This is a genomic window from Acinetobacter bouvetii DSM 14964 = CIP 107468, from assembly GCF_000368865.1.
GTDB classification, from domain to species: domain Bacteria; phylum Pseudomonadota; class Gammaproteobacteria; order Pseudomonadales; family Moraxellaceae; genus Acinetobacter; species Acinetobacter bouvetii.
Genome location: NZ_KB849727.1, coordinates 1 through 57,671 on the forward strand (window position 1 = coordinate 1; position 57,671 = coordinate 57,671).

Consider the following 57,671-nt stretch of genomic DNA (forward strand, 5'->3'; position numbering starts at 1 on the left):
TCGTGTCGTGAGATGTTGGGTTAAGTCCCGCAACGAGCGCAACCCTTTTCCTTATTTGCCAGCGGGTTAAGCCGGGAACTTTAAGGATACTGCCAGTGACAAACTGGAGGAAGGCGGGGACGACGTCAAGTCATCATGGCCCTTACGACCAGGGCTACACACGTGCTACAATGGTCGGTACAAAGGGTTGCTACCTAGCGATAGGATGCTAATCTCAAAAAGCCGATCGTAGTCCGGATTGGAGTCTGCAACTCGACTCCATGAAGTCGGAATCGCTAGTAATCGCGGATCAGAATGCCGCGGTGAATACGTTCCCGGGCCTTGTACACACCGCCCGTCACACCATGGGAATTTGTTGCACCAGAAGTAGGTAGTCTAACCGCAAGGAGGACGCTTACCACGGTGTGGCCGATGACTGGGGTGAAGTCGTAACAAGGTAGCCGTAGGGGAACCTGCGGCTGGATCACCTCCTTAACGAAAGATTGACGACCGGTAAGAATCCACAACAAGTTGTTCTTCATTGATGTATCTGAGGGTCTGTAGCTCAGTTGGTTAGAGCACACGCTTGATAAGCGTGGGGTCACAAGTTCAAGTCTTGTCAGACCCACCATTCTGACTAGCTGTACAGAAAGAAGATGCATTGAATCTAGATGATAAGCTGGGGACTTAGCTTAGTTGGTAGAGCGCCTGCTTTGCACGCAGGAGGTCAGGAGTTCGACTCTCCTAGTCTCCACCATATATCGCTTTGCGATATGGTTAAGTTAATAAATGAACAGTCAAAAGGCTGTTAGTTTAGTCCTTAAGCAAACGAAGTTTTAGATCCTAGAGATTAGCAAGTATAAGCGTTATGATACGCGGACTTGATAATCTCTGTGATTTATCACGGTTTCCTGACCTGACGAAGGCTGGAAAAATCATTAACAGAATATATTTGAGTTGAAATAATTTGTTCATACTCGTTTTAGTTAACTTAACAAGCAATTGTTAATGTTGAATGAAATGAGTTACTAGCGAAATTAACTGAATCAAGCGTTTTGGTATATGAATCTAATTGAAGCTGTACAGTGATTAAGTTCACAGAACTCTGAACTAAAATGTTGAAGATGCTACTTGTAGGCATCGTCGGCTGTTTGGGGTTGTATAGTCAAGTAATTAAGTGCATGTGGTGGATGCCTTGGCAGTCAGAGGCGATGAAAGACGTAATAGCCTGCGATAAGCTCCGGGGAGGCGGCAAATATCCTGTGATCCGGAGATTTCTGAATGGGGAAACCCACCTGTCATAAGGCAGGTATCATACACTGAATACATAGGTGTATGAGGCGAACGAGGGGAAGTGAAACATCTCAGTACCCTTAGGAAAAGAAATCAATTGAGATTCCCTCAGTAGCGGCGAGCGAACGGGGAACAGCCCATTAAGTCATATAAGTTCTAGTGGAATGCTCTGGGAAGTGCAACCATAGTGGGTGATAGTCCTGTACACGAAAGGGCTTATATGATGATGTCGAGTAGGGCGAGGCACGTGAAACCTTGTCTGAATATGGGGGGACCATCCTCCAAGGCTAAATACTCCTGACTGACCGATAGTGAACCAGTACCGTGAGGGAAAGGCGAAAAGAACCCCTGTGAGGGGAGTGAAATAGATCCTGAAACCGCATGCATACAAGCAGTGGGAGCCGGCTTAGTCCGGTGACTGCGTACCTTTTGTATAATGGGTCAGCGACTTACATTCAGTAGCGAGGTTAACCGAATAGGGGAGCCGTAGAGAAATCGAGTCTTAATAGGGCGTTTAGTTGCTGGGTGTAGACCCGAAACCGGGTGATCTATCCATGAGCAGGTTGAAGGTTGGGTAACACTAACTGGAGGACCGAACCCACTGTCGTTGAAAAGCCAGGGGATGACTTGTGGATAGGGGTGAAAGGCTAATCAAACTCGGTGATAGCTGGTTCTCCCCGAAAGCTATTTAGGTAGCGCCTCGGACGAATACCATTGGGGGTAGAGCACTGTTTCGGCTAGGGGGTCATCCCGACTTACCAAACCGATGCAAACTCCGAATACCAATGAGTACTATCCGGGAGACAGACTGCGGGTGCTAACGTCCGTAGTCAAGAGGAAAACAATCCAGACCGCCAGCTAAGGCCCCAAAATTATAGTTAAGTGGGAAACGATGTGGGAAGGCATAGACAGCTAGGAGGTTGGCTTAGAAGCAGCCACCCTTTAAAGAAAGCGTAATAGCTCACTAGTCGAGTCGGCCTGCGCGGAAGATGTAACGGGGCTAAAACTATATGCCGAAGCTGCGGATTTGCAATTTATTGCAAGTGGTAGGGGAGCGTTCTGTAAGCCGATGAAGGTGGATTGAGAAGTCTGCTGGAGGTATCAGAAGTGCGAATGCTGACGTGAGTAACGACAAAACGGGTGAAAAACCCGTTCGCTGAAAGACCAAGGGTTCCAGTCCAACGTTAATCGGGGCTGGGTGAGTCGACCCCTAAGGCGAGGCCGAGAGGCGTAGTCGATGGGAAATTGGTTAATATTCCAATACTTCTGTGTAATGCGATGAGAGGACGGAGTAAGTTAAGTCAGCCTGGCGTTGGTTGTCCAGGTGAAAGGATGTAGGCATGTATCTTAGGCAAATCCGGGGTACTCTATGCTGAGATCTGATAGCAAGCTGTACTTGTACAGTGAAGTGGCTGATACTATGCTTCCAGGAAAAGTCTCTAAGCTTCAGTTGCACAGGAATCGTACCCGAAACCGACACAGGTGGTCAGGTCGAGTAGACCAAAGCGCTTGAGAGAACTCTGCTGAAGGAACTAGGCAAAATGGTACCGTAACTTCGGGAGAAGGTACGCTGCCGGCGGTGATAGAACTTGCTTCTTGAGCTGCTGGCAGCCACAGAAACCAGGCCCCTGCAACTGTTTATTAAAAACATAGCACTCTGCAAACACGAAAGTGGACGTATAGGGTGTGATGCCTGCCCGGTGCTGGAAGGTTAATTGATGGGGTTAGCGTAAGCGAAGCTCTTGATCGAAGCCCCAGTAAACGGCGGCCGTAACTATAACGGTCCTAAGGTAGCGAAATTCCTTGTCGGGTAAGTTCCGACCTGCACGAATGGCATAATGATGGGGGCGCTGTCTCCAGCAGAGGCTCAGTGAAATCGAAATCGCCGTGAAGATGCGGTGTACCCGCGGCTAGACGGAAAGACCCCGTGAACCTTTACTGCAGCTTGACATTGAACTTTGATCTTACTTGTGTAGGATAGGTGGGAGGCTTTGAAACCGCGACGCTAGTTGCGGTGGAGCCAATCTTGAAATACCACCCTGGTAATATTGAGGTTCTAACTCTGCTCCATAATCTGGAGCGAGGACCATGTCTGGTGGGTAGTTTGACTGGGGCGGTCTCCTCCTAAAGAGTAACGGAGGAGTACGAAGGTGCGCTCAGCGTGGTCGGAAATCACGCGTAGAGTATAAAGGCAAAAGCGCGCTTAACTGCGAGACCCACAAGTCGAGCAGGTACGAAAGTAGGTCTTAGTGATCCGGTGGTTCTGTATGGAAGGGCCATCGCTCAACGGATAAAAGGTACTCTGGGGATAACAGGCTGATACCGCCCAAGAGTTCATATCGACGGCGGTGTTTGGCACCTCGATGTCGGCTCATCTCATCCTGGGGCTGAAGCAGGTCCCAAGGGTATGGCTGTTCGCCATTTAAAGAGGTACGCGAGCTGGGTTTAGAACGTCGTGAGACAGTTCGGTCCCTATCTACCGTGGGCGCTGGAAATTTGAGAGGATCTGCTCCTAGTACGAGAGGACCAGAGTGGACGAACCTCTGGTGTACCGGTTGTGACGCCAGTCGCATCGCCGGGTAGCTATGTTCGGAAGGGATAACCGCTGAAAGCATCTAAGCGGGAAGCCTACCTCAAGATAAGATTTCCCTAGGACTTTATGTCCTCTAAAGAGCCGTTGAAGACTACGACGTTGATAGGCTGGATGTGGAAGTGCGGTGACGCATGAAGCTGACCAGTACTAATTGCTCGTGAGGCTTGACTATACAACGCCCAAGCAGCTGTATATCATGCTTCAATTGATTCACATATAATCAATCAAACTTGATTTAGTTAAAAAGCTAGATACAATGAACAAATTAAATGAACTCAAGTACTTCTGTTAATAACTCATTTGACCAAGCAACGGCACTGAAAAGATAAGACCAAATGCAAAGTCATAACAGTTGTGCTGGCGACAATAGCAAGAGTGAACCACCTGATCCCTTCCCGAACTCAGAAGTGAAACCTCTTAGCGCTGATGGTAGTGTGGGGTTACCCATGTGAGAGTAAGTCATCGCCAGCTCATTATTCGAAAACACCCCCTGACTAGTGCAGGGGGTGTTTTTTTATGCGAAATAAAGAAAAATAGCAAATAATTGCCCGCGGTATGTCTGAAGAAATGGGTGTAACACTTTTAACAGAACATGAATATAGAGCGCTACAGGAAGAATTTAAGTTTGATTTAAAATCATCCAGCTGGGTATTAACCCCTTCAGCTATTCGAAGAAAGGGCGGAGCTATATTTTGCGATAATCGATATGGGCATGTATTTACATATCATAATGGTGCGCAGTCATACTACGCATCACGTGGATTCCGATGTAAGCTTCTTCTCTAATAACTCTATAAAGCGCTTTTTAAAATTTTCTGATGCTGTTTAACTTGTTTAGCATAGCGTTTGCCTTGCTTTTTCATACCCCGGTCAGAGTTATACCCAGTTGGTCCAACATTGTAATAGGCTAATGCTTTAGGCCATTCACCAGCTGTATTTTTATAGCGGGCAATAATATAGCTTCCACATTGAATATTAGTGTATTCGTCAAATAAATCACCAGGACAGTTGTTTTGCCAATAGCGGGGAATAATCTGTGTCAGTCCAACTGCACCAGCAGGTGATGAAGCATAACTGCGGTAACTTGATTCTTGTCTAATTACAGCAGCTAAAAGCAATGGATCTAAATCATAGCGTTCAGCACTTTGTACAATCATTGGCGATACGCGATTAGCCATATTAGGATCAACTGAATAGGCGCGTTGGATTCCTGCAGAAAGTTTTGCCGCGCGTTTCTCAACTGATCCACCGCCAAGAGATGAGCAGCCTGTAAAAACGGTTGCTGTAATCAGCATGCATAATGATTTCACAGTGATGTTTTTGGAAAAATGAAGCATATTTATGTATTTTGGTTGCTGAATTGAAGTGAACAAAATATTTACTGTCGAGTCTTTAAATTAATTCAAAATATTATTCAGCATTATGTGAGCAGTCAATTGTTTCGAAAGCTGAAGCTGTGTTGAATTTGTTAAGCGAACACAGTTGCCATGAGTAATGGCGAAAATTGTTTGCTAAGAAAATCATAAGCTGCGGTTGAGCAGCTTATATTAAACTTTTCAGCATCCAGATTTCACAGGCATGGCTATGTCCAGTATTGCCTTTGGGGGCAGATAAATGCTGGAAACCCAGTTTTTCGTAGAGTTTAACTGCCTGCCATAAATTGGTGGTGGTTTCTAAATAGCAAAAATGAATGCCATGTTTTGCGGCAAATTCAAAAGCAAGGGATAAAATTTGCTTTGCAAATCCATGACCGCGAATTTCAGCACTAAAGTACATTTTTTGTATTTCTAAAATATTAGAATCACCCTGTAGCGGGGAAATGCCTCCACCGCCTAAAATGACTCCGTGATTGTTTTCAATCACCCAATAGTGTGCATTTTTCTGTTGGTAAACGTCATAAAGGTTATCCAATATGGGGTCTGCAACTGCAAAGCCAGATTCGGCAGCAAGTCCGAATTCTTCCGAAACTTCACGGATGACACTGGCAATTTGAGCATTGTCTTTTTGTTCAATAGTGCGGATTTTGTACATATAAAGTTTGGGATAAAAAACAGTAAAGATGGATTGTTATAGTATGTTTTACTGTAAAAATCCATCTTTAAATGAAATTAAGAATAGCTTAGCTTAGTGCTTTGAAAAAAGTTATTTGAGTTCGCTGGAAGATTTTCCTAGTTCACGCCGCGCGATAATAAGTTGCTGAATTTGCTGCGTGCCTTCAAAAATATCTAAAATTTTAGAATCCCGTGCCCATTTTTCTAGAAGCTCATCTTCGTTATAGCCTACACTTGCTGCTAACTCTACGCATTTAAGCGTAATTTCATTGCTTACACGGCCTGCTTTTGCTTTGGCAATTGAGGCTTCACGTGAGTTTGGCTTTTTGTTGTCAGCCATCCAAGCAGCTTTAAGCATCAGTAAACGGGCTGCTTCCCATTCAGCCTCCATATGGTAGATTTGAGCGGCTAAATTTGAGGTCTGTAAATAGGGAGTCGCATATTGCTCATTCAGCTCATCTTTAAAGATTTCCTTAATGCGTTCTAACGATGCTTTTGCACAGCCAACTGCCATGGCTGCAACGAGTGGACGGGTATTGTCAAAGGTTTCCATGACGCCTGCAAATCCCTTGGCAACATCAATTTCAGCATTTCCCAATAAATTAGCAGCAGGCACCCGGCAGTCGATGAAACTGATGGCTGCTGTATCAGAAGCTTTAATGCCGAGTTTGTGTTCTAAGCGTTCAATCTTCATGCCAGGCGTTCCTTTTGCCACGACAAAAGATTTAATGGCGGAACGTCCTAATTTCTTATCCAATGTCGCCCAGACAACAACCGAATCTGCACGCTCACCAGAAGTAACAAAAATTTTTTCACCATTGAGGATATAGTCATCGCCATCTTTTATGGCAGTCGTACGGATTGCTGCAGAGTCAGAACCGCAATTGGGTTCAGTAATCGCCATTGCGGCCCATGTTCCATTAAAGCGTTGCAGCTGTTCCTCATTCGCAACGGCTGCAATTGCTGAGTTGCCAAGCCCTTGACGGGGCATGCTTAGCAGCAGTCCTGTATCGCCATAACACATTTCAATGATGCTGAGTGCTGTAGACATATTGACGCCATTTTTATTGCCAGAATCCGTATCACCGCGCTTATTTACAGCTGCGCCGGCATTCATGCCATCACCGCCTTCATTCATGCCATCGACTAGAGCTGACAGCATGTCTAATTCTTTGGGGTAGTCATGTTCGGCTTTGTCATATTTTCGGGAAATTGGGCGCAATACATTCAGAGCAACTTCATGTGCTTGATCAATAAGCATTTTGAATTTTTTAGGGTTTTGCAAGTTCATTGATTTATTCCTTTTAATGCTGATTAGGCATGCAGGCCGGAGTGCATGATGGCAGTCGCGCGCAGGTCACGGTACCAGCGCTCTACAGGATGTTCTTTGGTAAAGCCATGACCGCCAAGAATTTGCACGCCATCTGTGCCAATTTTCATGGATTTTTCTGCGCAGAGCAGGCGCGCCAAGTATGCTTCACGGTGGAAAGGCTTGCCGGATTCAGCCAAGCTTGCGGCATTCAATACCAGCATGCGCATTGCATCAATTTCAATTGCCATATCGGCAATCATGAAGGCAACGCTTTGACGGTGTGAAATAGGTTCGCCAAATGCAGTGCGTTCATTTGCATATTGAATGCAGTATTTTTTAACGGCTTCGCATGTGCCAATCGCCATTGCGCACCACATTAAATTGCCTAAGTTCAAGAAAGCAGCATAATCAAAATCGTCATCGCCTAGCCGTTCAGCAGGTGTATTATCAAAATGCAGGGTGACTGTTTCTGCGGCTTTTAATCCCATGGCGGGGGTCTTTTTGACAGTAATGCAGTGATTTCGGGTAACGGCAAATACATCAGGCCGGCCTTCAAATTCAGCGGAAACCAGCAGCACATCAGCCGATTCACCTAATAAAACCAGTGTTTTTTCGCCAGTAATGCTGTACAGGCCATTATTTTCAACGGCTTTCGTTTTTAACTTAAAGGGATTAAAAGCCGGTGTAGCTTCCTGTACTGCAAAGCTGCCTTGAATTTCAGCATCTTCTGCAAAACTCGGCAAATATTTGGATTGAATCTGCTCAGAGCCCCATTGTGTAATCGCATTGATGACGCTGAAAGTGGAAAGCAGGCCGGCACTTAAGCTAAAGTCACCTTGAGCCAATTGCTCGGCAATTAAGATATTGCTGATGATATTTTTTTCTGCGGCAACACCGCCGAGCGCTTCGGGCAATGCATAGAAATTCAGGCCCAGTTCAATACTGTACTGATATAGCTCTGATGGAAATTTTTCATTTTGATCTGCACTTTGCGCCAAAGGATAAAGCACTTCTCGCGCAAATTGCGCCATGGCGTCCGAAGTCATCTGCTGTTCTTCAGATAAGCTTAAATCAAATAATGACTTTGATTGATTTGGTAAACGCTGTTTATGTATATTATTTTGCGGTTTAAATACCTTTTGAGTTTTATTCAGTGTTTTAAATCCAGCTTTAGAGCCTTGGTACAGTGATTTTTCGACAAATTTTCTTAATTTGAGTTGATCTAATACATCACTGCCGGCAATTTTTGTGAGCAATGACAGCCCAAATCCTTGCGCTTTATTTACCATATCATTCATTTTTGTTTTTCCAGAAAGAAATGTTTTTCTAAATTTATGCTGACATGCGGATTGTAAAAATACCATGTCAAAACTGACATAGTTCATTGTCATTGATGAGCGGATAACATTTGAAGAAATATATGTTTAATAAATTGATTTTTAGTTATTTAATTTTTTTCGTATTTTGGAATTTACAATAGGAATTGACCTGAATGACAAAGGTCATTCAGGTCGGAAACCGTTTATTTGTATTTTTGGATCATTTTTCTGACATTGGTTTTAGCTTCAATGACGGTCATGAATGTGTAGGCGCCGATAAATTTCCGGCTGATAAACATGAACTCTTTCGGTGGAACACTGAAATAGCGGGATGCCATCGATTTAGAAGCCTGCTGCATGACACGGCTATGCAGCTGGCTTTTTTTCCAGTCATAGCGGTTCTGTTCATCCATTACGCCGGCAGGCAGGTCCGCATTATTGAGCGGGGTGCTGAATGCTTCGGTCGCCAGCAGGAAAACTTTGGCCATATCCGGCTTGATGCTTTGCGGAATAGAGTCGAAGAAGCTGTATCCTGTCATTGCATTTACCATTTCATCAGCATTGTGATTAAATCCTGCAAAAATAAGATTGTGCGCAACTTTCAGCAAATGCTGATCAAATTGGCGGATGGCGCCAAAATCCAACAGCACAATTTTGTCTTGCACATCTAATCCATTGCCTAAACGGACTAAATAGTTGCCGAAGTTTGGATCGGTTTGCATTTCACCCCATTCAAACAGTTCACGTACTGCAATTTCAAGTGAAGCCTCACCTAAAGCATTGCGGCGTTCTTGCGGCAAAGACAGCATGACAGGGCTGTTGATGGGTACGCCGCGTTCGAAGGTCATGCACAGTACTTGATCGGTGCAATATTCATCAATAATCTGCGGGACGATATAGCGCGGATCATCTTTCAGGCGTGAGGCAAAACGGCGCGTAGTCTCAGACTCAATTTTGTAATTGACTTCACGATGCATCATTTCACGCACTTCATCAAACCATTGATCAAATTCGCGGGTTTGCGGCACCATTCGAGTGAGTTTCAGCATATTCCGGAAGAGATTCATATCTGAATCTATGGCATCTGCTACCCCTGGATATTGTATTTTTAAAACAATTTCTAAGCCGTCAGATTTACGGACTGCACGGTGAACTTGCGCCAATGATGCAGTACCCAGCGGTTCACGGTCTATGGTCAGCTCATCTAGCTTAGAACCCAGCTGAACATGCAGCTGTTCTTTAATTGCAGGCCATGCCAATGCTATTGTTTGATTATTCAGTGTATTTAGGGCTTGCGTAATTTCTTCTGGCAGAAAATGCTCGCCATACAATGCCATCATTTGGCCAATCTTTACAATTGAACCTTTTAGCTTGCCAATTTCGGCAACTAAATAGTCCGCCTGTTCTTTCATGGCCTTCTTGCGTTTACGTTCTTTTTCTTCCTCACTGGAAAAAATAGAGGTAGCATTTGATGCAGCCCAGCGGGTTCCTGCCAGCAAAGATGCTTTTGCAATCGATAAGCGTCGATCCATTGAAGATGTTTTCAGCTGTTTGAGCTTATCGTTCTGATCTGACATGTAAACTAAATCCTTTAATCAGCAAATAGCAGAATAATTCATTGTAGCGAATCTTACCGTGTCTGCGCGTATTAAAAAAGTTTAACGTGCTGAATAACCAGTAAAGTTATGCAGCTTAAAGAATGAAACTGCTTAAAAGAAAGGCAGTGGATTGCTTAAATATTAAATTTAATTTTCATTTCTGATTTTTGCTGCAAAAGCAGTTTGTTGTCCTGCACATGCTGGCAAATAAGCTTTTTGACAGATTGATGCTTAAAGCCGCTTGCGTAGCCTTTCACAATAATAATGCTGGGCAGGCTAAAAAACAGATGTTTTGCATCTTCCAAAGTAGGCATGGTGAAAATGCCGTTTTCAATTAGAACCTGCTGAAAGTACTGTTTTTCTTCAATGACTTTGGGAGAGAGTGAATCATTCCAGTAACTTTGACGCATCGCCATCAGGTTATTGTGTTTGTAGCTCATAAGTAAAGAATGCTGTTTAAAGTGGCAATTATTCAAAATAAATGAGGGCTTTATTTGGGGTTTCAATGTGCAGGCAGATTTTTTAAATGTGAATAAAATGCCGGTCAGAATTTTTGCTTCGTATTTCAGGCTTTCATTGTTCAATTCTACAATTGAATCCTGTAGTATTTGAGAAATTAAAAGAAAAGCTTTTGTGATATGCCTTCTATTCAGGCAAGGGGATAATAATGCGTTTTTGGGGTTTAATGTTCATCAGCCTCGCGGCTTTAAGTACAAGCTCTGTGTTTGCAGCTGGCGTAACCAAAAAATATCAGCAGTGCATGACAGGTACTTATGGAAATACAGATACAATTCAAGATTGTATTAAAGATGAATTAAAAATTCAGCAAAAAAGCTTAGATAAATACTATAAAAAATATTTGAAAAATTCAGGTGAGTTTGAAGCGAATTATATAACACAGCATAAGCTGTGGGCATTCCGCGTTAATAACGTTTGCGGTTCAAATACAGTTTCGGTGCATGCCGTTATTCAGCAGCAGAAATGCATTTTAGGCATGACTGCAGATCGGGCTGAATTTTATAAGAACAAGACCCGGACATTCGAATAATTCACTATTCTCGGTTTGAAAGCTTAATATAACCACCAAAACTAAGGTATCATAAGGCGTTTAAAAATATGACCTTGGAGACGCCTTAAGTGGATCGACCGACTATTAGCCCTGAACATATGCAGGAAGCCGCTGAAAATTTAACAACTATTCGTGATTTTATCCGTTTTGGTGTTTCAGCTTTACGTCAATACGATGCACATTTAGGTCAAGGTACAGAAGATTATTTTGCTGAAAGTTCAGCACTGGTGTTGCAAACTTTGTCATTGGACTGGAATGCCAATCCTGAAATTCTAGACGCCAAAGTGCTGCCTAGCGAAGCTGCTGAATTCTTGGCGCTGCTGGAACGCCGCATCAATGAAAAAGTTCCAACGTCATATCTATTGAATTTGGCGTATTTCTTTGGCAAGCCATTTTATGTGGATGAGCGGGTACTGATTCCGCGTTCACCAATTGCAGAGCTGATAGAAAACCGTTTTGCTCCATATTGCTTGGGTGAAAATGGTGAAATTGGCGCAGCCGTTAACAACTTGCCGGAAAATCCACACCCTAAAACGCCGCAGCGCATTTTAGATATGTGCACAGGTTCAGGCTGTATCGCTATTGCGCTGGCTTATGCATTCCCTGAATCAGAAGTGGATGCAACTGACTTATCGAAAGAAGCGTTGGAAGTTGCTCAAATTAACTGTGAACATCATGATAAGCAGTATCAGATTGGATTGCTTGAATCTGATTTGTTTGAAAAAATTCCAGCTGAAAATCAATATGATTTAATCGTGTCGAATCCTCCATATGTAGATGCGGAAGATATGGCGGACTTACCTGAAGAATTCCATCATGAACCTGAATTAGCATTGGCTGCCGGTCAAGATGGTCTGGATTTGGTGCGTAAAATGCTGGCTCAGGCTGCTGATTATTTAACCGAAGACGGTTTGATTGTGATCGAAGTCGGCAATTCTGAATGGGCGATGCGTCAAAATTTCAACACCGTTGATTTTCACTGGCTGCAGTTTCAAAAAGGCGGTACCGGTATTTTCGCTTTAACGGCCGAGCAGTGCCGTACATACAGAGATTTATTCCTCCAATCTATTCAAGCTTAAGGAGCCGTTAAACATGGCTGGCAATAGTATAGGGCAATTATTCCGTGTGACGACCTGCGGCGAATCACATGGCGCAGGATTAATGGCCATTGTGGACGGTGTTCCGCCAGGCCTCGCGCTGTCTGCAGAAGATTTGCAAAAAGATTTGGACCGCCGCAAGCCAGGCACATCTAAATTTGCAACCCAACGCAAAGAGCCGGATGAGGTAGAAATCATTTCAGGTATTTTTGAAGGTAAAACAACGGGTACATCTATTGGCCTGCTGATCCGCAATACCGATCAAAAATCTAAAGATTACGGCAATATTGCTCATACTTTCCGCCCCGGCCATGCCGATTATACGTATACGCAAAAGTACGGCTTCCGTGATTACCGGGGCGGCGGACGTTCTAGCGCACGTGAAACTGCGATGCGTGTTGCTGCTGGCGCAATTGCGAAGAAATGTCTATTTGAAAAATTCGGCATTGAAATCCGCGGGCATGTGACTCAAATCGGTACTGAAAAAGCTGAAAAACTGGATTGGAATGAAGTTCCGAATAATCCATTTTTCTGCGGTGATGCAGATGCTGTGCCTCGTTTTGAAGCCTTGGTCACTTCACTTCGTGAACAAGGCACCAGCTGCGGTGCAAAATTAGAAATTATTGCATCGAAAGTGCCTGTAGGCTGGGGTGAACCTGTATTTGACCGTTTAGATGCAGACATTGCACATGCCATGATGTCCATCAATGCGGTAAAAGGTGTAGAAATCGGTGACGGTTTTGGCGTTGCCGAGCAGTTTGGCCACGAAACACGTGATGAGTTGACGACGGATGGATTTCTTGCGAACCATGCGGGCGGCATATTGGGCGGAATTTCGAGCGGTCAGGACATTCGTGTTGCCATAGCATTGAAGCCGACAGCTTCAATTACCACGCCAGGTAAAACCATCACGATCAATCGTGAAAATGCCGATGTGCTGACCAAAGGCCGCCATGATCCTTGTGTTGGCGTGCGAGCCACACCTATTGCAGAAGCTATGCTGGCCATAGTGCTGATGGATCACTTCATGCGCCATCGCGCGCAAAATGCTGATGTGATTGCGCCATTTGCGCCGATTGAGCCCAACTGATTATCATTTTGATGCTAAAAAGGCCAGACAATTGTCTGGCCTTTTATTTTAAAGAGACGCATGATGCGCTATAAAAGAACAATACATTAGAAAAAATTGCAGTAGAAATATGATAAAGCCGAATTTTAGACTGGCGCACGTGGATGACTTGGCTTACCTGACTGAAATGATAAATCAGGCATACCGCAGCAATACGGGCCAAAGCTGGACCAATGAAGCTGCTATTGTAGATGGTTTGCGGATAAGCCAGGCACAATTGCAGGAAAGCATGAGGCAGCCTAATTTTGAGATTTGGGTATTAGAGGGAAAGCTACAGAATCCATTGCGCATATTGGGATGCATAGGATTAACAAAAAATTTAAATTCTCTTGAAATCGGCAGTTTTTGTGTAGATCCATTTTTGCAGAATATGGGGCTAGGCAAGGCGCTGTTGAATTTTGCAGAGCGTTACGTTGAGCAGAATTATTCTGAAATTAAAGTGCTGGACATGCATGTATTGAATGTCAGATCTGAGCTTATTGCCTTTTATGAGCGGTGCGGTTATACGAGAACATTGAATATTGAAAATTATCCGATAGATGCCAATGTAGGCGTGCCGCTTGTCGATTTGCACTTAGTGCATTTACAGAAAAAAATAGGCAGCCTGACGGCTTAGCAGTGTGAAGGATGGAATAAATAATTTTCATTGAGTAGAAAAGGCGCATTAACTAATGCGCCAAAGGAACATTTAAAAAATTTGCGAGCGTTTTTAAGTGCAGAAAGGTTTTGCCTCAATATGCGCGAAGGAATAAGCGGTAAGCTTTTGATGGAGTGCCATTACTCAGCATAGCATGTGAAATGTCTCCTTGATTCGAGCTGAGCAGCACCTGAATATCTTTTGCATTTCTAAAGCGGGTCAAAAGGCTTGATGGCACATGCACGGTATTTGATGAATCAATGACATTCGAATTTTCTAACTGACGGTATGATGCAGCGCCGATGGTGCTGTAAGAGTATTTTTTACCATCAACAACAAACGTAAATTCGTTTAACTCTATTTGGTTCGGGCTGTAAATGTGAATGGAAAGATCGTTTGCGCCTTGGCGTTTAGTCCAATCAATTGCGAGTTCCGGACAGCCGGGAATATTTTCACAAAGCAGCGGGCCACGTGTTGTCGTACGCGTCACAGCTTTAGAGTTTTCAACAGCTTTAACTCCTTGCGCGATGGATGCTGGCGTTGAGCCTGATTTAGACGGCACAACAATACAGCCTGACAGCAATGCTGTGAGGCAGGCAATAAGCAGACAGTTTTTCATTTTTAATCCTATAAAACTTTATTTTTATTAAGCTGTATTTATTTTGCTGGCTATAATCACATATAAATAATAAAAAGTAAAATTAATCACATTATTGGATATGCATTTGATAGATATATTTTTAAGTATTTGTTTTAATTCATCTTAATTCAATTGCGTGCTGTCAAATTGTCATTTTGATGCACTGTAGGGCAGCAAAAAATTCAGAATGATTACTGTGCATACCCGTCAAACGTATGATTTTGCATGCTTAAGGCAAATTTAGCTTCTTTATCTTATCTAAAAGCCGGTTCTTTGCTTGATCAATCATCACTGCGTTGGTCGCCGGTGATAATTCGGCCGCCGTTTTTTCACCTAAAAAGTATTTAATGCGTTCAGCATTGGCGCCAGAAGGATGCGGAAAACCGTCCAAAATTTGTTCTTCACGTAAATAGCCTAAGTTTGATAAAGCATAAAGCACTTCAACTGCACTGGAACCGAAAGGGATATAGATGGCGTTAGGCAATTGTGCAATTTCAGGCAAGAAGTACGTTTTTATATGCTGGTTTAAAAAGTCATTCTTCAGCATATTGGGATTGGCGCCAGTATAATTTTTACCTTTGACGAGAATGCATTGATGCAGCACAGAAGTCATATGAACCAAAGACTGCTGTTCATTAAATAAAAGTTCCGTTCCTGAAATGCCAAGCACCTGCGGCAGGTCAATAGAATCTAAGATTTTAACTAAATTTTTGCGCATAGGCCCGCTGAAAGCGCTGGCGGCTTTTGCCAGCTTGAGAATCTCATCTGTATCTAATCCTTGCTTGAGGGCATCTTGCGCCGTTTGCAAAGCATTGCGCCATTGCAGCTGACCTGGGCAGATGCCGACCAGTACAATTTTTGCCTCAGTATTGATTGCATCAAAAGGAGCATAATAACTGTCCAAATTTCCAGATGTTCCAAGGTGCAATATGGATGAGTGTGTCAATTCATCAATGGAATGCTGCAAAATTTTATCTGAAAAATCCTTGAAACTGTAAGCGTGCATTGTCTGGATAGCTGTTAAAAGCGGAGAAACTCAATTCTATACTTTATCAGTGCTGCTGGAAAAGCTGAACATTACATTTTGGACTGCGGGCTGAAATATGAAATTAAAAAAAATTGCTTGGATCTGGTATAAAAATTGCTCATATTATAGAGAGCAATTATTGCAGGAGAGAAGCGCTCAATGCGCTCGCCGAAGGAGCAAAGCCTCAGGAAACTCTCAGGCAAAAGGACTGCAATAATTGAAAAAATCTGGAGAGAAGCATTTAAAAGAGAATGCTCACCGAAGGAGGAAGATGAATCTGAAATCATTCAGCTTCATTGAAGCTCTCAGGTACCCAAACAGATGAGGCGCAATGATTTGAAATGCTTTTGCATTTTAAGGAGTGCCTATGTGCCGTATAGCAGTGATTGGTGCGGGAATTACCGGTGTTACAACAGCCTATGAGCTTAGCCTTTTGGGTTATCATGTTACTGTAATAGATAAGCATTTGTATCCGGCAATGGAGACATCATTTGCCAATGGCGGACAGCTGTCTGCATGCAATGCAGAAGTTTGGAATCAAAAGGCAACGGTGCTTAAAGGCATTAAATGGATGTCGGAAAAGTCTGCACCCTTGCTTTTGAACCCCAGTTTCAGTGTGCATAAATATGCATGGCTGATGGAATTTTTAGGCAATATCAAGCACTATAAAGAAAACACTCAAGAAACAGTCAGGATGGCGTTATTGGCCCGGCAGCGGCTGTTTGAAATTGCAGAAAAAGAAAGTATCGATTTTAATTTGGAAAAACGCGGGATTTTGCATTTTTACTATACTAAAGCAGATTATGAAACTGCAATTAGGGTTAATACACTGCTATGTGAAGGCGGTTTGGAACGCTATGCAGTAAGCCATGATGAAATTAAATCAATTGAGCCAAGTTTAACGGGAAATTATTACGGCGGATTCTATTGTCCAGGAGATGCAACTGGCGATATTCACAAATTTACGGCTGGCTTGGCGCGGGTCACACAGCAAAATGGTGTGGAATATTTATTTGGTCAGGAAGTCATATCCATTCAGCATTATGAGCAAGGGATCAGTATTCAGCTTAAAGCCAGCGATGAAAATATGGATGCAGATGCAGGCATCATTGAAGTATTGAATGCTGACGCTGTCGTGGTATGCGGCGGTGTGGGCAGTTATCAGCTAGCGGACATGCTGGGTGACCGTGTAAATATTTACCCTGTTAAGGGATATTCGATTACTGTTGAGCTGCGGGATGAATACAGTCAAAAATATGCGCCGTGGGTGAGTTTGCTGGATGAAAGCGCCAAAATTGTCACTTCGCGATTAGGTTCTGACCGTTTGCGTGTTGCAGGAACGGCAGAATTTAATGGCTACAACCGTGATATCCGCTCTGACCGGATACAGCCCTTGGTCGATTGGGTGAACCGCAACTTCAATTTATCCACTGAATTTTCTGTACCGTGGGCAGGGCTGCGCCCGATGATGCCAAATATGATGCCCATCGTAAATCGCGGTAAGCGCGAACGTGTTTTTTACAATACGGGACATGGGCATTTAGGTTGGACGCTGTCAGCGGCAACAGCGGCTATGATTAGCCAACAGGTTGCTCAAGCACACCGTATATAAAAGATAATTGAGCAGTACGTAAATAATTTTAGAGAGGATAATGAAGGCGCATGAAAATGCGCCTTCTGAATATTATTTGAAAGTTACTTGATCTTTTTTCCAAGAATCTGGGAGCCACTTATTGATGTAGTCAACATTTCCCACTTTTAAATTAATCCCGCCATTGTGCCATTTTTTCAAGATGGCAATGTATTGAGATGGCAGTGTTGCTTGTTCAGGTTGTTCTTTATATTCAATGTAGACACTATTGTCCTCGCCAAACCATTTACCATTTGGCGTTGGATTTGTTGCCTTAGGGACAAATTGTCCATCTTGTTTTTTGCCGTCATATTTGCTGAAATCATGAGTTCCTTTATGCATCACGTATTTTAAAGGAAAGGTATTGGGTTGATTTAATAGATGAGGCACCTCTTGGCTTGGGTATTGTTTCACTTCTGTATGCTGTGACGCGCCTACATATTCAACTTTCTTATTTTTGATATAAAGTAGTGCATGTTCCCATTCATGTTTGTGCCCAAATGTAGGGGTAATAATGCCTACATCTTTTACAGCATACATGCCAAAAATCCGGACTATATACTGATTGCCATTTTTTTCAGTTTTATATTCTTTAACAATAACTTTAGCTCTATCTAATTGATCGTTGTATGCGCATTTACTATCATAAGGTTTTTCATTTGGCATACCGGGATTTGGCTGTAATTGTCCGGAAATTGTAGCAACTGGACTGGAAAGTAGGCAGCCATCATTTCCAAAACCAAAAACGACTTTGGCATTAAGTTGGCCAAAGTTAAAAGGTTGGGGCAGTGATTCAGGAGAAACAGTCGCACATGCAGGCTGGCTGCTATTTTCTACACATGTAGCAGGCTGCTATGCTTGAGTTTGGGAAGAGATTGCTGCAATGCAAAGTGAACCGAAAAGTAATTTAATATTCATTGTTTACCCCTTATAAATTCTATGAAAACTATAAAGGGCTAAAAAAAGGTTTAGAATACCTAATAATAAGTATTTGAAGATTAAGAGCTGAAATTCATGAATTCAGCAAAAACATCAATCATATAAACGGTAAACACCCGCAAAACGTTCACAGCCTTTTTGCACAGTTTTAACTGAAAGAATCGCTTTGCTGTAGTTAAACTGATATTTGCAATCATGCTCGTTGTCAGTGACTTCAGTTTTTTGATTTGGCGTGGTATAGGCTAAAAAGGCGATGCTTTGAGCATCTAAGCGGTTGTTTGGGTTGCGGTAGGCCACAGCTTCAATTTTAATGCGGTCCTTGCTGAGCTGATGGACTTTCATATGCACCTGCTGCTGTGCAAAGGCGCCGCGTTCAAATTTTAAGTAGTGCTGAGTCAGGCTTTGATTTAATGATACAAAAATATTCAGGTCATCTGCGCGCAAATCAATTTGCTGCTTAATGCAGTCAATACTTTTACATTGCTTTAACCGCTGGACCCACATCAGCTGAGTATCTTTGATAATGCGGGCAGGCGCATCGGTAACCAGGAGTGAGGTTAGGTAGAGGTTATCCAGATGATCACGCTGTTTAGAAAAAGCTGCTGAACACACTTTTTGCAAAGAGTGGCCGGGGACAGAGCAGTCTATTGCTTCTGCATGGATAGGGCTTGAGAAAAAAAAGCCAATACTTAAGCCAATTGTAATGGTTTTGATGATATTTATATCAGATTTCAACAGCATGATCGCTTATACTTTCACTACGTTGCGCTTGTACTAACTATAGCGAAATAGAAAGCGTGAATACAAGATTTCAATCGTTTATTTCTAAAGGAAGAATGCGATGGCTGCACAAATTAGAATCGGTCAAGGGCTCGATGTCCATGCTTTTGAAGACGGTGAGTTCGTTACTCTCGCAGGGGTGCAAATCCCGCATACGCATGGCTTAAAAGCGCATTCAGATGGCGATGTGGTTTTGCATGCGCTGTGTGATGCCTTATTGGGCGCATTGGCGCTTGGTGATATTGGACAGCATTTTCCAGATACAGATCCAAATTTTAAAGGCGCTGACAGCAAGGCTTTGCTGAAGCATGTGTATCAGCTTATTTTAGATCGCGGCTACGTGCTGTCGAATGCGGATATAACTGTTGCCTGCGAACGCCCTAAATTGGCAAAGCATAATTTAGAAATGCGCCAAAGCATTGCAGATGTGCTGAATGTGGATACGACGCAAATCAGTGTGAAAGCAACGACCACTGAAAAACTTGGGTTCACTGGCCGTCAGGAAGGCATTTTATCGATGGCAACCGTGCTGGTTGTTCACGCAAAATGATTTGGATGAATTAAAGACTGCTGCAGCTCTTGAGTTGATTTACGGCCTTGCAGCTGAAGTGAAACAGCATGAATTAAGCCTGTCCATGTTTCATTCGGCTCCCAAATCTGGTGCATCAGCTCCTGTGCTGCGGGCATGTCTATATTCATATAGTATTGACGGTATAAATACATCAAGCTGCTGATACGGAAATTTTTTGAGCAGTGCACCCACACCATTTGTTCCTGCACAAGATGATCAATCATATCCAGTACCAGCAAACATTGATCATCTGACGGCGTATCCCAAAGAATGGGCACGTGAATATAGTTCAGGCCTAATTCCAGGCAAACACGGTCTTCGCTGTCTAAATGATTACTGGCATCCGTCAAGGCAAGGTTGATGACGGTGGTTACGCCGTATTCTTTAATCAGCTGCAGCTGTTCCGCAGACGGCTGCCCAGAACTGAACAGGTGTTCGTGAACGAACTGGAAGTTTTCAATTTTGCTTAAACCGTTTTCAATCTCATTCATGCTGTTATTTTTGCTTTCAAGTCATACATTCACTATAAATTAAAAACGCCATCTTGACGATGGCGTTTTACAGTTCTTTGCGTCTTTGCTTAGCCCTTAACGGTTTGGCAATACGCTTTTGAGCGCTTCATGCATTTCCAGCAACGCGTGCTCAGTGGTTTCCCAATCAATACAGCCATCGGTTACAGATTTGCCGTATTCTAAGCTGCTCAGGTCAGCAGGAATGTCCTGACGTCCGCCTTTCAAGTGGCTTTCCACCATCAGTCCAACAATAGACTTATTGCCGTCTAGAATTTGCTCGGTAATATTTTTTAATACTAAAGGCTGCAGGTACGGGTCTTTGTTTGAGTTGGCATGGCTGGCATCAATCATGATTTTGCCGCTGACTTTGGCTTTGGCCAATGCCGCTTCTGCTTCCGCGACTGAACCTGCGTCATAGTTTGGCTTGCCGTTGCCGCCACGCAATACAACATGCGCATAAGGGTTGCCGCTGGTATGAATGACAGAAACTTGGCCTTGGTCATTTAAGCCAAGGAAGCTGTGGCCATGTTTTACAGACTGCATCGCATTGGTAGCAACGGTCAAACCGCCGTCTGTGCCATTTTTAAAGCCGACTGGTGAAGATAAGCCTGATGACATTTCACGGTGTGTTTGGCTCTCTGTGGTGCGCGCGCCAATTGCAGACCATGAAATTAAATCTTGATAATACTGCGGTGAGTTTGGATCAAGTGCTTCAGTTGCGCAAGGCAGGCCTTTTTCATTTAGTTCACGAAGCAGCTGGCGGCCAATGCGAAGACCTTTTTCAATATTGAAAGAGTCGTTCATATCCGGGTCATTAATCAAGCCTTTCCAGCCGACGGTGGTACGCGGCTTTTCAAAGTACACACGCATGACCACATAAATCGTATCTTTAATTTTTTCGCTTAATACTTTCAGGCGGTCAGCATACTCATGCGCAGCAACGGTGTCGTGAATTGAGCAGGGGCCAATCACAATGAATAGGCGCTTGTCTTTGCCATCCAAAATATTGCGGACAGTTTCACGGCCTTTAAGAACGGTCTGATAAGCAGTTTCAGTCAAAGGTACTTCTTTTTTGAGTTCCGCTGGCGTTACAAGAGGCTGAATGCTTTTTACATTCACGTCATCGATATCTGATTGAGTAATTGGGTTTGACTGTTGTGTATTCATTGCCGTCACTGGTTGTTCATACAAAAGGTTGTTTCATGAGCCGAATATAACATGAATGCACTGCTTCATTGTTATAAAAAAGATCAATATGTCGGTGAAAAAAAAGTGATGAATCGTAAAGATAATTTAAACATTCACGCTTTTATGCAGATTTGCGGCATGGGTTTGAATGAGCATTGCTGTTTCAGGTTTAGCTGCTGGTTTTGATTTCACGGGATGAATAATGAAATTTACCCCCAGTGCAAATAGCGTAATGCCTAAAATTTTGCGGATTAGTTTTTCAGGCAAGCGAGAGCTGATCAGGGTGCCGATGACGATTGCAGGGATTGAGCCGCACAGCAGCCAGCCAAGCAAATGGAAATCTACGTTGCCTGAAGTCATATGGCCCATGCCGGCAACAAAGGTCAGCAGTACAGCATGGACAACATCTGAGCCGATAATGCGGATCATCGGCAAATTAGGGAACATCAATACCAAAGCCATAATGCCGAATGCGCCGGCGCCGACAGAAGAAAGCGTAACGAAGACGCCTAAAATAATGCCCATAATGACAATATATAGGCGTTTATTTTTTGCCTTGAAATTAACGTGTTCCAAGTCTTCTGTCATATCGTCTAAAACATCAGCTTTACGGAATTTGTTGAAAAAGCGTTCTATATGTCCGCGGAACATAATTGAAAGGCCGGTCAGGGTCAGCATAAAGCCAAGCACCATGGTTAATACCGCTTTATAGCTGCTGGATTGGCTTAAGTAATTGTCCAGAACCCAATGCGTGGCGAAGGAAGCCGGGATGCTGCCGATGGCAAGCCAAATAACGATTGGCCATACAATATTTAATTTTTTTGCATGTACTAAGGAACCGCAGAATTTTGAAATAGCGGCATAAAGCAGGTCAGTACCAATGGCGATATGAGGCTCAATCCTAAATAAGCTGATGAGGATAGGAGTCATTAGTGAACCGCCGCCGACACCGGTAATGCCGACACAGAAACCGACCAAGACACCAGCCAGAATAAATTCAAAAGGACCAAACATGGTTATATGCCAAAATCAAAAAACGAGCATATCTTATGACTTTTAAATATAAGCTGTTGTCTTGATTAGTGATTTGCTTATTCTAAAAAATGATAAAGATTGCAGAAAGCATGCTGTTCATGCAGATGACCTATTAAGCGGCTTTCGCAACGATAGGCTGCCTAACCAAATCAAATTGATCAGGCAAAGCAGTCTTAAGAGATACAAAGGCATGTATACAGTTTTCTGCCATGCTGCAAAGTCCTTTGCATCGGCGGCATAAGTGATGATTTCCTGCTCAGGTAAATGTTCTGTAAATTGGATTTTACGGATAAACATATCTTGTGGCGTATTTTTATAGTTCATCAAACTGCGCTTCAAGACTATGCCTTCAAGGTGAATAATTTTGGGCTGGATATTTTTTTCACAGAGCGATTGGATCGATTTGGCCTGATTTGCACAATGCGCAATCCATTTTTTCCGATGCTGCTGAATAATCAATAATCGTTGCTGCCGCTGCTGAATATCGATATTCTGCGGTTCGAACTGCACGGGCTGCGGAGACATCGGTATCCATGTGCTTGGAAACACAATAAAGACCAATAACTGAAAAATGCCGGATAGGATGAGGGTCAACAGGACATGCTGCTTGGACCAATGCCACAGGTTTAGAAGCGGCCGCCTAATTTCTTGCATCATCCAAGTTTGTACAGTACGCAATTGTATCTCTTTAATGCTATGAATAATTTTTTTGCGCCTTTATAGCCTTGCTTCTGCCAGTATAGCGAGCAGCTATAAAATACAGGACTATGCTAAAATGTGCATACTTTAGAATATATTAAACTCTTGAGGATAAAAACTTGCAAAACCGGAAACTCAAAATTGGAATCGTCGTGGGGGAAGTCTCAGGAGATACTTTGGGCGCCAAACTGATTCGCCGGTTTCGTGAGCAGGGCATCGATGCTGAATTTGAGGGTATTGGCGGTCCGCAAATGATCGCTGAAGGCTTTAAAAGCTATTATCCTATGGATATCCTTTCGGTCATGGGTATTGTTGAAGTTTTGAAGGATATCAAAAAGCTTTTTGCAGTGCGTGATGGGCTGGTTGAAATTTGGAGCAAGAATCCTGTTGATGTGTTTGTCGGCATTGATGCACCAGATTTTAATCTGCGGCTGTCTAAAAGCTTAAAACAGAAACAGCTGCCGATTAAAACCGTGCAATATGTCAGTCCATCGGTATGGGCATGGCGGCAGGGCCGCGTGCATGGCATCAAGGCCAGTATTGATTTGGTTTTATGTTTATTTCCTTTTGAAAAAGCATTCTTCAAAAAATGGGATGTGCCGGCAGCTTTTGTTGGCCATCCTTTAGCCAGCCAGCTGCCATTAGCAAATCCAATCGCAGATGCCAAAGAAGAATTAGATCTCAATCCAGATCAGCAGCATATTGCATTATTACCGGGCAGCCGCCGCGGCGAAATTGAGCGCTTAGGTCCGCTGGTGTTGGATGCAGCTCAGATTGTGATGCAAAAGCATCCTGAGTATGTCTTTCTGATTCCTGCCATCAATGATGCGCGAAAGCAGCAGATTCAAGCGCTCTTGGATAAGTATCCTGCTGATTTAAAAGCCAAAGTACAGCTGCTTGAAAATACGGATTCAGAATCAAAAATTGGTCGGCAGGTAATGAATGCTTCAAACATTGTGGCATTGGCTTCGGGTACGGCAACGCTGGAAGCCATGCTGCTGCATCGCCCAATGGTGACATTTTATCAGCTGAATTGGCTGACTTATCATGTGGTGAAGTTCTTAATTAAGATTCCATATTATTCTTTGCCAAACATTATTGCCGGGAAAAAAGTCATTCAGGAGCTGATTCAAAAAGACGCAACACCGGAGAAACTGGCGGATGAAATTGAAAAATTGATGAATGTTGAAACCGCACAAATTCAAGCGATGCAGCATATCACCATGCATAAGCAGCTGCTGTCTGGGAACAGCGAAGACCCCGTGCAGGCAATTTTAAGTCTTTTGGAAAAGGCATGATCACTTTTTCAGTTGCTGAATAAGGTTAAGCGTTTTGCGGATGCAGCTGCCGATATTGGCTCGGCGTCAGTTCATAGCTGCGCTTAAAGCTTTGGCTAAAGGCCGTTTCAGATGAATAGCCTACTCGATATGCGATTTGCTGAATAGACAACTGGCCAGAGCGTAAATGCTGTGAGGCTAGCCTCAGGCGGTGCTGCTGTAAATAAGCCAGTGGCGTTTCACCGATGATTTGGGTAAACAGATTGGCGAATTTTGAACGCGACATGCAGCATTGTTCTGCTAAGCTTTCAACAGTCCAAGGCAATTCAGGCTGCCCATGAATTACGGCCAGCGCGTTAGATAGTTCAGCGTGAGTTAGCGCATTCAGCCAGTTATGCGAATCGCTGAGCTGCGCAATATAATCACGCACGCATTCAATAAATAAAATACTGACTAAATGATCGAGTATTTTATCCCGCCCTGGGCGGATTTGATTAACCTCCACAGCTAAGAACTGCAGGCCAATCTGCAGCCACTCAGGCGCCGTGCTGCTCAAAATATGCTGTATATGCAAATACTTGGGCAGCGCGTTAAACAGCGGTTTCGCCATGATGCTGTCGACATGCCCGCGTATGGCAAGAATCAGGCAGTCTTCGCGCTGCGGATATTGATCTGACTCTAAATTGATCGTTTTTTGATGCTTTTCATCAAACAGTGGACGGATCTCTAGCGCATCTTGAAAAACGGAATCGGTTGATGCGGTGCAAAGGTGATTTTGTCCAGACGGAATCAAAATCAAGTCACCTGCTTCAAGCTGAATTTTTTCACCTTCAACATGCAGCAGGCATTGGCCTTGCATCATGATATAGGCAATCATTGCGCCGTGTTCATGGTATTGAAAAGCCCAGTTATTCTTGGCTTTCAAATAAATATATTCAGATTTGTTCAGATGAATATCATCAAAAATTTTACTTAAAGCATCCATGTTTTATCATTCTATCTTCATTGCATATTGGCTGGTTAAATATCCCAACACAGTCAATACCGTATTGAGAGGACAGTTTTTATCAATATATGCCAAAGACTTTGGCATAGTTTTTTTGGACGCTTGCAACTGTTATTGCGCCTGTATTTCTTGAAATATAAACATAGAAGAGAGAAAGAAGGAAGTCTTGCAAATGAATGCTCCAGCAAAATTAAACCAAGAGCAAATGCAGCAGTTCAATGGCGCGTCCATTGACAAGAAACGTTACGGCTGGTTATTAAGTCCAGGATTACCGGTAATTGGTATGGGTATTTTAGCGGGCTATCACTTTGGCCCGAAAATGACCAAAAAAGTTTTTGCCATGGGGGGGCCGCTGTTATTGCATGTGATTATTCCTGCGATTGATGCGCTTGTTGGTTCTGATGACAATAACCCGACAGATGAAGATATTAAAGTGCTGGTGCAAGACCCCTACTATGACCGCATTGTCAAAGTATTTATTCCTTTGCAGATGGCCGCGAATATTTTTGCCGGCTATGTGGTGACGCGCAAAGATGTGTCGTTCTTAGACCAGATTTTGCTGGGCGTATCCATGGGAGCAATCAACGGCATTGGTGTCAATACAGCGCATGAGCTGTGCCACCGTCCAAATAAAAAGGATCATTATTGGTCGCATGCGACACTCGCGCCGCTGGCATACAACCACTTCCGTATTGAACATCCGTATGGGCATCATAAGCGCGCTGCAACGCCTGAAGATCCTGCATCATCTAAAATGGGAGAGACTTTTTATGAGTTTTGGCCAAGAACGGTATTTGGCGGTGTAAAATCTGCAGTTCAGATTGAAAAGCAGCGCTTAAAACGTAAGGGCTTGTCTTTCTGGAGCAAGGAAAATGAGCTGTTTCATGGCTGGGCAATGAGTGCTGGATTTCATGGGGCAATGCTGTCTTTATTTGGCAAAAAAGTGACGCCGTATTTGGTGACACAAGCGCTCTACGGCATCAGCCTTTTTGAAATTATTAATTATATTGAACATTATGGCTTAAAGCGTGAGGAAAAGGCGGATGGCAGCTACGCGCGCACCATGCCTGAGCATAGCTGGAACAATAACAATGTGGTGACGAATTTGTTCCTGTATCAGCTGCAGCGGCATTCAGATCATCATGCGTATCCGACACGGCCATTCCAAGCGCTGCGACACTTTGATGAAGCGCCTGAGCTGCCTAGCGGCTATGCGACGATGCTGCTGCCTGCACTGATTCCATCGCTGTGGTTCAAGATGATGGATAAGCGTGTATATGACCATTATGAAGGTGATTTGACTAAGGCCAATATTCATCCCAAACGCCGCGCCAGCATCTTTAAGAAGTTTGGGTTGAGTACCTAAAAGCGATTCAAGGTAAAATCAAGCCCAAACAGACTGTTTGGGCTTTTGATAAATAAATGTGAAATTTTCTAGATGGGGGGTTAAATTTTTTAATAAAAATATAATCATCAGATTGATATGATAATAAATAAAAGGGCAGTTGGTGATGATATTGCAGAATTTAGAATATGACTTTCCTGCAGGAACTCGTGTAGTAACTAAACACGGTTTAGTTCCGATACAGAATATTAAGATAGGGGATTTGGTCTTATCACAATTGGATTCTGGGCAAGGGGAGCCGTATTATCAGCCTGTAGATCACATTGTATATACAGAACATAAAGAAATTTGGGAATCATACTATTTTGAAATTAAAGCTGGTACAGATTTAGCAACGCTTCATAAAGGAAAACTGCTGAAACTTTCTCATAAAGGAAAGCTTAAAGGTATTTCTGCTTCTGCCAGCGCGCTGTTTCTGGTAAGGACTTGGGCTGGACGCGTCTTGATGAGCTGAAAAATGGTCAAATCATACAAACCATGAGCCCTGAAATTGAGGCAATAGTTTTTATGTCTAATCCCTTGCGTGAAACCACACTGCCAAATAGTGCAGACAGCTATCATGTGCGAAATCTATTTGATGCTGATCGAAAAGGTTTTGATATTCCAGACGATGATTATTTTGATCTATTTGGATATGACGATAATGGGTTATGTGCAATTTTAGATGAAAACTCATTTAGTGCTTTAAAGGCAAAGGGGACAGGAAGTTCATATTTTAAGCACGACATTTAAAAGAACAATCTACAATTTAAAAGTTGCAGAACTAGCTAATTTTTATATTGCTTCTAATGGATTATTGGTTAAGGTCATTTAGGTTCTGTTTGGTTTTTATTCATCAATTATTGACTTGGCATGAATAGTGTATAAATTGGTTTAAAAACAATCAATTGTAATGTTGGTCTATATTTATCAATAATTTATGTTGGGAAAAAGTCCACAAAATCTGTGGAAAACTCTTGGGATAAAACCCAATAAGATTATTATTGAGTACAAACTCTAATAAATAACTGGAGAATCAACATATTAGTCTAGTGAGGATTACGATAAAAATTCTATATATGAAATAGCCTAAGCAAACTAAACAATTCTTTTTAAAAAGCTTATAATTTCGCAATCACATGCTAAATATCAGTCAAAGATGACACCTGCTTGCAAACTTTTAAAATCACAAAAAATCGAATTTTCTATTCATGAATACGAACATGACCCAGATGCTAAAAGTTTTGGTCTAGAAGCTGCAGAAAAACTCGGGCTGCAGGTCGCAGAAGTCTTTAAAACATTGATGGTGACAGACGAAAAAAACTATTTTATTGCGGTGTTGCCAGTCAATCATCAGCTGAGTTTGAAAAAAGCAGCAACAGCATTTGGCTGTAAAAAACTGAAAATGGCAGACCCGAAAGATGCCGAACGTTTAACAGGCTATCTGATTGGCGGAATCAGCCCAGTCGGGCAGAAAAAGCGCTTAAAAACTGTGATTGATGTATCTGCAGAAAGCCTAGCTAAAATTTATGTCAGCGGCGGCAAGCGCGGGCTGGATATTGGGCTTAAACCGCAAGACTTGGCTAAGGTATTGGGTGCAAATTTCTCAGATATTATTGATGAATAATCATATTATTTTAATTTCTAAAATTGAGCATCATAGAATGTGTTACTCACATTATTGCTCATAAATGAAAATCCTTAAAACCAATAAAGCCGCATTAGGCGATTTTATTGGTTAATGCTGCATCACACATTTATATGCACTAAGAATTGGCCGCCGATGGCGCTCTCGAGCTTCAGGTCATTCACTATCCTTTACAGAAAATGGCAATTCTTCATATTCCTTGCGGTACGTACTCATCCACTCACTGATGAGTATAAACAGCCATCCTGTCATCCCTAAGTTTCAGCACATGCCAAAAAATAAGAGCGCTTATGGGCGCTCTTATACTGGATATTCTATATTTGGGTGATATCAGTGAAAGACGGTTTCCAGCGCCTTCAAGCCGACTTTCGGATCGAGCAGGCCATTGTAAATCTCTGGAATGTCGCGCTCTACACCAAAGAATTCATAAATCGCCAGCATGGCGCCGCGCACTGAATATTCAACAGTAAACACCACATCATCTTCAATTTCTACGAACTGACCCAAGAAGGCAAAGTTTTGAGAACCCTGCGGAATGACTAATGGACGGTCACCTGGTTTGCGGCATGCGAACAATGCGGATGCATACGGCATCATTGCTGTCGTCACATCGGTTGTCCGCAGCACATGTTCTAAAATGTCATCAAAACCCAGCTGCTTAACCAGTTCGGTTAAAATCTCTTTGCCTGTCGCTTCACTCATGGGCTTTTTGATGTAGTCGCCGTTATGGTCAATTTGGAAACCGTAACCCCATAGCGTGTATGTGCCTTCCGGCAAGTCGGCAAAGTGCGGCTGTGCAGGAACAACAATTGATAAATGCCAGCCAGACTCAAACCAAGTCATCAGCGCGCCTGTACCAGGCTCATTGCCGGTGTAGTCAATAATGCGTTTTAATAGCACATCGTCTTTCATGGTAAGCGTGAACGACTCCCATTTATGCTCATCGATGTTGCCGAAGAACGTCATCGGGCGTCCAAAATCAGGGGCTTTTTTGGCTAAAGTTTCCCACAGTGTCCAGCCATGATCCAAACGGTCACGGATTAAAGGCGGCACATCATCATTGCCGCCATAGCGCGAATCGGCAGTAATTGAGCCTAATGTGAAAATGGCTAAGTCATGCGGTTTCAGCTCGATCTGCTCTGTGCCCTCGGGCAGCTTGACATATAATCGTGTCGCGCGGCGCTCCTGAGTTTGTTCATCTGTGACAAAGTCAGCATCGGTCACGTAATTGCCAAAGCGCACATCAACACCTTGCGCCGTCAGCCAGCGCTGCAGAGGTAGAATCATGGAATCATACTGATTATATTTGGTGCGCTTTACGCCGGCGAGGGTATGAATGCGTGGCAGTTCCTGAATGAAGCGCAGAAAGTAGCGGCGCAGTTCAGCAGCGCTATGCCATTTTTGAAAGGCGAAGGTGGTGCGCCACATGCGCCAGAAGTTGGTGTCAAAAAAGGCCTCATCAAAAAATTCGTCAATACGCCGGCTGCCAATTTTTTCCTCTTTAGAGGCTAATAGGCGCAGCATTTGCGCGCGGTGCATTGTGTTTAGGCCTAATTTGGCAGCGTCAGCAATAATATGGTTGGAATCAATCAGGCGCGCTTGGGCGTGGGTTTTCACCTGTTCGTTAAATTCACGGCATTCTTCGCGTACGGAAATTTCGGGGTTTTCTAAGGAAGGAATGCTGGTAAACAAGTCCCAAAGGCATAAATAGGTTTCATCGGTTAACATGCGCCCGCCGCGTGTTACCCATGCCTGCGCAGCATGCGGGGTATGGCCGCCGTCCATTGATCCGCCGGAGATATCAAGCTCTTCCAGAATATGAATGTTTTTTGCTGGAACTTTGGCATCACGGATAGCAAAAGCCGCTGCAGCCATACCGGCAATACCGCCGCCAATAATCCAAAGATGTGACTGCTGGGGATCTAAAGAACTGCGTTTGTTATTTTGCATTGTTTGCCCTCGTTTGATAAAAATTATATGCGGAAGATTTTTAAAACCTTAATTTTAGTATGTCTTTTTATATATGAAAAATGCATGAAATTTAAAGCATTTTAATGATAATTTTTGTAATGATGAAGCCATTCTGATCTGAGGTCAGCGGGGAGCAATCCTCGAAAATCCAGTTATGCACCTTACAATGGAGCCGATATCTTGAGCTGTGCGGCTTGATAAAAAAATGCACCCTTCAAATCAGACCGTGTGTCCAATTCTTGGGGTGCAGATGAGATTAGGAGGTTTATAGATAAAGTACTGTATTCAACAAGACTTTATTTTTTACTTTTTGATTTCTTAGCCGCTAAGTACTCTTTATGAGCGTCTTCTGCAAAACGCCGTAAAGAGTCGCCAATTGCCGCATATTCAAACTCATTTAAATTTGCCAAAGACGCACGTGCAGAAGGATGCTGTACAGCAAATCCAGAACCTGGCAGTAAAACTACGCCAGTTTCCTCTGCTACACGGAAAAGCAGTTCGGTTGGGTTCTTATTTTTCATTACCCAATCGGCAAATTCATCGCCATATAATATGCGTGAAGTGGTTTCTAAGTTAACAAGGGTGTAGTAATCAACAGCATTAGGGTCTTGAGGAACATCAACACCAAGCTGTCGATAGAGTGCTGCGTCACGTTCCCTTACAACAGATTTGACCGCTTCCTTATAGCTTTGACGAGAGTCCATTAAATTAAACAAGGCAAATAAAACCATTTGCACTTGCTGTGGAGTGGACAAACCTGCTGTATGGTTTAATGCCACATTGCGGCTATCTGCAACAATACGGTCAATGAACTTAAGGCTCGCTGGGTCCGTGGTTAAAGATGAATAGCGCTCTTCAAGTTCTTTTTTGTCTTTATTTGGCAATTCTGTCAGTTTCTTATCAAGAACATTGTTATTGCTGAGTGCAATGATGCCTAATCGCCAGCCTGTTGCGCCAAAATATTTAGAGAACGAATAGACCAAAATGGTATTGTCTGGGCATATTGCAAACAGGGATTTAAAATTATCGGCAAATGTTCCATAAACATCATCAGTTAAAATAATTAAATCAGGACGTTTTTTGACAATATCCGCTAAAATTGCCAATCCTTCATCACTCATCTTCACTGATGGCGGATTGCTTGGGTTGACCAAGAAGAATGCTTTAATGGACGGATCTTCCAGTTTTCTAAGTTCAGATTCTGGATATTGCCAGTCTAAGTTTGGATCAGCCTGAATTAACACTTCTTCAAGCTGATAATCATTGAGTTTTGGAATTTCTAGGTACGGTGTAAAAATGGGTGCGCCAATTGCAATACGGTCACCATTTGCAATGATTTTATTTTCTTTTAATGAATTGAAAATATAGGCCATGGCAGCTGTGCCGCCTTCAACTGCAAATAAATCCAAGCCATCTTTAGGCATACTTTGTACGCCCATTTCACGCAAAATATATTCTTTGATAATGGTTTCACTAATTCTGAGCATTCGGTCAGGCACTGGATAGTTGCAGCCTAAAACGCCTTCAACCATTTCAAGTAAAAATGCATCTGGGTCTAAACCAAGCTGATCTCGGACATACGATACGGCTTTCCCTAAGAAAACCACGCCCGGTTTGTCACGGTTCTGCAAAATAAAGTTATCAAACCGGTTTTGTAACGCTACAGGGCGGGGGAATCCACCTAAACCCTCAGGCATAAATGAAAATGAAAACTCAGATTCTGTGGCAGAAAATAAACCAAGCTGGAAGAAGGCTCTGCGTGGAACAGTGGCCAAAAAGTTAGGATTTCCTCGGCCAGCATTAAGCATCATGCGGTCTGTTTTACTTTGAGCTATTTCGATGAGTTTATCTTTTAGTTCAAATGGGCTAAGTTTTGAATATTTAGTGTAATCAACATTCCCCATGAGGAGACTCCTTTTATATTAAAGCGGATGTTTTATTCAGATCGGCTGATTTAAGCCAAACCTACAATGAGTGGACCAAGTAAAGTTAAAAATACGTTTGCTAAAGCATATGTAATTGCAAATGGGACGGTAGGAATTGAGTTTCCAGCTTTATCAAGTACAGCACCAAATGCAGGGTTCGCACTGCGTGCGCCAGAGATTGCGCCTGCCATTACTGCTACGTTGTCATAACGTAAAACATAGCGGGCGAATAACATTGCAAGAAGCAGCGGAACAACAGTGACGACGACACCAATCATAAAGAGTGAAAGGCCGCTGTCTTTGATGGTTTGTATGGCTTGCAGTCCTGACTGCAGGCCGACGGCAGCAACAAAACCAGCCAAACCCAGATCTTTTAAAAGTTGAGAAGCCGCCAATGGCATATTGCCACGCACTTGATTGCGGCTGCGCAGCCAGCCAAATAACAGGCCGGATAATAAAGCGCCGCCGCCTGCACCCAGGGTAAGAGGAACACCGTCAATACGAATCACAAATAAACCGATGAGCAAACCAACGACCAGGCCAGCGCCGTGGAAAACCCAGTCTGTTTTTAAGCTGGTTTCGATGGCTTTCCCGGCTTCTTTTACTAAACGCTGAAGGTCGTTTTTTGTACCATAAACGGTTACAACATCACCTTGACGCAGTACGGTATCGTCATTCAATACTTGCACTTCATCATTGCGTTTAATGGAAAGTACAAAAATGCCGTGCTTTAAATAGGGTGGTGTATTTGCTTTAACATCACCCAGCGTGCGATTGATGTATTTTGAATTGATTAAAATGACATCTGTTGTATCCATGACCATTTCCATGCCCTGAGAGGACTGGAGTTCTGGGCCAATTTTTTCAGATACTGCAACGACATTTGCGCGGCGCCCGACAATTAAAATGACATCATCTTCTTGCAAAACCAGATCTGCAGAAACATCTACAAATTGATTGTTGCGCTTAAGGCGTTCAATGGTAACGCTTGATCCCATTGCTTCAATTTCTGCAATGGTTTTTCCTGCAGCGTGCTTAACTTTATAAATACGGCCAACAATTTCAGGTACAGCAAGCTCTTGACCAGGAGCCAATTCAAAAGCGCCTTTTAGACGTTCAGATTGCGCTTTAAGTGCATCATCACGAATTTCGCGGCCCATGAATTTAGGCAGTATGTTTGCACAAATAATAATGGCGCCAAGTGAACCAAAGATATAAGTCACTGCGTAGCCAATTGCGACATTGGCTTGAAGCCTTTGAATCTCTGCAAGAGGAAGATCAAGTCTTGAAATTGCATCACCGGCAGTACCGATAATCGCAGATTGAGTCATACCGCCAGCAGCGAGACCAGCAGCTAAACCTTTATCAAGATTGAAAAGCTTGGCCATAACTAAAACTGTAATTAGGCCAGTCACAGCCATAAAGACTGCTAATAAAATTTCTTTAAGCGATTGCGGGCCAAGCGATTTGAAAAACTGCGGACCACTTTCAAAACCGACCGCGTAAATAAATAATGCAAAGAGAATTGCTTTGACACCATTATCTATAGGGACACCAAGCAGGCTTAATACAACAGCAACAAGAAGTGAACCTGCTACACCGCCAAATTGAAACTTTCCAAACTGAAATTGACCAATCCAAAAACCGATTGCCAATGATAGGAACAATAGGATTTCTGGGCTATGTTTTAATTCATTTTGTAACCATTCAATCATTTTTGATTCTCACTTTATAATATGTCGTGCCTCTAGTTTTTAGGATGTTTTAGGTTTTACAGTATTCTTAATTCACAGTTTTTTTAACATACTATGTGATTGATTCCTGTGCAAACATAAGGAATTTTTAGAACTTAAGGTATAGTTTATTTAAAGTATTTACTTATTAGTTATTTAGGGGTGTTAATGTCACTGAATATTCGAAGAGGAATGATTTTTGAGATACAAACTTATACAATAAACACTATAAAGTTACTTAATTAATTCATGATTTTTAGTTGGAAATTAATGAAAAACATGATCAAAGTTTGTCTGTAAATCATAGTTGATTTTTTATTTTAAATTGTAAATGCTTATTGATTTTGCGGGAGTGTAGAGTTTAATCCTGTTTATCCAAAATAAGATTTTCGGATGAATGAGTACATTGAACCTTATTGAAAATATTGAGATTTTTAGTGGATTTAATTGTTAGCTCATTTTGATAATTCGGAAGTTTTCAATCTATTTTCACTGCTTTTTTCCTGCATGATTTAATGAGCGGGTAGACAGTGCAGGGGAATTTAATAAACTGATGAACAACAAAACTAATATCGTCATGAGTATTAGAATTGCCGTTACACTTATAGCCTTGACCTTTAGCACCCAGAATAAGATTGAATATGGTAGTTTTTTTGTTGTACGGGTGGATTCAATTCTTAAGTAATATTCGGAAAGAAATTTTTACATTTAAATTTATCTTCAAATAGCTATATTTATGCAGGTGAGATTAAGCAATCTAGGGGCGGTTGTATGCTGTAAAGCCGCGGTAAAGTGTTAATTAATCCTCAGAATAAACTCAGTGACGATCATGGTTATTAAGCTGCTCATAATCATAATAAAAATAATTTCATGTTTTAATTTCACTGCAAAAATCCTTATAAAATAATTAGCTGTATGATTATTTAACATTAACTCAAGTATTTAAGGAGTCACTTTAAAGTTTTATGATTAGCGCGATTGAGCAGCTATATTTGCCTAAGCTGTATTGTCCATGACATGGTGGCGTTCTTGATGATAAGACTCTTCTGTGTGGCCTTTTTTCCAATACGGGACTGCGTACAAATGCGTTTTTTTGACTTTATAAAGATGTTTAAACGCTTTCAGTAAAGACACGACCCGAGAATTTTCACCCGCTAAACTCACAGAAATTTGCTGCTGATTCCAATCTAATTGCGCTAATGAGGCATGAATTTTTGTTTCGGCATCTGGATGCTGAATCAGCCAATGTACTGTTACGGCAGCCGGATGTATCAGGGGGATGCAATCTTTTTCATCTTCAATTTCGATCCAAACTTCGCCATGAGCATGAGCTGGAAGCAGTTCTAAAGAAGCAGCAATCATCGGCAAGGCTGAAAGGTCGCCAATAAAAATCCAGTAGTCTGCAGCGGGATTAAATCTTGGTCGGCCGCCAGGGCCCGCTAAGCCAATGACTTGCCCAGGCTGAGCGTTTATGGCCCAATTGGCTGCTGTCCCATAATCCGCGTGCCGTACAAAATCGACCACCAAAAGTTGTTCATCTGCTAAAAAATTGCGGATGGTGTATGTCCGTGTAATTGGCTTTTGCCCATCAGGCCACAGCACTTTTCCTTGTTCATTGCGGTAAGGCAGCAGGGGTGTTAGGTGTGCTTGTTCTGAAAAAAATAACTTAATGTGTGCGCCATTTTGGTCAGTAGGGAAGTCAGAAAAATCCTTACTTGAAAAATAGACCCGCTGCAAATGCGGAGATAATTGCTCAGAGGCATGTACACAAATATAACGCGGCGGTGTCGGTGATGGAAAAGCCATAGTTTTCTGCGTCTTAACGTTTAAGTAACAAATGATGGACAGGTTTTGATGAATTAATCGAAAGATCTTGTCGTGCCAATGTAATGTAAATGAATATTATTTGCAAATGATAATCATTGTATTTAATATCTGAAAGATGACTCAATTCAGTCAGACAACACACGTCCTATAAATACATTTCAATTTTTTATTTTTATAAAAAATGTTTGATCTACGGTGCTACACATGCAAACAATGGATTCTCTGGCTCCTTTAACCCGTGCACAACACAGTATGTGGAAAGGGCATCATCATCATGGCAGCTACCCATTTCATACTGCAGAATGGCTGGTCATTGACGGGCCGCTAAACCGAGAATTATTTCATCAAGCGATTGAATTCACATTAAAAGAGGCAAAGGCATTACATTGGCGAGCCCTCGAAAAAGATGGCAGGGTTTACCGTATAGATGATGTGGACGTTCGTCCGCCACAATTTGCAGATTTATCACATCTAGATGACCAAGCCATTTTAGATTGGGCGGATTGCGCAGTAGAACCGCCTTTTGATTTAAGCGCAGGCCATTTATACGATTATGTTTTTGCCCATCTAGATGATAATAAATATGGGTTGTTTTTTAGAGCGCACCATGTGGCTTTAGACGGCTATGCCTATGGACTGATGATTAATCGCTTCTTAGATTATTACCAGTCTTTAAAGAATGCATCGGCTCTAAAAAACAAGGCTTTTGATCATTTTGAGAAGTTTTTAGCAGATGAGCAGCGCTATCTTGCTTCACCCAAAGCTGAGCAGGATTTACAGTTCTGGCGTGAAAATTTTTCTCATGAGCTTGCACCGAAAAAGCGCTTAAAGCGGAAGCTAAAACAGCCGTTTTATCAAGGGCCTCGGTATGAAGAGGTCATTGATTGGGAAACGCAGCAAAAAATGAATGCATTGGCCGCGGAGCTGAAATTGCCGAGTGCCATGGTGGTCATGGCCGTCATGATGAGCTATTTGGTTAAGCAGTCCGGTGACAGCAAGCAATGCTTTGGTGTGCCGATGATGTCGCGTTTAGGGACTGCATCAATGCGCATCCCATGTTTAGTCATGAATATTTTACCTTTACGGTTGGCTGGAACAGGACAAGAGAACCTTAAAGAAACCGTTCAGCTTTTAGCGCAGCGGTTTGCAGAAGTCAGGCCGCATCAGAACAGCTATTTTGAACAAATGCGTTTTGTATTAGATGGATTTGATCCCTTTGACAACATTTTATTTGGCCCTATTGTGAATTGGATTCCTTATCCATTACCTGAGTATTTTGAAGGCTGCCATTTAACGAAAACCACCATTTCTGCAGGTCCAATTGAGGACTTTGATATCGCGATCACCAATAAATTTGTGGATGGCGTTGAGCGCTTATATCTTGCGGTCGATGGGCATAAAGAACTCTACAATGTTGAAGCTTTAGGCGAGTACTGGCATGACTTTATGCGCATGCTGCGCTTATGGCTGCAGCAGCCCGAGCAGTTAGCCAATCAATTAAGCATTGAAAAAAAACTGCCAGATTAAATCTGGCAGTTTTGAGTACGCGTTATTTGCAGGCGATTAAACCCCGAGCGTTGCGCCGCCATCAACAACCAGTTCATGCATAGTAATTTGTTTGGCCTGATCTGACAGCAAGAACAAGACGGCATTTGCGACATCTTCAGGCTCGGCAATTTTTCTCAGCGGAATGCCGCTGCGGTACTGTTCAAGGTTGCCTTCAATAATGCCCGCGGGCGGCTGATCATCCGTCCATAGCTGTTTTTGCATTTGAGTTAAGGTCGAACCCGGCAAGACCAAATTGCAGCGAATGCCATGCGGTGCAAGCTCTAAAGCTAAATTTTTAAAGTAGTGGCTGACTGTGGCTTTTGTGGTGGCATATAGGCCCATGTTCATGCGGGGAATAAGCGCAGCATTTGAGCTGATGCTGACAATGGCCCCGGATTGATAAGGAATCATTTGCTGGGCAACCCATTGAGACAGCAGGGCGGGCCCCATAAAGTTAACTGCTAAGTTGTGCTGCCATTGGGCTTCGGTGGTCTCTAGCAGGCTGCCCATTTCTAAAATGCCTGCGGCATTCACCAAGCCTGTAATAGGCTGTTCTGCCCAAGGTGATTGCTGAATACACTCTATCAGGCTATTGGTTCGCTTAATATTATGTGAAATGGCATAAAAATTTTGTTGTTCTGATGGGGAGAGTGTCTGAATGACTTGCCATTTTTGAGAGTCAGGCTGCAGATCTATCCCAATGACCTGATGGCTTTGTTGAAGTAATTTTTTTACCACCGCTGCGCCAATCCCGCGTGCGGCACCCGTCACAATAAATACTGTGGACATTTAAGCATCCCTTAATTGGTTAACAAAAAAATAACGATTATCGTTGCTATTTGAGAATAATAATCATTATAGTTGTTGCGTTCAACTACTTTAGCCAGAAGGCAGTAGGACTGAACATTTAAAAACATAATTGAAAGATGTGAGAGCAAATATGTTGGCAGTAGAACCATCAGTCTTTAAAAATATGATTGGAATAACCAGGGAGAATTTAATTGAAGCAGAAGTTGCCGGCTTTGTATTTGCGACACCTACGGGAACTATTTCAAGTAAAAAACTGCTCGAAAATATCCATTTTGAGCGTCAGCCGGAATTGTCTTTTGTCGAGCAGCAGCAGAAATGGCTGAAGCACGCACAGCACAAACTGCAGCAAAAAATCCAAGCGACCAGAAATTCTGAACTCATTTTGGTGGGAAGCTTGCCCTTTGATCATCGTGATTTACCTGAAATGTCGATTGCGGAAGCAAAAAATACCTATGTTACGGATGGATTAAATTTTGTAGCGCCTTTTGAAAGACTCTCACAAGTTCAAGCAACCCTTGTTCCTCCGCAGGCCGACTATGTCGATGGTGTAGCGAAACTCGTTGAATTAATGAAAACAACTGAGCTGGAAAAGGCCGTTTTGGCGCGTGCAATTGATCTTCAATGTGAGCAAAAAATACCTGTTATAGATTTGTTCTATCAATTATTTAAGAATAATCCTGAAGGCTATACCTTTGCCTTGGCGCAGGATCCTAAAAAGTCTGGATGGTTTATGGGAGCCAGCCCTGAATTACTGGTTGCCAAGCAAAATCAATATGTGTTCAGCAATCCAGTTGCAGGAACCTTGGCGCGGAGTGCCAATGCGCTAGAAGACCAAGCGCAAGCGCAGCGTTTGCTGGCATCTGCAAAAGACCGGCATGAACATGCTGTGGTGATTGAAGCCATTGCAGATTTACTCTCGCCATTGTGTGACAAGCTGAGTATTCCGAAGTCTCCATCCTTAATCAAAACCCAAACGGTTTGGCATTTGGCCACTCAAATCCAAGGCACGCTGAAAGATCCTGAAATGCATGTTTTCGATTTAGCCTCAATTTTGCATCCGACACCTGCTGTTTGCGGGCAGCCTGCGCCTTTAGCGCGCCAATTGATCTCTGATTTAGAACCTTTCAACCGCAATTTATTTGCAGGCACGATGGGCTGGAGTGATGCTTACGGCAATGGTGCTTGGGCTGTGAATGTGCGTTGCGGCCGTATTTTTGAATATTCAGCGCGGCTATATGCAGGCGCAGGCATTGTTGAAGCATCACAGCCGGCTAGCGAATTGAATGAAACAATTGCGAAATTTAAGACCATGCTGAATGCATTGGGCTTGAATGCCGATCAACTGACATATCAATAAGGCGCAGTGTCATGTTTAAACAAGCAACGAACGCACAGCATCTCTGGGACGGCATTGTGCAATATCCGCCTGAGTTTGTAGAAAAATATATCGCCAAAGGCTACTGGCAGGGGCAGACCCTCAGTGATTTCTTTATTGAATGTGCTGAAAAATACAGCCAAAACACTGCGCTTATTTGTGGCGCCCGCCAGTTCAGTTATGCGGATTTGCAGCAGCGTATAGATGCGTTTGCGGTGTATTTAAGCAAACAAGGTTATCAGCTGGGCGATAGCGTAGTGATTCAGCTCCCGAATATTGCTGAGTTCTTTATTGCCTATTTTGGCGCACTGCGTATTGGTATGCGGCCAATCATGAGTTTGCCCGCGCATCGTCATATTGAAGTCAGTCACTTTATTGGTCAAACCAATGCAAAGCTCTATATTTGCGCTGATAAATTTATGGGCTTTGACTACCGCCGGTTAGCGCATGAATGTCTGAAACGGTGTGAAAGTTTGCAGCGTGTGATTGTTGTAGGAGATGCTGGTGATTTTGATGCATGGCCTGAGATGGATCAGCTTCAAATGCAGCGCATCGTTCCGCCGCAATTGACGGCACGCCATGTGGCATTTTTTCAGCTTTCCGGCGGCAGCACGGGTACGCCAAAACTGATTCCGCGTACGCATGATGACTATTTATATAGTGTCCGCGCCAGTGCAGACATTTGTGAGCTGAATCAGCGAACCAAAATGTTGATGGTATTGCCTGTTGCGCATAATTTCAGCATGAGTTCTGCCGGTTCATTGGGGCTGTTTTATGCCGGCGGCACGCTGGTTTTATCACAAGATCCTTCAGCAGCAACATGTTTTGCTTTAATCAAAAAGCATGGAATTTCCTATGTCGCATTAGTGCCCGCTTTAGCCGCATCTTGGGCTGAGGCGGTACAAAAAGGGCAGGAGAATATTTTTCCCCGCCTTGCGGTACTGCAAGTTGGGGGAGCCCGGCTAGCCGATGCCTTGGCGCGTCAATTGACTGAACAGTATCAGTGCCGCTTACAGCAGGTCTTTGGCATGGCGGAAGGTTTAGTCAATTACACCCGTTATGATGACGATATTGAGCAAATCATCTCGACACAGGGCAGCCGCATCAGTGCGGACGATGAAATCAAAGTGGTGGATGATGAAGACCAAGAGCTGCCGATAGGTGAAGTTGGGCATCTTTTAACCCGAGGGCCTTATACCATTCGGGGTTATTACAATGCGCCTGAGCATAACCGTAACGCATTTACGGTTGATGGTTTCTACCGCACGGGGGATTTAGTTCGCATCAATGCTGAAGGCAACATTATTGTAGAGGGACGCAGTAAGGATCAGATCAACCGTGGCGGTGAAAAAATTGCCACAGAAGAAGTAGAGCAAGTGCTTAATCAGCATCCTCAAGTCATTCAATCAGCACTAGTCTCTATGCCTGATTCAATGCTGGGTGAAAAAAGCTGCGCCTATATTCAATGGCGCATGGATGGGCAAGACCCCAGTCAAACACGGCTAAGCATGCAGCTTCGGCAATATGTTCAACATTATGGCTTGGCAACTTATAAAATTCCCGATCATATTGAATTTGTTGAAGAAATGCCTTATACCGCTTTGGGAAAAATAGATAAAAAAGCCCTCAGACAGCGTTTAGCTGCAGCACACATTTTGTAAATATATAGGTAAAACCATGGCTATTCCGCGTATCGCAAGTTATCCAATGCCGCAAGTGCAGCACTTTCCAAGCAATAAAGTGAATTGGACGCTTGACCCAAGCCGCGCCGTACTTTTAGTGCATGACTTGCAGCAATACTTCTTAGATTTTTATGACCAAACACAGGCGCCTATTCCAGAATTGATACAGCATTGCCGTCAATTAATTGATCAATGCCATAAGGTCGGCATTCCTGTGTATTACACCGCGCAGCCGGGTGATCAAAGCACAGAGCATCGCCAGCTGCTGACTGATTTTTGGGGTAAGGGCTTGGTAGCAGATCCCAATATGGTACAAATTATTCCAAGCCTTCAGCCTGAAGAGCAGGATACCGTTCTCACCAAATGGCGTTACAGCGCATTTAAGAAAAGTGATTTTGAACAGCGCATTAAAGATGCAGGCCGAGATCAGCTGATCATTTGCGGTGTTTATGCGCATATTGGCTGCTTATTGACAGCGGCTGAAGCCTTTATGCTGGATATGCAGGCCTTTTTAGTGGGCGATGCGCTGGCAGATTTCAGTTTAGAAGAACATGAAATGGCATTGAAATATGCGGCTGGACGTTGTGCCAAAGTGGTAGATACAGCGGCGGTTTTAAATGAACTTCAAACGGAGATTGTACGATGAGTCAGGCTGCTTTGACTTTGGAGGGGCTTCGTCAAACCATTGCGAAACAATTGGAAATAGACGCCAGCGAAATTCAAAATGATGACAATTTATTTATGCTCGGGCTGGATTCAGTCAGTTTGATGACGCTGGTTGGTCAGTGGCGTGAATTGGGCGTGAACGTTGAATTCCAGGATTTGGTTGAAGAGCCGACGCTGGCTGATTGGCAGGACCGTTTAAAGCGCAATCCAGCATAATGCAATGATATAACCCAAACGATTAATCTTAGGATTAATCACTTTATTAAACGGCCCTAGCCAATTTCAATAGCCAAAGGCCATTTTCGTTAAACGCAGTAAGTAACGCGAGTGGATCTTCCATGCAGTTAAACAATTATTATTCATCTCAACAATGGCAAAAAATTCAAGACTTTGCTGCGCATAAACCAAGTCCATTTTTAGTGGTTGATTTAGACCGTGTTGAATTTAAATATCAGGAACTTCAGCAAAGTTTCCCCATGGCTCATATCTTTTATGCAGTGAAAGCAAACCCGAGCTGCGAAGTGCTGCGGCGCTTAGATCAATTGGGTTCATATTTTGATGTTGCATCAGTGTATGAATTGGATCGCGTGATTGGCTGCGGCATTTCACCAGAGCGTATTTCTTTTGGCAATACCATTAAGAAAGCGGCAGATGTGAAGTATGCCTATGATCAAGGCGTGCATTTATTTGTCACGGATGCACAGGCGGATTTAGAGCAAATTGCACAGTTTGCGCCAAAGTCACGGGTCTTTGTGCGTGTTTTAGTGGAATCAGGCACGACGTCTGACTGGCCATTATCGCGCAAGTTTGGCTGTGATACCCAAATGGCAATTGATCTGATGGTCAAAGCAAAGCAGCTGGGACTTCAGCCTTATGGTGTTTCATTTCATGTAGGGAGCCAGCAGAATGATGTGACGGTCTGGAGAACTGCATTAAAAATTGTGAAAGAAGTTTTTGATACGCTTGAGCAGCAGCATGGCATTCAATTGGAATTGATTAATGCGGGCGGTGGATTTCCTGCACAGTATTTAGCAGAAATAGACACTATTCAGGATTACGCGCAACGCATTAAAAATTATATCAATGAAAACTTTCAGCGGAAAATCACGCTGTTTTTAGAGCCTGGCCGCTCTTTGGTGGGGGATGCAGGGGTCATTGTCTCTGAAATTGTGCTCATTTCGAATAAATCAGAACAAGATGATAAGCGTTGGATTTATACCGATGTCGGAGTTTTTAACGGCCTGATTGAAACGTTAGGGGAAATGATTAAATATCCAATTTATACGCCCAAAATGCAAAATAACGCGCCGAAGTCCAATGTTGTTTTAGCAGGCCCAACCTGTGATTCGACTGATATTATGTATGAAAAAGTGCCCTATCAATTGCCGCAAGACCTGAAAATGGGGGACCGTTTATATTGGCTGAGTACGGGCGCATATACGACTTCATATGCATCGGTTGAATTTAATGGCTATCCGCCATTAAGAACATTTTACTTAGAATAATAATAGTATTTGTTTTTAAGCCCCAGTCTTAGATATTAAGATTGGGGCTTTTTTATTCAAGAGCATTTAATTGCAAAACATGAGGCTGTTGGCCATATAAACAAAATTCTTCGGAATTTTTTAAATTGAATAATATAAATCATAGCGCAATTGAGAAAATATAAATTAATGATAATTATTATAATTTATTAATGGAAATGATTATCATTTATTTGTATAGTATCCAACCATTAGAAAATCATTTTTTAATGAGGGAAATTACTTTGAAAAGAACCATTTTATTTTTATCTCTAGCTGCGTCTCCATTTTTTGCAATGGCTGAAGAAACTGTGTCACTGCCGACAATTGTAGTCAAAGCGGATTCACAAGAAACCGATGTGACGGGAAAACTTAAAACCAAAGCAACGCTGAATATTTTGGGTGAAAAAGATGTCCTTGATACGCCTTTTACGATTCGTAACTACAGTGATCAAGCCATTCAAGATTCACATGCTCACTCAATGATGGATGTGCTGAAAATTGATCCAAGTATTCGTACTACAACCAATACAGGCCATTTAAATGAAAATTTTAATATGCGCGGATTTGGCATTACTTGGGAAGATTATAATTTAAATGGGGCCTATGGCATGGCGCCAACAGGACGTATCACGACCGATATTTTAAGTTCTGTGACGGTATTAAAAGGTCCAAATGCATTGATTGCTGGCATGGCGCCTGGCGGCAGCGTTGGCGGGGTCATTATTGCCAATACGAAGCGGGCGGATAAAGACATTACCCGCGTGAGCGCTAATTTTGAAGACGAAGGTTACTATAAATCGGGTTTTGATTTTTCACGCCGCTTTGGTGAGAACCAAGAATTTGGCGCACGTTTAAGTGCGAACCATGGCCAAGGCGAACACATTGTTGAGGGGCTGGAAGACGAAAGCACATCGGCCGTTTTGGCTTTAGATTGGACCACGGATAAAGCCAAAATCAATCTGGATGCATATAGCACCCAAGACAAGCGTGATGGCGGCTCGCCTGCGATGGTGTCATTTGCGCAATTGGGTAAAGTACTGGATGCGCCAGATGGCAAGAGCAATTTCTTCCCGAACATTTATGGCCGTCAATCCGCGCAATATATTGGCTTGTCTGGCGAATATAAACTGCTGGATAACTTGAAAGTGATTGCTGGTGTAGGGACTGTTGAGCAAAAGTATCAAGGGCATATTTTTGGTACACGCATGATTGTGACCAATGATGCAGGCGATGCGAACTCACAGTACTATCATGTCAATATGAAGCAAAATAATACCTCAGCAAATTTAGGTCTAGAAGGTGCTTTTAATACAGGCGCTATTTCACATACCGTGGGATTGCGTACGGACTATTTAAAAATTAAAAAGGATGCACAAGCTGGTCAAGGCTCAGAGCCTATAACTTTTATAACCAACTTATATAACCCAAGTGCAGGCGGATCAATGCCTGCTGATACACCAGAAGTTTTACCAACAGCAGACAATGAATATGTCAGCTACACTTTAACCGACCAAATGTCGATGCTGGATGATAAATTACAATTCATTTTGGGGCTGCGTTATCAAGATATCGATGTCGATAGTACGAGCTACACTCGAAACTATAGAACTGGCGAGATTATTGGTACAAATACGAAATATAGTGAAGATAAGTTATCTCCGAGTTTAGGGATTGTCATTAAGCCATGGAGTGAAGATTTATCATTCTATGCCAGCTATGTAGAAGGTTTATCACAAGGCAGTACTGTAAATAATACATTAGATGCAAATTACGGCAAAACTTTTGCGCCGTTCCAAACCAAGCAATATGAAGTGGGTACAAAATATCAGCATGGTTCATGGCTGCACACTTTAGCGGCATATCAAATTGATAAGCCAAGTACGATCACTGAATTTTATGCAACGACGGTCAATGGTGCGTCCCAAATCACCACCGATGGCGGTGAAACAACTTCGAAAGGGGTTGAATATGGTTTCTCTGGCAACGTGACTGATGATGTAATTGTCTGGGGCAACTTGGCCTATATTGATGTTGAATATAAGAAAGGGATGAATGGCAAGGTAGATATCTCAGGGAATACCGTTGAAGGTCAGCCTGAATTTACTGCTGGCTTGGGTGTTGAATACAAACTTCCCTATGTGGATGGCTTAAGCTTTAATGCGCGCGGCACCTATGTGGATAATCAATATTTAAACAATACCAATACCTTGGAATTGCCTGATTATGCTTTGCTTGATTTAGGCGCCAAATATACGGCCAATATTGGCGGAGTAGATACAACCTTCCGCGCCAATGTAGACAACGTGACGAATGAAAAATATTGGGCGGGCGTATTCAACAGCGGCTTTACCACATTAGGCGCAGGCCGTACTTATAAACTGGGTGTGAGTTTTGATTTCTAAGCTCTAAGAATATTTAGTGTTAACGAAATTCTAAACGCAAGAAGCGGGATATCTTCCAATGGCTGGAACGGTATCTCGTATTTTTCCATTTTTAAAGGGTGTAAGTTTTGAAATTCCTTGCATTTTCTTTTGTTTTTATTGGCAGCATTTTGCTGTATTGCACGCACCCAAACCAGCGCTTGGTTCAGTCGGTTTTGCCGCCGTTTTATCGTTGGATTGGCTTTGGCTGTGTGGTTTTATCGCTGCTTCTTTTTTTAGCAGCTTTGCCTAAGCTCGCTGCAATTTATATGTGGCTGTTAACCATGCTGGTCGTGTGGACATTTTTGCCATTTATACCGCTGATGATTAAAAAGAATAGCCCATGAACTCATTTTTTCAACAAAAAATTCAATCTGACTGGTGGTCAAAATCCTTTGCTGGAATATGCTTGGGTTTTATTTTTGCCTTACTCTGCGCATCAATTATTACATTATGGGCCATTCAAAATCTAAGCCAAAGTTTGGCGCCGCAATTAGGCATGTGGTCTATTCCCTGGATTTGGCTGCCTGTATGTTTTATTGCGTACTTTATACCGAAAGGCTGGCAGTCCATTTTAATTTTTACGGTATTTGATATTTTGGCTTACGGCATTTTATGTTGGATGCGAGGTTGATGACATGAAAGTGCGTACTGATATTATTCGTCATGCTAAAACGCTGCATACATGGGCTGGAATTACCTCCGGGATTTTTTTATTTATCTGTTTCTTTGCTGGCGGCCTCAGCATGTTTCAGCATGACTTGAGCCGATGGGCAACACCGCCACAGCAACAGTTGCAGCCCATTTCAGCAGCTCAATACGATCCGCTTATTCAGCAAGTTCAGGCACAATATCCAGAAACAATAAAAAGCTACCAATTAAATTTTAATTCCAAAGAATTTTATAATGCGCCAATGCAGTGGCAAACACCTGTTCCGAAAGGGCAGGATGATTATGATTTCAACACGCATCAGCAAAGTATGCTCGCCACCCTAAATGCAGATGGCGCATTGCAGGTTAAACAAGAAAACTTGTCGAAATTGGGCTGGCTGATTGAGCAGTTGCATGAAACGGCAGGTATTCCAGGGACTTTAGGCCATCACACGATAGGCGTGTATGTGATGGCGATCATTTGTGTCTTGTATTTTCTAGCGTTAATGACAGGTTTAATCATCTTATTGCCGACTTTGGTAAAGGATTATTTTGCAATTCGTGCGGGTAAAAATAAAAAAAGGTTTTGGCTAGATGCTCACAATGTGGTCGGAATCACCAGTTTTCCGTTTCATATTATTATCAGTGTCACCGTTATTTCTTTTGCCTTTCATGATGTTTTTTATGATGCGATTGATAGATTAATTGCCAAGGAAAAGCCTGCGCGGCCGCCAGCTGTTAAGATTGCAGAGCCTATTGAACCTTTAAATATTGAAAAACTGCTGGAAAAAATTCAGCAGCAAGCGCCTGAATATCAGGTCAGTTCAATCAGCTTCAATAATTTAGATGTACCCGAAAAAGCATCTGCACGCGTTAATTTATACAGCGCAGATCAAATGCTGCGCGGTGACCGTTTTGATGTCATGATGTTTAATCCTTATTTAAATAAACCATTAAATACCAACAATTTAAATACACATGCAACAGCGATGGATCAAGTGGTCCGCTCGATGTTTAGTTTGCATTTTGGTAATTATGGTGGAAACCTCACGCGCTGGTTATATTTAATTTTAGGTTTGGGCGGCGCTTTCCTCTTTTATTCTGGCAATTTACTCTGGATTGAATCGCGTCTGAAACGGCAAAAAAATATTGGGTCAGCGCCGCCTAAACAGCGTAAGGATGTTATGGCAATTGCCAATCTTACGGTTGGGGCATGTTTAGGCTGTATTTTTGCTGTAGTGAGTAGCATGTTAATTGGCCGTTGGGGCTATGTTCTATATGCAGAATTAAGCAGTGTAAATCATTTGTTTTTGTATAGTTATTATGCGGTCTTTTTACTGAGCATTGTATATGGTTTTACGGTTGGCGCAGGGAAAGCATTGCCGCAGCTTTTATTTGCCATTGCATTGGTATTGTGCTGCCTGCCGTTGACATCTTTCATCACACTGATATTTCCTCAGCTGGGTATGTGGGCTTCAATGTCATCGTTATGGTGGATTGATATCTTTGCTATCGCTTTCGCAGCGCTCTTTATTTGGTTTTATTTGAAAGCGAAGCACCGTCAAAAACATGCAGCAGAAAACAGCATATGGGCTTAATTGATTAAATCATCCCTTTGAGCCTAGAGATCCATCTGGGCTCATTTATTTTTGAAATTTGAACGATCATAAGATAGGTTTTATTGTAGCTATATCAAAAAGTGGACATTTACTAATTACGAAATGATCCAAACTTAAGCCTGCATCTAAAATCTATCTTATCCCATGGGCAGGACATCTACCCAAGCTGTAACTTAAATTTGGATATTTTAAGGCTGCTTTAAATTTTAAATGTTGATGTAAAAAACCGAGTGAATGAAAAGTGTATGCAAAGCGCTAGAGTTAATTAAAAGTTTATCATTTTAGTGGGTTTTTTGCATAATAAAGAGCGATCAAAATACAATCTTAATAAATTAACAAATCCTGCATTGAGTAAGTTTGTTGTTTAGATCTTCTGAATTAATAAATGGTGTTTCAATTAGTAATATTTTACCAATGATTAAAAAATAAATTTGGGGTTTAAATGGTTTTGTATAATTTAAATGCATAATATATAAAATGTTTTTTACATATAGCAAAAACATAAATTATTATGTTTTTGAGTTTTTATGCAATTTTTATAGCTAAGGCAATAAGTTAGTTTAACTGCTTATTTTAAGAATAAGTGAATAATTAGCCATGAATAAAGATTTCGAACTATATGTCTTATATCAAATATATGAATTTCTTATTGAGCGTGAGGGATTCAATAAAAAAAGTCCTCATACTCAGGTTTTAGACTTCTTTAAAGAAGCGCATTTAGGGACAGTTTCTGATTTTATTATTTCGAGCCCAAGCAGCTTGCGTGGAAAATTTGGAAATGTTACTCAGATCAATTTACTCAATGTTCCTTTATTTAGGGATAAGGACAGGTTTATTAAATGGGCCTATAAACAATTAAATTAACTGTACGTAAACCATAGTTAGAAAATAGAGACCCCGCTAAATCAAGGGATAGCGGGGTCTTTTAGTTAATAATATATTTTTGTAAGAATATTAATTTGTTGTGAGGTATCTCTGCCAAAGAAAAAATACAGCCAGCACATAAGGCTTTGGCGTGTATCACCTTTGGAATGCCGATGGCAAGTCCGTGACCCGTTTTCAAACCTTCCTGTGCAGGGCAGAACCTCTGGTTTAAATCATACCTTCAAAGATTCATTGCATTAAGCCATTAGCGCCAAATGCAATGCATCGAAAAAAGCTGGCGCATGCTGCCTTTTTTGCTTTATAACCATGTCAGCCCTGTAAATGATTAAAATAATGAATCAAAATAATAAAATTTTTATTGCAGCCAGCCTTGCCAATGGCGCAAGTTTTTCCATGATTTTACCGATGCTGGCGCCGCTGGTGCGCAAGCTGCGGCTGTCTGAACTGCAAGCCGGCGCCATGGTGTCAATCGGTGCATTGCTTATGGCTATAGCGGCAATCTATATCAGCAAGCATCAGCAGAAATACTCCATTTTTCAGCTGTTGAGCATCGGCTTTGTTGGCATGGCTGTGACTTGGGGTGTTTTTACAGGCGTATTGATGTATGGGCTGGCTGCACATCTTTCTTTATTTGTTTTGTTTACGCTGATGATTTCTCGCGCCAGTACCGGCTTATTCATGGCCATGCCGCAAATCGCGCTGCAAACATATGTGATGACCCGTTATGGCAATGAACAGGCGCGTGCGCAAAGCATGTCTAAATTTGGTGCACTGAATAGTGTCGGAGTGGTTTTTGGGCCGCTTTTGACAACGCTGCTGCTGTCTCAAGGGATGCTGGCGCCGTTATGGGCCGCAATATTGATACTTGCCGGCATTAGCGCTGTGATTGTATTCACTTTTGATCGTGAAGAAACAGCACCGCAATTGAAACTGCTGAACTGTAAACATCAGCAGCTGGTCAATTTACAGGATGGCATTCAGTTCAGTTTTAAGCAATGCTTTTCATGGCTGCTGCTGGGTTTTAGCCTGTATTTAGCTATTGTTACCTTGAATTTAACGGCAGGGTTTTATATTCAGGATCATTTCAAAACGGGTATTGCGCAGGGAGCAGTATCATTTGCGCAATGTTCGCTGATTGTCGGGATTTCATTGGTTGCCATGCAAAGCTTAATCTCTAAATATCTGCAATGGCCAGTACAGCGGCTGCTTTGGGTTGGTTTAATCATCATGCTTACTGGGCTGCTGATTTCAGTGACTACACAGCACTTGCATATTTTTCAAGCAGCTTATGTGCTGTACGGTATTTCCGTAGCTTGTTTGATTCCTGCCTTTACCACGGGCGCTGCCCAGACCGCGCCGCAAGCCATGCAGGCTAAAATTGCCAGCCTGTGCACAGCAACGCAGGCGCTCAGCTTTGTAGCGGGGCCGCTGATCAGTACTGGACTGTATCAATGGCATTCGGCTTATCCCTATTATTTTTTAATTTTCAATGTTGTTATGCTGATGGCCTTTTTGGCAGTCAAAGCGCTGTTAACAAATGCACAGCCTCAGATGGCAAAGGAGTAGACTGCATACATTAGTTTTTTTTAAATGAATGGGAAAAGGGCAGTATCAGCAATAAGGCAAGCAGTTTAAGCGCTTCTGTTATATTTAAAGCTCAGCGGGATTGCTGAGCGATTGCATAGAAATCTTTTTGCAGAATGAATAAAATTCAGTTCAAAATGAATATTGCTAAAGCAACAAGCCATCCTAATTCTTCAAATTCATGCTTAAATATATGAAATAATTTCATTGTGATGTGCGTGTGTTTCTTTTGCCTTCAATGCCAGTGGTGCCAACGCTTGCACATGACTATCCTGAGTGGCATAAAGGCCGTACCGCATTTTCCCTCTGGTATTTAGAGGTTAACTCTCCTGAGCTGCTCAATTATTTAGAGCAGCTGCGTGCGGAGTTTTCAGATTTTTTATTTCAGCCCAACACCCGCCAGTTTCATATTACTTTATTTATCTGCGGTTTTTGGGAACCATACAGGCAATTCGACGACGATTTTATTTTTCAGCAGTTAGATGCGCAAATGCTCCAATTGCAAGAGCTAAACCTTTCGCCGTTTAAACTGAAAACAGGCAAAATCAACAGTTTTGAAAGCGCATTGTTTATTGAAGTAGAAGATAGCCAAGGCATTTTAAATGCAATCCGCCGGCAGTTTTATCAATGTTCAAGCGAAATTGCGCCGCTCAGCTATTGCCCGCATATTACAATTGGCTTATATGGCCATGCTCTGAACAGCGATGATGTGTTTTTGCGCATGCAGCAAATTGAGCAGCACACTTTTGAGATCGACGTGCAGCAGCTGACTTTCGGTACCTATGCAGCGCAGCAGCTGCAGGGGCCGCTTTCAGTACATCAGCAATTTACTCTGGACAGCTTATGATTCAATTCATTTTAGGTGGTGCGCGTTCTGGTAAAAGCCGTTTAGCGGAACAGACCGCTATTGCATCGAACAAGCCTGTTGCATATATCGCAACGGCTCAAGCTTGGGATAATGAAATGCAGGAACGCATCGTGCACCATCAGGCGCAGCGTCCAGCAGCATGGACATTGGTTGAAGAGCCCTTGCATTTGGCCGCGCGCTTAAAGCAGCTGGACCAAGAGGGGCACGTGATTTTAGTGGACTGTCTGACGCTGTGGATGAGCAACCTCTTAATGCAGAAAGATGAAAACATTCAATCAGATGAATGCGCTCAATTATTGCAGATTTTACCTTCATTGCAGGCAGAGATTTTACTGGTCAGCAATGAAACAGGTTTGGGCGTTGTGCCGATGGGGCAAATCAGCCGTAAATTTGTGGATGAAAGCGGCCGCCTGCACCAGCAATTGGGGCAGATTGCTGACAAAGTTATATTTTGTGTCGCGGGTTTTCCCATGTTTTTGAAAGGAGATAAAGCATGAACTGGTGGTTAGATGCGTGTAAAACGCCAAGTGAAGAAGCAAGACAGCAAGCTGAGGCGCGCCAGCTTCAACTCACTAAGCCGACAGGTTCATTGTCTGAGTTAGAACGTACTGCGGTACAGCTGGCAGCTTTGCAAAATCAGGCGAAGCCAGAAGTGACACTGCCATGGATTGCTATTTTCGCAGGTGACCATGGCGTAATGGAAGAAAATATCTCAGCTTATCCGCAAGCGGTAACCCGTCAAATGCTGCAGAATATTGCATCTGGCGGCGCCTGCATCAGTGTGATTGCCAAAGAATATCAAGCCCAGCTGCAGGTGATTGACTGCGGTTCAGTAGGTGACGCCTATGAATATGCCGGGGTAGAACGCCATTGCATTATTCCTGGCACAGCCAATTTTGCTAAACAGCTTGCCATGACTGAAGCGCAGTGCATAGATGCGGTGAATTTAGGCCGTCAAAGCGCTGAAAAGGCATTGGCGCAAGGCGCTTCGATTTACATTGCTGGTGAAATGGGGATTGGCAATACCTGTTCAGCATCTGCTGTCGCCTGCTTTTTATTAAATGAACCTGCAGAGCAGCTGACAGGTGTAGGCACTGGAATTCGCGCTGAGCAGCTGGCGCATAAAAAGCAGGTTATTGATCAGGCCTTGGCGCTGCATAAAGATTATGTAGGTACAGATGCTTTCAAGGCCTTATGTGCTGTAGGCGGTTTGGAAATTGCAGCCATGGCGGGGGCATATATCCGATGCGCGCAAATTGGCTTGCCAATTGTCGTGGATGGCTTTATTTCAACAGTATCTGCGTTAGTGGCTGTTCGGCTGAATTCAGCGGTCCGTGACTGGATGCTGTTTGGGCATCAATCTGCAGAGTATGGCCACCGCCGCCTGCTGGATGAGCTGAAGGCTGAACCATTGCTGAAACTGAATTTACGCTTAGGTGAAGGCAGCGGTGCGGGAGCATCTCTAGGGGTGATTAAGCTGGCATGCAGCCTGCACAATAACATGGCCACTTTTGCTGAAGCCGCAGTAACCGGTGAAAAAGTTTAATCCTATTCAGGCATAATAGTTCAAGGATTCGGTAAATCAGATGTTTCAGATTGATCTGCTTCGGCATGGAAAAACGGCATTAAGCCATACTTTGCGCGGATCGACTGATGATGCGCTGACCGCTGAGGGCTGGCTGCAAATGCAGCGCACGTTAGACCAGTCTTTGGCAATGCAGCGGCAATGGGATGTGATTGTCTGTTCGCCGCTGCAGCGCTGCCACCAATTTGCGGCACAGGCTGCACAGCAGCTGGGTCTGGAATTGATGATTTTGCCAAGTCTGCAAGAAATGCATTTTGGTGACTGGGAAGCCGTAGAAGTACAGCATCTTTATGACACTGAACCGAAAGCGCTGGAACAGTTCTGGCTGCAGCCCACGCGTTTCAGCCCGCCAAATGCTGAAACGATGCAGGATTTTGAAAATCGGGTAATGTCGGGGCTTGGGCAAATGCTTCAAATTTTGCAAAGCCATAAATATCAGCGGGCGCTGGTTGTGACCCATGGCGGTGTGATTAAGCTGCTGAAATGCAAGGCGCTGAATCAGCCTCTGGATGACATCTTAAAAATGAATGCAGAACTGGGCCAGTTAAGCCATTTTGAAATGCCGGATGCTGAAACGATTTATTTAAGTGAGCAGCACAGATGACGCCATTTTGGATTGCATTGCAATTTCTGACGGTATTTCCAGTCCAATTAAAAGCAATGCCCAGCAAACAGCAAAATGGCCAATCCTTGCTGTTTTATCCAGTGGTCGGGCTGATGATAGGCGTCATTCTTTTTGCAATTGCTTATATATTGCAGGCCATTCCAGCCATACTGCTGTCCAGCGCAATTTTGGTGATTTGGATTTGGCTGACTGGCGGGCTGCATTTGGATGGTTTGGCTGATACTGCTGATGCCTGGGTGGGCGGCTTTGGCGATGCAGAACGGACTTTGAAAATTATGAAAGATCCCGCCTGCGGGCCGATTGGCGTACTCAGCCTGATTATCATCTGTTTATTAAAGTGGTCAGCGATTTATCTGCTGCTGCAAAAACAGCTGTACAGCGCGCTTATTCTTTTTCCAATTTTAGGCCGTTTGGCGCCTTTATTTTTATTTCTCACAACTCAATATGTGCGCGCCAAGGGCTTAGGCAATTCAATGGCTGATTTTATTCCGCGCACGGCTTCATGGGGACTGTTTAGCGCAGTAATCGTAGCGTCTTGGTATTTTTCATGGCTGGGATTGATTGCCAGTATCAGTACATTAATCACCTTGCTTTACCTGCGCCGTAAATTTATACAGCGGATTGGCGGGATTACCGGGGACACCGTTGGAGCCGGTATTGAAATTTCCGAATGTGTCAGCTTATTGGCTTTTGTGATTGGCAGTTTTTATATTGCTGTTTAAATGAAATATATTGATCAGAAAATGATGGGGTAAATAATCGTATGAGTCGAATAATTATTCACACAGCCATTTTTAATATTAATTAAAAATCAATTTTAAGCAGCAAGAAAGCCGGCGTTTGCTTTTACAGAACAGTATTTATATATTAATACTGTTTTGTTATCGGTTGAAAACCGCTTAAATCAGCGGATATGAAGCCTTGTTCCACTCGATTTTCACGGATACGTGCTGAATTTTCCAGTATTCAGTACACATCAGTTTAAGTTCATGCCTTTGGACAGCAGTCAAAATCAGCTGCCCAGCGACTTTAATATTTACTGATCATCAGCAGCCGGCCCGCATCCTATTGGCGTAAATGGCACAGCATTGCCTTATGATGTGACTGCAGGCGGACATGAATTTCCTGTGAAATATGGAAAGCAAAAATGACGTGCCAGGCAATGGCTCAATGCAGCAAGAAGATAATTATATTCAGGGCCTTTAATGTCCGTGTGGCTGACCAGATTTCTCCGCTGCTGCCGGCAGGCGAGTATAAAGACCAATTGTCAGTTTCTATAGCATACTGATCATGGAACCAGCACTTAAATTGATAACAGTGATGCTCACTTAATTTAAAAGCCATACCGCAGTGTGAATTAAACTAGGCCCTAAAAGCACCATAAATACACCTGCCAGCACCATGCTGAGACAGGCGGCTACACCTTCTTCTTTATGGCGCATAAAAGCCTTGCTGGTGCCAAAGCCATGCGCTGAATTGCCTAAAGCGGAACCTTGCGCAAATTTAGAATGCAGTTTCAAGCCAGCCAATACAAGGTCAGCAAAGGCAACGCCTGCAATACCGGTAATCATGGTGAATAAAATGACTAATTCGACAGAGCCGCCTAAATGAGATGTCAACTCCATGGCAAATGGTGTTGAAATAGACCGCGCCATTAAGCTGTAAGTTGTTTCCTGATTAAAGCTGAATAACTGAGCCAGATAAAATGCGCTGATAATGCCTGACAGCATACCGGCCACAATACCTAGGCTGATCGAAAACAGATGGTTTTTAATGACTTGGCGGTATTCATAAATTGGAATGGCGAATGCAACGGTTGCAGGCCCAAGCATCCAGACAATCCATTGATTTTCTTGCATATAAGTATCGTAAGAAACATGAAATACCAGCATGAAGATGATTAATAGAAACGGCACAAATAAGGCTGGCGACAGCAGCATATATGGAAATTTGCGGTGAAGCTTTTTCACCAGTACATAGCCAATCAGTGTTAAAGCCAAACAGATGACAGACATAAAGTTGATATGAAGGACGTTCATTTTATTTGCCATGCACTATTTTATGATTGGAAGCGTCTTGCGGTTTTTTATGGTTCTTAAATTTTGATTCAAGTTTAAAGCCAAAGAATACACAATAAGCCGTACAGACCATCACGCAGACAGTTCCTAAAACAACAGCTACAATAAGCTGCCAGCCTTGGGTCAAAAAAAGCGCTTTGTATTTAATCAGCCCGACAACAATCGGCACAAAGAACAGCACCAGTTCCGCTAAAATCAAATCCGAGCCTTGTTTGATCCATTGCAGCTTGAAGAGGCCGCTGAGTAACGCTGCCGTCAGCAACAGCAGTCCAATAACTCCGGCAGAAATAGGAAGATTGAACTTTCTTTGAATCAAAGCGCCCATCCACCAAATAAGCACCAGCAAACCAAGCTGTGCTGCTGTTTTTAACAGGTGTGTGAATTTGGGGTATTGCCTTAAAGTGAACATAACTGACTAAATCAATTGGAGTAACGCTATTTTAAAATTGACCCATGCTAATAATTATGAATAATAAAAAAATAATTATGCTTATTTGGAATAATTTAGGTGGATATTAAGGCATTAAATGTTTTTGTCACTATTGTACAGAAGCAGAGCTTCAGTCTGGCTGCAGAAGAATTGTGCGTAACGCAGCCCACGATCAGCAAGATGATCCGCCAGCTGGAAGATGAAATAGGTGTTCCTCTGTTTCACAAAGGCAGTGCTGGGCGCAAGCGTGAAGCCGTCATGACCAATATTGGCGAAAAAATTTATCAGCATGCCTTGGTCATTTTAAATGAACAGCAGCGCATTGTTGAAACAGTGACTCAAGTCCGGGCGTTAAAGCAGGGTAAATTGACTTTGGGACTGCCGCCGCTCAGCTCCGTTTTGCTGAGCGCTTTAATTGCCCAATTTCACCGCCAATATCCAAATATTGAATTGAGTTTTTTTGAAGTCGGCGCAGCAGGCATTGAAGACGCAATTCTTGAAAAAAGAATTGATGTTGGCATTATTTTGGGACATTTAAAACCGTTCTTGAGCGGCATTCAAATTATGAACTCACCGCTGTGCCTGCTATCGCACAGGCAGTCACAATGGCATGACCGTGAACAGGTGTCTTTAATCGAGTTGAAAGAAGAATCCTTTATGCTGTATGCCGATACTTTTACTTTAAACAACATGATTATTCAGGCCTGCAATTATGTCGGATTTGAGCCTAAAGTTGTGTGTAAAAGCAGCCAGTGGGACTTTATTGTTAAAATGGTTGAATCCAATGTCGGCATCGCATTGCTGCCTAAAATTTATTGCGATCAGCTGGATCAGCAGAAATATAATGTCAGCCTTTTGGAAAATCCCAATTTGAATTGGACACTCAGTATGGCATGGAACACGACCGTGGCGATGAGTCCAGCAACGCGCGCGTGGCTGGACATTATAGAGCTGCATTTGGATGAAATTCGTTTTTAGGCGCTTTTTCAGATTATAATATTGAGCAAGTTATGCTTTTCAAAACAGATTTAATCAATTAATTTTAGCCTTATACATCTTGCAGCGGGTTGATCGACATGAAATGGGAAGATATAGGCAGTCAGCCGTGTTCAATAGCGCGGACATTATCAATACTGGGCGACCGCTGGACCATGCTGATTCTGCGCAATGCATTTATGGGCATGCGCCGTTTTGATGATTTTCAGCAAAATTTAGGCGTAACCCGCCATGTCTTATCAGAACGTTTAAAGCGCTTGGTTGAACATGAAATTTTAATGAAAGCCGCCTATTTTGACCGGCAGGAACGTTTTGAGTACCGTTTAACGGATAAAGGGCTTGAGCTGTATCCAATCTTGCTGTCTATGTCGAAATGGGCAGATAAGTGGATGGATGACGGACTCGGCGCGCCTGTGCAATATATTCATCAAGGCTGCGGAGAATCATTTCATCC

General features: G+C 42.8%; 51 protein-coding genes, 2 tRNA genes, 3 rRNA genes, 1 pseudogene and 1 riboswitch (1 of these 58 running past the window's edge). Of the genes and pseudogenes, 35 read left to right on the top strand and 22 right to left on the bottom strand.

Annotated elements, in window-relative coordinates; all coding sequences use genetic code 11:
- The 6 genes and pseudogenes from F941_RS07025 to F941_RS16205 all read left to right on the top strand — a co-directional run.
- Positions 1 to 474, top strand: a 16S ribosomal RNA gene (locus tag F941_RS07025); the annotation flags it as partial.
- Positions 475 to 533: 59 nt separating this feature from the next.
- Positions 534 to 610: transfer RNA gene (locus F941_RS07030), tRNA-Ile, on the top strand.
- A 50-nt stretch (positions 611 to 660) separates the two neighbouring features.
- A tRNA-Ala gene (locus F941_RS07035) sits at positions 661 to 736 on the top strand.
- 406 nt (positions 737 to 1,142) lie between these two features.
- Positions 1,143 to 4,037: ribosomal RNA gene (locus F941_RS07040) — 23S ribosomal RNA — on the top strand.
- Between the two features lie 184 nt (positions 4,038 to 4,221).
- Positions 4,222 to 4,336, top strand: a 5S ribosomal RNA gene (rrf, locus tag F941_RS07045).
- 90 nt (positions 4,337 to 4,426) lie between these two features.
- Positions 4,427 to 4,651: pseudogene (locus F941_RS16205) on the top strand (DUF4256 domain-containing protein); the annotation flags it as partial.
- Between the two features lie 5 nt (positions 4,652 to 4,656).
- Here the strand turns inward: F941_RS16205 and F941_RS07050 are convergent.
- The 6 genes from F941_RS07050 to F941_RS07075 form a co-directional block, all read right to left on the bottom strand.
- On the bottom strand, positions 4,657 to 5,160 hold the full coding sequence (locus F941_RS07050; protein WP_005009505.1) for a lytic transglycosylase domain-containing protein: 504 nt from the start codon (positions 5,158 to 5,160) through the stop codon (positions 4,657 to 4,659).
- Positions 5,161 to 5,407: 247 nt separating this feature from the next.
- Positions 5,408 to 5,896 (bottom strand): GNAT family N-acetyltransferase, encoded by a 489-nt coding sequence (locus tag F941_RS07055; protein WP_005009510.1) that lies wholly within the window; start codon positions 5,894 to 5,896, stop codon positions 5,408 to 5,410.
- 111 nt (positions 5,897 to 6,007) lie between these two features.
- Positions 6,008 to 7,207, bottom strand: a complete 1,200-nt coding sequence (locus tag F941_RS07060; RefSeq protein ID WP_005009512.1) for an acyl-CoA dehydrogenase family protein — start codon at positions 7,205 to 7,207, stop codon at positions 6,008 to 6,010.
- Positions 7,208 to 7,230: 23 nt separating this feature from the next.
- Positions 7,231 to 8,517, bottom strand: a complete 1,287-nt coding sequence (locus F941_RS07065; RefSeq protein ID WP_171065519.1) for an acyl-CoA dehydrogenase family protein — start codon at positions 8,515 to 8,517, stop codon at positions 7,231 to 7,233.
- A 233-nt stretch (positions 8,518 to 8,750) separates the two neighbouring features.
- On the bottom strand, positions 8,751 to 10,124 hold the full coding sequence (locus F941_RS07070) for an ABC1 kinase family protein (RefSeq protein ID WP_005009516.1): 1,374 nt from the start codon (positions 10,122 to 10,124) through the stop codon (positions 8,751 to 8,753).
- Positions 10,125 to 10,279: 155 nt separating this feature from the next.
- Positions 10,280 to 10,585: a hypothetical protein gene (locus F941_RS07075; protein ID WP_005009521.1), complete on the bottom strand. Its 306-nt coding sequence runs from the start codon at positions 10,583 to 10,585 to the stop codon at positions 10,280 to 10,282.
- Between the two features lie 227 nt (positions 10,586 to 10,812).
- Between F941_RS07075 and F941_RS07080 the strand changes: the two genes are divergently transcribed.
- The 4 genes from F941_RS07080 (at position 10,813) to F941_RS07095 (ending at position 14,056) form a co-directional block, all read left to right on the top strand.
- Positions 10,813 to 11,193: a lysozyme inhibitor LprI family protein gene (locus tag F941_RS07080; protein ID WP_005009528.1), complete on the top strand. Its 381-nt coding sequence runs from the start codon at positions 10,813 to 10,815 to the stop codon at positions 11,191 to 11,193.
- Positions 11,194 to 11,282: 89 nt separating this feature from the next.
- On the top strand, positions 11,283 to 12,293 hold the full coding sequence (gene prmB, locus F941_RS07085; RefSeq protein ID WP_005009529.1) for a 50S ribosomal protein L3 N(5)-glutamine methyltransferase: 1,011 nt from the start codon (positions 11,283 to 11,285) through the stop codon (positions 12,291 to 12,293).
- Positions 12,294 to 12,306: 13 nt separating this feature from the next.
- Positions 12,307 to 13,401, top strand: a complete 1,095-nt coding sequence (gene aroC / locus F941_RS07090; protein ID WP_005009530.1) for a chorismate synthase — start codon at positions 12,307 to 12,309, stop codon at positions 13,399 to 13,401.
- Between the two features lie 109 nt (positions 13,402 to 13,510).
- The gene (locus F941_RS07095) at positions 13,511 to 14,056 is read left to right on the top strand and encodes a GNAT family N-acetyltransferase (RefSeq protein ID WP_005009531.1); all 546 of its coding nucleotides are present in this window, start codon (positions 13,511 to 13,513) and stop codon (positions 14,054 to 14,056) included.
- 115 nt (positions 14,057 to 14,171) lie between these two features.
- Here the strand turns inward: F941_RS07095 and F941_RS07100 are convergent, their stop codons facing one another.
- Both F941_RS07100 and F941_RS07105 read right to left on the bottom strand, forming a co-directional pair.
- Positions 14,172 to 14,696 (bottom strand): hypothetical protein, encoded by a 525-nt coding sequence (locus tag F941_RS07100; RefSeq protein WP_005009533.1) that lies wholly within the window; start codon positions 14,694 to 14,696, stop codon positions 14,172 to 14,174.
- Between the two features lie 250 nt (positions 14,697 to 14,946).
- Entirely contained in the window at positions 14,947 to 15,723 is a 777-nt protein-coding gene (locus F941_RS07105; RefSeq protein WP_005009537.1) for a uracil-DNA glycosylase family protein, read from the bottom strand.
- Positions 15,724 to 15,876: 153 nt separating this feature from the next.
- Positions 15,877 to 15,965: riboswitch (glycine riboswitch) on the top strand.
- 146 nt (positions 15,966 to 16,111) lie between these two features.
- On the opposite strand from F941_RS07105, the gene F941_RS07110 reads away from it, so the two are divergent.
- Positions 16,112 to 17,356: a D-amino acid dehydrogenase gene (locus F941_RS07110; RefSeq protein ID WP_005009538.1), complete on the top strand. Its 1,245-nt coding sequence runs from the start codon at positions 16,112 to 16,114 to the stop codon at positions 17,354 to 17,356.
- A 72-nt stretch (positions 17,357 to 17,428) separates the two neighbouring features.
- On the opposite strand, the gene F941_RS07115 is transcribed toward F941_RS07110, so the two are convergent.
- Positions 17,429 to 18,163, bottom strand: coding sequence for an NPP1 family protein (locus F941_RS07115; RefSeq protein WP_081400536.1), 735 nt, complete (start codon positions 18,161 to 18,163; stop codon positions 17,429 to 17,431).
- A gap of 243 nt (positions 18,164 to 18,406) precedes the next feature.
- Positions 18,407 to 19,054, bottom strand: coding sequence for an A1S_1983 family putative colistin resistance protein (locus F941_RS07120; RefSeq protein ID WP_005009540.1), 648 nt, complete (start codon positions 19,052 to 19,054; stop codon positions 18,407 to 18,409).
- A 100-nt stretch (positions 19,055 to 19,154) separates the two neighbouring features.
- On the opposite strand from F941_RS07120, the gene ispF reads away from it, so the two are divergent.
- Positions 19,155 to 19,643, top strand: coding sequence for a 2-C-methyl-D-erythritol 2,4-cyclodiphosphate synthase (ispF, locus tag F941_RS07125; protein ID WP_005009542.1), 489 nt, complete (start codon positions 19,155 to 19,157; stop codon positions 19,641 to 19,643).
- Here ispF and F941_RS07130 read toward each other — a convergent pair.
- From F941_RS07130 to F941_RS07145, 4 genes are all read right to left on the bottom strand, one after another.
- Positions 19,631 to 20,155, bottom strand: a complete 525-nt coding sequence (locus F941_RS07130) for a protein tyrosine phosphatase family protein (protein WP_005009543.1) — start codon at positions 20,153 to 20,155, stop codon at positions 19,631 to 19,633. The genes ispF and F941_RS07130 overlap by 13 nt on opposite strands.
- Positions 20,156 to 20,251: 96 nt before the next feature.
- The gene (locus tag F941_RS07135) at positions 20,252 to 21,343 is read right to left on the bottom strand and encodes a 3-deoxy-7-phosphoheptulonate synthase (RefSeq protein WP_005009544.1); all 1,092 of its coding nucleotides are present in this window, start codon (positions 21,341 to 21,343) and stop codon (positions 20,252 to 20,254) included.
- A gap of 126 nt (positions 21,344 to 21,469) precedes the next feature.
- The gene (locus tag F941_RS07140; RefSeq protein ID WP_005009545.1) at positions 21,470 to 22,378 is read right to left on the bottom strand and encodes a sulfite exporter TauE/SafE family protein; all 909 of its coding nucleotides are present in this window, start codon (positions 22,376 to 22,378) and stop codon (positions 21,470 to 21,472) included.
- A gap of 117 nt (positions 22,379 to 22,495) precedes the next feature.
- A complete protein-coding gene (locus F941_RS07145) occupies positions 22,496 to 23,077 on the bottom strand; it encodes a hypothetical protein (protein ID WP_228128311.1) in 582 nt (193 codons plus the stop codon).
- A gap of 140 nt (positions 23,078 to 23,217) precedes the next feature.
- Here F941_RS07145 and lpxB point away from each other — a divergent pair, with 140 nt between their 5' ends.
- Positions 23,218 to 24,396 (top strand): lipid-A-disaccharide synthase, encoded by a 1,179-nt coding sequence (gene lpxB, locus F941_RS07150; RefSeq protein ID WP_005009547.1) that lies wholly within the window; start codon positions 23,218 to 23,220, stop codon positions 24,394 to 24,396.
- A gap of 25 nt (positions 24,397 to 24,421) precedes the next feature.
- On the opposite strand, the gene F941_RS07155 is transcribed toward lpxB, so the two are convergent.
- Entirely contained in the window at positions 24,422 to 25,360 is a 939-nt protein-coding gene (locus F941_RS07155; RefSeq protein ID WP_005009549.1) for an AraC family transcriptional regulator, read from the bottom strand.
- A gap of 193 nt (positions 25,361 to 25,553) precedes the next feature.
- Here F941_RS07155 and F941_RS07160 point away from each other — a divergent pair, with 193 nt between their 5' ends.
- From F941_RS07160 to ybaK, 4 genes are all read left to right on the top strand, one after another.
- Positions 25,554 to 26,747, top strand: coding sequence for an alkane 1-monooxygenase (locus F941_RS07160; RefSeq protein WP_005009551.1), 1,194 nt, complete (start codon positions 25,554 to 25,556; stop codon positions 26,745 to 26,747).
- 145 nt (positions 26,748 to 26,892) lie between these two features.
- Positions 26,893 to 27,240, top strand: a complete 348-nt coding sequence (locus F941_RS07165; protein WP_005009554.1) for a Hint domain-containing protein — start codon at positions 26,893 to 26,895, stop codon at positions 27,238 to 27,240.
- Positions 27,213 to 27,518: a hypothetical protein gene (locus tag F941_RS07170; protein WP_154649280.1), complete on the top strand. Its 306-nt coding sequence runs from the start codon at positions 27,213 to 27,215 to the stop codon at positions 27,516 to 27,518. Before F941_RS07165 ends, F941_RS07170 begins: the two co-directional genes overlap by 28 nt.
- 406 nt (positions 27,519 to 27,924) lie before the next feature.
- Positions 27,925 to 28,392, top strand: coding sequence for a Cys-tRNA(Pro) deacylase (ybaK, locus tag F941_RS07175; RefSeq protein ID WP_005009560.1), 468 nt, complete (start codon positions 27,925 to 27,927; stop codon positions 28,390 to 28,392).
- Between the two features lie 351 nt (positions 28,393 to 28,743).
- On the opposite strand, the gene F941_RS07180 is transcribed toward ybaK, so the two are convergent.
- From F941_RS07180 to F941_RS07195, 4 genes are all read right to left on the bottom strand, one after another.
- On the bottom strand, positions 28,744 to 30,363 hold the full coding sequence (locus tag F941_RS07180) for an oleate hydratase (RefSeq protein WP_005009561.1): 1,620 nt from the start codon (positions 30,361 to 30,363) through the stop codon (positions 28,744 to 28,746).
- A gap of 317 nt (positions 30,364 to 30,680) precedes the next feature.
- Positions 30,681 to 32,288 carry a bifunctional aspartate transaminase/aspartate 4-decarboxylase gene (locus tag F941_RS07185; protein WP_005009563.1) on the bottom strand — a complete coding sequence of 536 codons (1,608 nt, stop codon included), beginning with the start codon at positions 32,286 to 32,288 and terminating at the stop codon, positions 30,681 to 30,683.
- 50 nt (positions 32,289 to 32,338) lie between these two features.
- On the bottom strand, positions 32,339 to 34,024 hold the full coding sequence (gene aspT / locus F941_RS07190; RefSeq protein WP_005009564.1) for an aspartate-alanine antiporter: 1,686 nt from the start codon (positions 34,022 to 34,024) through the stop codon (positions 32,339 to 32,341).
- A 1,014-nt stretch (positions 34,025 to 35,038) separates the two neighbouring features.
- Positions 35,039 to 35,848 (bottom strand): siderophore-interacting protein, encoded by an 810-nt coding sequence (locus tag F941_RS07195; RefSeq protein ID WP_005009566.1) that lies wholly within the window; start codon positions 35,846 to 35,848, stop codon positions 35,039 to 35,041.
- Between the two features lie 225 nt (positions 35,849 to 36,073).
- Between F941_RS07195 and F941_RS07200 the strand changes: the two genes are divergently transcribed.
- The gene (locus F941_RS07200; protein WP_005009568.1) at positions 36,074 to 37,396 is read left to right on the top strand and encodes a condensation domain-containing protein; all 1,323 of its coding nucleotides are present in this window, start codon (positions 36,074 to 36,076) and stop codon (positions 37,394 to 37,396) included.
- A gap of 36 nt (positions 37,397 to 37,432) precedes the next feature.
- Here F941_RS07200 and F941_RS07205 read toward each other — a convergent pair whose 3' ends face one another.
- Positions 37,433 to 38,206: an SDR family oxidoreductase gene (locus F941_RS07205; protein ID WP_005009570.1), complete on the bottom strand. Its 774-nt coding sequence runs from the start codon at positions 38,204 to 38,206 to the stop codon at positions 37,433 to 37,435.
- Positions 38,207 to 38,357: 151 nt separating this feature from the next.
- On the opposite strand from F941_RS07205, the gene F941_RS07210 reads away from it, so the two are divergent.
- The 15 genes from F941_RS07210 to F941_RS07285 all read left to right on the top strand — a co-directional run bounded on the left by F941_RS07210 (position 38,358) and on the right by F941_RS07285 (position 54,435).
- On the top strand, positions 38,358 to 39,584 hold the full coding sequence (locus F941_RS07210) for an isochorismate synthase (RefSeq protein ID WP_005009576.1): 1,227 nt from the start codon (positions 38,358 to 38,360) through the stop codon (positions 39,582 to 39,584).
- Between the two features lie 11 nt (positions 39,585 to 39,595).
- On the top strand, positions 39,596 to 41,263 hold the full coding sequence (locus F941_RS07215) for a (2,3-dihydroxybenzoyl)adenylate synthase (protein WP_005009579.1): 1,668 nt from the start codon (positions 39,596 to 39,598) through the stop codon (positions 41,261 to 41,263).
- Positions 41,264 to 41,279: 16 nt separating this feature from the next.
- Positions 41,280 to 41,930 (top strand): isochorismatase family protein, encoded by a 651-nt coding sequence (locus F941_RS07220; protein WP_005009581.1) that lies wholly within the window; start codon positions 41,280 to 41,282, stop codon positions 41,928 to 41,930.
- Complete coding sequence (locus tag F941_RS07225; protein WP_005009583.1) at positions 41,927 to 42,166, top strand: phosphopantetheine-binding protein; 240 nt, start codon at positions 41,927 to 41,929, stop codon at positions 42,164 to 42,166. The genes F941_RS07220 and F941_RS07225 overlap by 4 nt, the downstream gene beginning before the upstream one ends.
- A 122-nt stretch (positions 42,167 to 42,288) precedes the next feature.
- Positions 42,289 to 43,455: a type III PLP-dependent enzyme gene (locus tag F941_RS07230; protein WP_005009584.1), complete on the top strand. Its 1,167-nt coding sequence runs from the start codon at positions 42,289 to 42,291 to the stop codon at positions 43,453 to 43,455.
- A 248-nt stretch (positions 43,456 to 43,703) separates the two neighbouring features.
- Positions 43,704 to 45,878: a TonB-dependent receptor gene (locus F941_RS07235; RefSeq protein WP_051065829.1), complete on the top strand. Its 2,175-nt coding sequence runs from the start codon at positions 43,704 to 43,706 to the stop codon at positions 45,876 to 45,878.
- A 58-nt stretch (positions 45,879 to 45,936) separates the two neighbouring features.
- Entirely contained in the window at positions 45,937 to 46,149 is a 213-nt protein-coding gene (locus tag F941_RS16510; protein ID WP_154649281.1) for a hypothetical protein, read from the top strand.
- A gap of 90 nt (positions 46,150 to 46,239) precedes the next feature.
- Positions 46,240 to 46,530: a hypothetical protein gene (locus tag F941_RS07245; protein WP_005009586.1), complete on the top strand. Its 291-nt coding sequence runs from the start codon at positions 46,240 to 46,242 to the stop codon at positions 46,528 to 46,530.
- Between the two features lie 4 nt (positions 46,531 to 46,534).
- Positions 46,535 to 48,145, top strand: a complete 1,611-nt coding sequence (locus F941_RS07250) for a PepSY-associated TM helix domain-containing protein (RefSeq protein ID WP_005009587.1) — start codon at positions 46,535 to 46,537, stop codon at positions 48,143 to 48,145.
- Between the two features lie 1,239 nt (positions 48,146 to 49,384).
- Entirely contained in the window at positions 49,385 to 50,617 is a 1,233-nt protein-coding gene (locus F941_RS07260) for an MFS transporter (protein WP_005009590.1), read from the top strand.
- A gap of 256 nt (positions 50,618 to 50,873) precedes the next feature.
- Positions 50,874 to 51,482, top strand: coding sequence for a 2'-5' RNA ligase family protein (locus F941_RS07265; RefSeq protein ID WP_005009592.1), 609 nt, complete (start codon positions 50,874 to 50,876; stop codon positions 51,480 to 51,482).
- Complete coding sequence (gene cobU, locus F941_RS07270; RefSeq protein WP_005009597.1) at positions 51,479 to 52,000, top strand: bifunctional adenosylcobinamide kinase/adenosylcobinamide-phosphate guanylyltransferase; 522 nt, start codon at positions 51,479 to 51,481, stop codon at positions 51,998 to 52,000. Before F941_RS07265 ends, cobU begins: the two co-directional genes overlap by 4 nt.
- Positions 51,997 to 53,049 (top strand): nicotinate-nucleotide--dimethylbenzimidazole phosphoribosyltransferase, encoded by a 1,053-nt coding sequence (cobT, locus tag F941_RS07275; RefSeq protein ID WP_005009598.1) that lies wholly within the window; start codon positions 51,997 to 51,999, stop codon positions 53,047 to 53,049. The genes cobU and cobT overlap by 4 nt, the downstream gene beginning before the upstream one ends.
- A 40-nt stretch (positions 53,050 to 53,089) precedes the next feature.
- On the top strand, positions 53,090 to 53,692 hold the full coding sequence (locus F941_RS07280) for a histidine phosphatase family protein (RefSeq protein WP_005009599.1): 603 nt from the start codon (positions 53,090 to 53,092) through the stop codon (positions 53,690 to 53,692).
- Complete coding sequence (locus tag F941_RS07285) at positions 53,689 to 54,435, top strand: adenosylcobinamide-GDP ribazoletransferase (RefSeq protein ID WP_005009602.1); 747 nt, start codon at positions 53,689 to 53,691, stop codon at positions 54,433 to 54,435. Before F941_RS07280 ends, F941_RS07285 begins: the two co-directional genes overlap by 4 nt.
- Before the next feature lie 606 nt (positions 54,436 to 55,041).
- Here F941_RS07285 and F941_RS07290 read toward each other — a convergent pair.
- Entirely contained in the window at positions 55,042 to 55,752 is a 711-nt protein-coding gene (locus F941_RS07290; RefSeq protein WP_005009604.1) for an LrgB family protein, read from the bottom strand.
- A 1-nt stretch (position 55,753) separates the two neighbouring features.
- Positions 55,754 to 56,200 (bottom strand): CidA/LrgA family protein, encoded by a 447-nt coding sequence (locus F941_RS07295; RefSeq protein WP_005009607.1) that lies wholly within the window; start codon positions 56,198 to 56,200, stop codon positions 55,754 to 55,756.
- Between the two features lie 99 nt (positions 56,201 to 56,299).
- On the opposite strand from F941_RS07295, the gene F941_RS07300 reads away from it, so the two are divergent.
- On the top strand, positions 56,300 to 57,199 hold the full coding sequence (locus F941_RS07300) for a LysR family transcriptional regulator (RefSeq protein ID WP_005009609.1): 900 nt from the start codon (positions 56,300 to 56,302) through the stop codon (positions 57,197 to 57,199).
- A 98-nt stretch (positions 57,200 to 57,297) separates the two neighbouring features.
- On the top strand, positions 57,298 to 57,671 hold the 5' portion of the coding sequence (locus F941_RS07305; RefSeq protein WP_005009612.1) for a winged helix-turn-helix transcriptional regulator. Its footprint extends 109 nt past the window's final position; only the first 374 of its 483 coding nucleotides appear in the window; it begins with the start codon at positions 57,298 to 57,300; its stop codon lies off the right edge, out of view.

Coding starts and splice junctions, on each gene's coding strand:
- F941_RS07050 (WP_005009505.1), bottom strand. CDS start 5,160: ATGCTGATTACAGCAACCGTTTTTACAGGCTGCTCATCTCTTGGCGGT.
- F941_RS07055 (WP_005009510.1), bottom strand. CDS start 5,896: ATGTACAAAATCCGCACTATTGAACAAAAAGACAATGCTCAAATTGCC.
- F941_RS07060 (WP_005009512.1), bottom strand. CDS start 7,207: ATGAACTTGCAAAACCCTAAAAAATTCAAAATGCTTATTGATCAAGCA.
- F941_RS07065 (WP_171065519.1), bottom strand. CDS start 8,517: ATGGTAAATAAAGCGCAAGGATTTGGGCTGTCATTGCTCACAAAAATT.
- F941_RS07070 (WP_005009516.1), bottom strand. CDS start 10,124: ATGTCAGATCAGAACGATAAGCTCAAACAGCTGAAAACATCTTCAATG.
- F941_RS07075 (WP_005009521.1), bottom strand. CDS start 10,585: ATGAGCTACAAACACAATAACCTGATGGCGATGCGTCAAAGTTACTGG.
- F941_RS07080 (WP_005009528.1), top strand. CDS start 10,813: ATGCGTTTTTGGGGTTTAATGTTCATCAGCCTCGCGGCTTTAAGTACA.
- aroC (WP_005009530.1), top strand. CDS start 12,307: ATGGCTGGCAATAGTATAGGGCAATTATTCCGTGTGACGACCTGCGGC.
- F941_RS07095 (WP_005009531.1), top strand. CDS start 13,511: ATGATAAAGCCGAATTTTAGACTGGCGCACGTGGATGACTTGGCTTAC.
- F941_RS07100 (WP_005009533.1), bottom strand. CDS start 14,696: ATGAAAAACTGTCTGCTTATTGCCTGCCTCACAGCATTGCTGTCAGGC.
- F941_RS07105 (WP_005009537.1), bottom strand. CDS start 15,723: ATGCACGCTTACAGTTTCAAGGATTTTTCAGATAAAATTTTGCAGCAT.
- F941_RS07110 (WP_005009538.1), top strand. CDS start 16,112: ATGTGCCGTATAGCAGTGATTGGTGCGGGAATTACCGGTGTTACAACA.
- F941_RS07120 (WP_005009540.1), bottom strand. CDS start 19,054: ATGCTGTTGAAATCTGATATAAATATCATCAAAACCATTACAATTGGC.
- ispF (WP_005009542.1), top strand. CDS start 19,155: ATGGCTGCACAAATTAGAATCGGTCAAGGGCTCGATGTCCATGCTTTT.
- F941_RS07130 (WP_005009543.1), bottom strand. CDS start 20,155: ATGAATGAGATTGAAAACGGTTTAAGCAAAATTGAAAACTTCCAGTTC.
- F941_RS07135 (WP_005009544.1), bottom strand. CDS start 21,343: ATGAATACACAACAGTCAAACCCAATTACTCAATCAGATATCGATGAC.
- F941_RS07140 (WP_005009545.1), bottom strand. CDS start 22,378: ATGTTTGGTCCTTTTGAATTTATTCTGGCTGGTGTCTTGGTCGGTTTC.
- F941_RS07155 (WP_005009549.1), bottom strand. CDS start 25,360: ATGGATGCTTTAAGTAAAATTTTTGATGATATTCATCTGAACAAATCT.
- F941_RS07160 (WP_005009551.1), top strand. CDS start 25,554: ATGAATGCTCCAGCAAAATTAAACCAAGAGCAAATGCAGCAGTTCAAT.
- F941_RS07165 (WP_005009554.1), top strand. CDS start 26,893: ATGATATTGCAGAATTTAGAATATGACTTTCCTGCAGGAACTCGTGTA.
- ybaK (WP_005009560.1), top strand. CDS start 27,925: ATGACACCTGCTTGCAAACTTTTAAAATCACAAAAAATCGAATTTTCT.
- F941_RS07180 (WP_005009561.1), bottom strand. CDS start 30,363: ATGCAAAATAACAAACGCAGTTCTTTAGATCCCCAGCAGTCACATCTT.
- F941_RS07185 (WP_005009563.1), bottom strand. CDS start 32,288: ATGGGGAATGTTGATTACACTAAATATTCAAAACTTAGCCCATTTGAA.
- aspT (WP_005009564.1), bottom strand. CDS start 34,024: ATGATTGAATGGTTACAAAATGAATTAAAACATAGCCCAGAAATCCTA.
- F941_RS07195 (WP_005009566.1), bottom strand. CDS start 35,848: ATGGCTTTTCCATCACCGACACCGCCGCGTTATATTTGTGTACATGCC.
- F941_RS07200 (WP_005009568.1), top strand. CDS start 36,074: ATGCAAACAATGGATTCTCTGGCTCCTTTAACCCGTGCACAACACAGT.
- F941_RS07205 (WP_005009570.1), bottom strand. CDS start 38,206: ATGTCCACAGTATTTATTGTGACGGGTGCCGCACGCGGGATTGGCGCA.
- F941_RS07210 (WP_005009576.1), top strand. CDS start 38,358: ATGTTGGCAGTAGAACCATCAGTCTTTAAAAATATGATTGGAATAACC.
- F941_RS07215 (WP_005009579.1), top strand. CDS start 39,596: ATGTTTAAACAAGCAACGAACGCACAGCATCTCTGGGACGGCATTGTG.
- F941_RS07220 (WP_005009581.1), top strand. CDS start 41,280: ATGGCTATTCCGCGTATCGCAAGTTATCCAATGCCGCAAGTGCAGCAC.
- F941_RS07225 (WP_005009583.1), top strand. CDS start 41,927: ATGAGTCAGGCTGCTTTGACTTTGGAGGGGCTTCGTCAAACCATTGCG.
- F941_RS07230 (WP_005009584.1), top strand. CDS start 42,289: ATGCAGTTAAACAATTATTATTCATCTCAACAATGGCAAAAAATTCAA.
- F941_RS07235 (WP_051065829.1), top strand. CDS start 43,704: ATGAGGGAAATTACTTTGAAAAGAACCATTTTATTTTTATCTCTAGCT.
- F941_RS16510 (WP_154649281.1), top strand. CDS start 45,937: ATGGCTGGAACGGTATCTCGTATTTTTCCATTTTTAAAGGGTGTAAGT.
- F941_RS07245 (WP_005009586.1), top strand. CDS start 46,240: ATGAACTCATTTTTTCAACAAAAAATTCAATCTGACTGGTGGTCAAAA.
- F941_RS07250 (WP_005009587.1), top strand. CDS start 46,535: ATGAAAGTGCGTACTGATATTATTCGTCATGCTAAAACGCTGCATACA.
- F941_RS07260 (WP_005009590.1), top strand. CDS start 49,385: ATGAATCAAAATAATAAAATTTTTATTGCAGCCAGCCTTGCCAATGGC.
- F941_RS07265 (WP_005009592.1), top strand. CDS start 50,874: ATGCCAGTGGTGCCAACGCTTGCACATGACTATCCTGAGTGGCATAAA.
- cobU (WP_005009597.1), top strand. CDS start 51,479: ATGATTCAATTCATTTTAGGTGGTGCGCGTTCTGGTAAAAGCCGTTTA.
- cobT (WP_005009598.1), top strand. CDS start 51,997: ATGAACTGGTGGTTAGATGCGTGTAAAACGCCAAGTGAAGAAGCAAGA.
- F941_RS07280 (WP_005009599.1), top strand. CDS start 53,090: ATGTTTCAGATTGATCTGCTTCGGCATGGAAAAACGGCATTAAGCCAT.
- F941_RS07285 (WP_005009602.1), top strand. CDS start 53,689: ATGACGCCATTTTGGATTGCATTGCAATTTCTGACGGTATTTCCAGTC.
- F941_RS07290 (WP_005009604.1), bottom strand. CDS start 55,752: ATGAACGTCCTTCATATCAACTTTATGTCTGTCATCTGTTTGGCTTTA.
- F941_RS07295 (WP_005009607.1), bottom strand. CDS start 56,200: ATGTTCACTTTAAGGCAATACCCCAAATTCACACACCTGTTAAAAACA.